The sequence below is a fragment of the Kribbella jejuensis genome, assembly GCF_006715085.1.
In the GTDB taxonomy this organism is placed as follows: Bacteria; Actinomycetota; Actinomycetes; order Propionibacteriales; family Kribbellaceae; genus Kribbella; species Kribbella jejuensis.
Window position 1 is genome coordinate 225,273 of sequence record NZ_VFMM01000002.1, and the last position, 55,033, is coordinate 280,305.

Sequence of the window (55,033 nt, forward strand, 5' to 3'; positions counted from 1 at the left end):
TGCAGCGCGGGCAGCAGGCCCATCGCGGCCATCGCGTCGTACCCCGGACCGAAGAAGTCGATCATGTAGCCCTGCGGGCGCGGGCCGGGGCTCCGCTCGAGCACAGTGACGTCCTGGCCGAGCGTCGAGAGGCGGTTTGCCAGCGCCAGTCCGGCGATCCCGGCTCCGCAGATGATTGCATGCATTCAACTCACCAGCCTTTGCAGAACAGCCTTTAGCGCCGGGGGTTCCGGCCCGAGGGTGCGGTGGAGGAGCAGGCCGTCGATGGCGGCGGCGAGGACGGCGGCGGTTCCGGCCGGCTCCGGTACCTGGTGGATCGTCAGCCAGTCGGCGACCCGGGTCCGGAAGTCGGTGAGGATCGCGGCGATCTGCGTACGCAGGCGTTCGTCGCGGGTCGCGGCCAGGTACGTCTCGGTGAAGAGCAGCGACATCGGGTCGGTTCCGTCGTACTGCTCGACCGAGGCCAGCATGGCCTCGATCCCGGCGGCCGGCGTGGTCGCGGCCATGAACAGCTCGTCGGTTGCCGCCAGCACCTGGCGCATGGCGGCGATCGCGGCGGCGGTCAGTACGTCCTGGACCGACGAGAAGTGGTAGTGCACGACGCTCGGCGTGACCCCGGCGCGGTCGGCGAGGATGCGGGTGCTGACGGCGGACCAGCCGCGTTCGGGGATCAGTTCGGCCGCCGCGGCCAGCAGCCGCAGCCGGACCTCCTGACCTTGCTTTGCCGTCGGCGCCATCTCGAAATCCTCCAGGGCGATCGTCCTGTACGATCGTCCTGATCGTAGCGATGAGAACAGCCCGGGCACAAGGCCCGGGCTGGACGGGACTACCTCACGGACCTACTTACGGCCGAACTTCCACCATTTCGGCTTGTTCATCTTGATCTCGTCCGGCTCCATCGGCGGCGGCACCGGCGGGCGCGACTCCTCGGTCAGGAAGTTGCCGGACTCGGTGTCGTACGGCGTGACGCCGAGCTTGCGGCTGATCTCCATCACGATCGGGATCGACCGCGGACCGTCGTTCAGGTAGAAGGTGATGTCGTGGACCTCGACACCCTTGCCGATCGTCATCTCGACGTCGAAGTCCGCGCTCCGCAGCGCCAACCACGACGGCTTGCTGGTGTCGACGTCCGGCACCACCTCCCGCACCGCCGCCACCACCTCGGTCGCGGTCCCGACCGAGGGCGGCTCGTAGTCGACCGGCACGTCGTCGAGGCGTCGAATGCCTCCTGGCCCTCGCATCGCATACACAGCCCAGCTCATACCCCCAGCATGCCAGGCGGTCAGCGTTTACGCGCCGCGAGGATCGCAAACGTCAGGTACTGGCCCTTGTCGGCTTCGAGCATCCCGATCGATCCGGACCGCCGCTCGTCCCGGTACCCGGCGACCGCACGTGACCACCGCAGCCAGTCCGCCCACCCGTTCTCCTGGAGCCGGGCCGCAGTGACATCGACCAACTCGGTGGTCGCCCACCGGAACTGAGGTCCGTCATCCGGCACAGGGTAGCGGTGGGTAAACGGGATGTGCTTGGGATTTCTGGCGGGGCAGAGTGGGGGAATGGTTGAACTTGATCCGGTGATCCGGTCGTTCTATCGGGATCGGTACGTCGAGGACGAGCGGCTGGTGGTGCGCGGGCACGGGCGGCTGGAGTTCGTGCGGACGCAGGAGTTGCTGCGGCGGTGGTTGCCGCCGGCGTCCGTCGTACTGGACGTCGGTGGTGCGACCGGCGTCCACGCGCGGTGGCTGGCGGTGGACGGGCATCAGGTGACGTTGGTGGATCCGGTGCCGGAGCACGTCTCGGCGGCCGCCGCCGTCGGGGGTTTCGCGGCTGAGGTCGGTGATGCACGGGCACTGCGGCAGGCGGATGCGAGTGTGGACGTGACGCTGCTGCTCGGTCCGCTGTATCACCTCGTGGACGCCGCGGACCGCGCGCAGGCGCTGGCGGAGGCCGTACGGGTGACGCGGCCCGGTGGCTTGGTCGTCGCGGCGGCGATCAACCGGTACGGCGGGTTACTCGAAGCCGGCAGCAACGGGACGCTGACCGACGAGAATCTCCACGTGTTCACCGAGGCGTTCGCGTCCGGCGCGATCGACGGGTCGTACGGGTTCACAGTCGCGTACTTCCACCACGCCGACGAACTGGCCGGCGAACTCGCGGCCGCCGGCCTCGCTGAGGTCGACGTACTCGGGGTGGAAGGTCCGGCCGCGAACATCCTTCAGAACGCCGCTCCGGAGCAGGTCGACGACCTGCTCCCGTCCGCGGTGCTGTTCGCGCGGCTGGTCGAGTCCGACCCGAACCTCCGCGCCGCCAGCCCACATTTCCTCGCCCACGGGCGGGTAGCCGGCTGACCGCGTTCCGTGACGGCGGTCGCGAAACGATGTCAAAAGCTGCAATCCGGTTCTCCGGATGGCGGTCCAGGCCGTAATATCAGCCGGCGGCCGGCACTGGGGGTGTTCCGGCCATTCTGATGGGGACCGGCACTCGTCCGGTACTGGGGAGAAGCGGAAAAGTATGGCGGACAAGCCGGTACCCAAGCCTGGTCACTTCCTGCCCGGCGGCGACGGCCACCAGAGCACGGCAGAAACCGGCACCACGGATTCGGAAAGCCGCGGAACCGTCCCGGTGGCTCCGTTGGCGGCACCCACGCCACGGCTCGGCGGCGACCGGGAGCCGGTCCAGCCGCAGCTCTCCGGCAGCCGGCTCGACTCCCGCCGGACGACGCTGTCCGGCACCCGGTTCGGCCCGCCGGCCGCGGATGACCGAGCGGCCGCGGCGTACCGCGAGGTGTTCCACCCCGAGCCGATCCCGTTCATGCCGAAGAAGCGCTCCAAGGGCCTGGTCGCGCTGATCGTCGTCGCGGTCCTGCTCGTCGTCGGTGGCGGGGTCACGTTCGTGCTCAAGGTGCTGCCGAAGTTCGACGACTACGTCGCGAACCCGATGGGTACGCCGTCGGTGAAGTCCAGCGACGGACCGGCGACCACTGATCCGGCCGCGAAGGGCACGCCGGACGCCGACATCGTCGGAAAGAACGCGATCTACACCGCCGGCAAGCTGGCGGTGGCGAAGTGCCAGGAGCCGGCGTTCCGCCCGACCTCCGAGGAAAACGTGCGCTCGTACTACCAGGCGCTGACCGCATGTATGGACAAAGCCTGGGAGCCGATCGTCACCAAGGCCGGGTTCACGTTCCGCTCGCCGCGGCTGATCGTGTTCGACGACGGCGAGGAGACCGCCTGCGGCGTACAGCAGGACCTCGCGCTGTACTGCCAGGACGACCAGGGCGGCAGCGTCACGATGCCGTGGCAGAAGATCGTCGAGAACTACCCGAAGCACAAGGCGGAGACCCGCGCGGAGATGGCGCAGACCTTCAGCTTCGTGTACGGCGTACATGTCCAGAACCTGACCGGGATGGCCGAGGCCGCCGACAACCTCGCCGACACCGCCGCGAACAAGGCCGCCGAGCTCGAGGTGCACCGCCGGGCCGCGCTGCAGGCGTCCTGCTTCGGCGCGGCGTTCTTCGGCGCCGCGAAGGCGAGCTTCCCGCTCCGCGGCGAACTGCTGACGCAGTGGAACGACCTGGTCAAGCGCAGCGGCGACGAGAACTCCAAGGACAAGACCCGCGACCACGGCTCCGCCAAGAGCGTCGCACTGTGGATGAACCAGGGCTTCGCGACGACCAACCCCGGGGCCTGCAACACTTTCGTCGCAGCATCCGCGAAGGTCAGCTGAGCCAGATGGGAACGATCGATGCCTGACTCCGACGAGGGCGTGCCGAAGCCGGGCCATTTCAGCACCGGCGAGCCGGCGCCAGGTAGCCGTCCGCTGACCCTGCGCTCCGCCCAGCCCGCCGGCCTCGGCAAGGCTCGCTCGGTCGCGTTCGACGAGTCGTCCGTGCGCCGCAAGGCCCGTCCGCTGCCGACCGAACCTGGCACCGAGAGCGAGTACAGCGGTCCGCCCGCCGCACCGCTGACAGCCCCGCCCCCGACCCTCCTGACCGGCACCCGCCGCCCCGGCGGCCCCCGCCCGTCCGGCTGGCACTCGAACCCGTCCCGGGCCGGCGCCCAGTTCACCTCCGAACTGCCACCGCTGAAACCACCCCGCCAGTTCTCCCGCCCGATCATCGCGGGCCTGTCCGTTCTGGTGGTCATCATGCTGACCGCAGCCGGCATCGGCGGCTTCAAACTGGTCAACTCCTACGGCGTCCAACGCCCCCTCTCCCAACCATCGGTCAAGAAGTCCGAGGCCCCCCTCCCGCTACCCCCCGACCCGACCGTCACGGTGACGGCTACCCCGACCCCGGATGTGCAGCGCCTGCGCCAGAACGAGATCTACACAGCCGGCCCGGTGGTGGCCGTCAGCTGCAAGGAGCCGGCTATCAAGCCGAACTCCCAGTCGGCGATCCTGCGGTACTACAAGGCACTGCTGCCCTGCCTGGACAAGGCGTGGGCGCCGGTGATCAAGCGAGCCGGCTATACCTTCCGCTCGCCGAAGGTGGTGCTGCAGACGAACCAGCCCGGCGCCAACACCGGGTGCACCGGCGAGGAGGACGTCGCCTACTACTGCGGTGTCGACGAGAGCATCAACATCAGCTGGAAGAACGACCTCAAGTACTACAAGAGCGATCCGCTCGCGGCGCGGGTGTGGATGATCGACACGATGGCCCACGAGTACGGCCACCACGTCCAGGAGATGACCGAGATGCTCACGGCTGCCTGGTCGCGCGAAGGCTGGGCGAAGACCAAGGCCGAGGAACTCGACTGGACCCGCCGCAAGGAACTGCAGGCGACCTGCTTCGGGGCTGCGTTCCTGGGTGCCAACAAGAAGTCCCTCGGCCTGTCCGGCAACAAGCTGAAGATCTGGCAGTGGGAAGCCCAGCACACCGGCGACGAGTACAACCCGAAGAAGATCCGCGACCACGGCTCCCGCAAGAACAACTGGGCCTGGTCCGCCCCCGCCTTCACCAGCGCCAACCCCAGCTCCTGCAACACCTTCAAAGCCCCCGCCGCCAAGGTCAGCTGATGCGCCGTTGGGGGGCGGTGGGGTTGCTCGTCGTGCTGGCTACGACGGCTTGCGGCGCTACGACGCCGGTTGCGGTGGGCACGCCGTCTGTGTCGACAGCCCCGACACCGACACCCACCCCGATCCGGACACCGACCCCGACGCCGGTGAAGGTGACGACGCCGTCGGATCCGATCACGTACGGCATGACCGAAGGCGTCGTACGCAACAAGCTCTACACGGCCGGCAAGGTGTCCGTGATGCGATGTGCGTTGCCACGGCCTGAACTGACGACGAAGACCGGTCTGCTGGCGTACGGCAAGGTGCTGGTGGCGTGCATGAGCAAGGCGTGGGCACCGCTGGTGCAGAAGTCCGACGCGGTCCTCGCCGACGTCGAACTGATCGCATACAGCGCGCGGCACCCGAAGGCGACGCCGGAGTGCACGGATCCGCCCGCGTATGCGGACGCGTTCTACTACTTCGGCGGGTTCACAGGGAAGATCTGCTTCGACGCCGACACCTTCCTCGGCTCGCGGGACCAGGAGTTCAACCTCGTCGACTTCGAGCAGTTGATCGCGCACGAGTACGGGCACCACGTGCAGTACTCGGTCGGGATCCTGACGCTGTACGACGAGCTCATGCGCGGGAAGTCTCCGGCCGGGCAGTACGAGGTGATGCGACGCAAGGAGTTGCAGGCGAGCTGCCTCGGCGCCGCGTTCCTCGGCGCGAACAGGCGACTCTTCGGGCTGTCCGGTGAGCGGCTCAGCGACTGGCGGTACGTCGTCAACCACGTGGGCGACGAGTACAGCAAGGTCCGTGACCACGGCTCCCGCAAGAACCACGCCTACTGGACGACGCACGCCTTCACTGCAGCAGATCCCAAGGCCTGCAACACGTTCACCGCGCCTGCCGGGAAGGTGGCCTGAGGCGTGCGTGCGGGGGCACTGGTTGTTGGGCTGGTGCTGGTTGTTGGTGGGTGTTCACCGGTGGCTGTAGCGCCGCCGGTCGATACGCCGACCAGTGTGCCGACTCGGGTGCGGCCTACCCCGACACATACACCTACGCCGGCTCCGGCGAAGGTGACTGCTTCCATGTCGTTGGAGGAGACCTATCTGCTGCACAACAAGGTCTACTCGGCTGGGCGGGTGGCGGCGGTTTCGTGTCGGTTGCCGGATAGTGGGTTGGTGTCGCGGAAGGACGTGCGGCTGTACGCGAACGCAGTGCTGGACTGTCTGCAGCGGGCCTGGAAGCCCGTCGTGGAGCGGGCGGACGTCGTATACCAGCCGACGAAGGTGTATGTCGTCGACGACGGTGACCGGACCGCGTGTGGGCCGTTCAACGAGGATGATGCGGACGCGTTCTACTGCGACGGGAACACCGGCATCTACCTCGGATGGAAGGATCACGTCGCGGACGAGGACTACCCGAAGGTGTGGGCGCAGACCTATCTGCAGTTCGTGATGGCGCACGAGTTCGGGCACCACGTGCAGCAGTTGGTCGGCATCTCGACGTACTACGACGACCGCTGGGACCGCACCAAGGGTTCGGCCCAGCTCGAGCAGACCCGCCGCCTCGAACTACAGGCAACCTGCTTCGCCGCAGCCTTCCTCGGCGCGAACCAGGACACCCTGAACCTGCACGGCGCACGTCTCGCGGCCTACCATGACGCGGCGTACGTCGGCGACGAGGACGACCCGTCCGCCCCCCACGACCACGGCTCCAGCAAAAGCAGCACCTACTGGTCCGACGCAGCCTTCACCACCAAGTCCCCCGCATCCTGCAACACCTGGTCCGCCCCACCCAAACGAGTCGCCTGACGCGTTACCGGAGTTTGAGTTTGAAGCCTTCGTGGGTGTTTTCGAAGCCTAGGTTGGTGTAGAAGCGGTGGGCGTCGGTGCGGGACTTGTCCGAGGTGAGTTGGACGAGGGTGCAGCCGCGGTTGCGGGATTCCTCGACGGCCCATCGGATCAGGGTGGTGCCGAGGCCGGAGCCGCGGGCGGGGGCGGCGACCCGGACGGCCTCGATCAGGCCGCGGGTGGAGCCGCGGCGGGACAGGCCGGGGATGATCGTCAGCTGCAGCGTACCGATCACCTCGTCGTTGCGTTCGGCAACCACCAGCAGCTGGTTGGGGTCGGCGTCGATCTGCTCGAAGGCGGCCAGGTACGGCGTCAGGTCGTCGGTGGACTCACGGGTCGCGCCGAGCTGGTCGTCGGCGATCATCGCGACGATCGGGCGGACGTCGGCGGCGGTGGCGCGGCGGATGACGAGATCGTTCATCTGCCCAGGATCGCAAACCCCTGAAGCGGTTCAGCTCGCGGGGGTAAGGAGCGAAGTACGGCTTGAGTGATTGCCTTACGCAAACACTTTTCGTTGTACGCCTCGCCGTACGCCGTTGTTTGCCTCAGGCATCAAGGGGTACGAGTGATACTGGACACCACTGCATCCGCCCGTGCCGGGGTTGGGGCAGTCACGTGCGCCGACAGCGGATGCGGGCCAAGTCCTGGAAAGGTTATCCGATGTCAGCGTTAGCTATCGATTTCACCCAGCCGTTCGAGAACGCGTTCAGCAAACTGCTGTCGTTCATCCCGAACCTGCTCGGTGGCCTGGTCATCCTGGTGATCGGGTACTTCGTCGCGAAGGTGCTCGGCAAACTCGTCGGCAAGCTGCTCGGCCGGGTCGGCTTCGACCACTGGATGGACCGGGCCGGCGTCTCCGGGGTACTGCAACGGTCGGGCACGGGGCTGACCGCGTCGGCGGTACTCGGCAAGGTCGTGTTCTGGTTCGTGTTCCTGATCAGCTTCACGATGTTCGCCTCCGCACTCGGCGTGCCGGAGATCTCGAACTTCATGAGCGACATGCTCGGCTACATCCCGCGGATCTTCGCCGCGATCGTGATCGTCTGCCTGGCGGCGCTGTTCGCGAACTTCCTGGCGGCGATCATCCGCGGTGCCACCGGCAACGAGACGCTGGCCAAGGTGGCGCGGTACGCCGTTCTCGTGTACGCCGCGTTCGCCGCGCTGACCCAGCTCGGTGTGGCGGTCCAGCTGACCGGTAACACCCTGCTGATCGTCCTCGGGGGCGCTGCACTCGCCGTCGGCCTCGCTTTCGGCCTCGGGGGCCGCGAGATGGCCGGCCGCGCACTGGCCAACCTGTTCGACAAGGACAAGATGGTCAAGTCCAGCGACCACAACGGCACCATGGACGGCACGACGGCCGCCTACCCGACCCAGGGCAACTACCAGGGCAACTACCAGCAGCCCACCCAACCCGAACAACACCACGCCGCCCACAGCGCCGGCACCTGGTCCAACGGCACAGGCCAAAACGGCAACTGGCCACAAGGTCAGTAATCACTCGGAATCGACGGGCGGCAAACCAACCGGTTTGCTGCCCGTCCCTTGTCGCAGTCGATTGAGCCGGGCAACCAACTATCCTGACCGCGTGAGTGAGCTCGTCCTGGCACGACGGTCCGACGCGAATGCCTAGAACCGTGTTCCTCTGCGGTCCGGCCGGCTCCGGCAAGACAACCGTTCTCCGATTGAGCCACGATCAAAAGCTTGCTGTCTGGGGCCGGACCGCCGCGATCGATACCGACCAGCTGTTCTTCATGGTCGATCCGTTGTGGGACCTCCCGTACGACGATGCGCGCACCGCGCTCGTGCTCCGCCAGTCCGTCCAGCTCGCGGATTCGTTCTTCGGGGCGGGCTACGAAAATGTGCTGATCGCCGGAAACGCCATCCACGACGCCTTCGACCTCAATCCGGTGATCCCGCACCTCCTGCGCCTCGGCCGGGTCTTCCACCTCACCCTGGATCCCTCCGAGCAAGCCGTCCTCCGGCGGACCGCCGCCGACCCAGATCGCTCACCGAGCCGCCTGATGACCGACCTCCACCACCTGCGCGCCAAGCGTTCACCGTGGTCAGCCACCATCGACAACTCGGACCTCACACCACTCGAAACGCTCCGAACGATCGCTCACCTGACCGAGTCAGGCGCGGGCGAGATCCACGGGCTGTTACCGGACCGCTAGGCAATCAGTGGATGCGGCTACGTGAGTCAGATCCACGGACCGATCGCCAGGCGCGCGGGGCGCGAGTGAGCGCGCGGTGCGGGCGGGCGTGGCGCGGTCGCCTGTGGTGCGGGGCATAGGGAGTGGGTGGGTGTAGTGCCAGGAGGCGTGGCGACGGTGGGGGGATGTAGGTGGTCCCCCCGGGGCCCTTTCAGTCCTGTTGGGTGTCGGGGCCGGCTTTGCGGACTTCTTCTACCTTTGTCATGGCGGTGCGGAGGTCGGCCAGCCAGGTTTCGCTGTGTTGGGCGACGAGTTTGACGCACCAACTGAGGGCGTCGCTGCGGGAGCGGGCCACGCCGGCGTCGACGAGGGTGTCGAGGACCTGGCGTTCGGGCTGGCGGAGGCGGGTCATCACGGGGGCGGACAGCGAGGTGAAGACGGTCCGGGTGTCGCCGCAGCGGACTCCCCAGGCGACCTTGCGGCGGGCGGCGTGTTCGAGTTCGCGGGCGATCTCGATCCGGCGTTCGCGGGTGTCCTCCCGGAACTGCTTGATCCGGCCCTCTTCGGCGGCGGAGCGCTCGGCGGCGCTGACGTCGTTGCTCTGCTCGGGTGCGGGGATCCGGCCGACGATCAGGATCTCGTCCCGGTCGATCGACAGCTCGGTCTCACCCTCGAACCAGTCGCCGGGCAACCGTCCGGTCAGCCAGCCCCGCACCTTCTCGTGCTCGGTCTGTGTACTCATGTAATCATGATTACACCCAAGCACCTCGAGCTCAAGTGATCAGTGGTACTGCACGGTGTACGCCGCATGCGCGTCGCCCTGCGACAGGCCGACGTTGGACACGCCGATCACCAGCGTGTGTCGCGTGACATCGTTCCGATAGGTCACGTACGTCGTACCGGCAGCACCCTCGACGCGAATCCGCGTCCAGTGCGTACCACCCACAGCAGCCACGCGGTGCAGACTCCGAACCGCGGCCGGCGTCGCGTAGTACGCGGTCCACTTGGTGTCGCCGCGGCCCCAGGCGCGGACCAGGTTGTCCGACCACTGCACCGCGTTCCACGCCTTCGGCTCGTTGCTGAACCTGGCGGTGTACGCCGCATGCCAGCCGCTGCCCGCGCGCAGACCGACGTTCTGTACGCCGATCGTCAGGTTCCCGCCGCGTGCGTCGTCGTGGTACGTCACGTAGATCGTCCCGGCAGCGCCCTCGGTGGAGACGCGCCGCCAGTGGATCCCGCCCGGCGACGCCTGCCCGAACAGCGTGCGCGAGGTCGCCGTCGAGGCATAGCAGTTGGCGGTCGTCGCATTGCCGCTGCCCCACGCGCGGACGAGCCGGTCGGCGTACGTCGCCGCCGAAAGGCCGGCCACCGAGCCGGAGCAAGTAGTACCGGCGTTGGCCGGCGTGGCGCCGGCGACGAGCGGTGCGGTCACCGCAAGTGCCGCCGTCGCGCCAAGACCCATGATCCTTCGAATCATCATCGACCTCCCGAGTGGATGTGGTCCTACAAGTGGGACGCCACGTCCTGCTCGGGAGTTTGCCGCCGACGCCGCTGCAACACGTCTGCAATATCAAGCGGCAGGCTGCGGGGCGAACGCTGCACGCAACCGTTCCTGCGCCGCCGTTCCGGCCGCGGTGCGATCAAGGCCGAGCAACGCAGCACCAACCACCGGCGGTACGTCGACCACGCGCGGCACCGCCTGCGGAGCGACCTCGGCGAGCAACCGGGACACTCGATCGAGCAGTACGGAGTGCCCCGCCGTCAGCACCCCGCCGCCGAGTACGACGGTGACGCACTCACCGAGTAGGTCGAGCCGCCGCAATGCGCTGGACGCCATCGCGACGATCTCCTCGGCCTGCTGCTGAACGATGCCCAAGGCAACGGAATCGCCCGCCGCCGCGACCTCGAACAGCACCGGACCGGCCTCGAGCTGCCGCTCGCTCGGCAGCTCACCGAAGTGGAACGCCTGGATCACCGCTTTCAAACCCGACTTGCCGTAGTGCGCCGCAAGCGCGGTGACCAGCTGCGAGACCGGCAACGTGTCACGCGACCGCGCGAATCCGTCGACCAGCTCAGGAGTGTAGGTAGACCCACCATCGACGACGGTGGGTTTCATGCGTGGCTCCTAGGTGATCGGGGGACCCGCGGTGTCGAAGACCTCGTCGCGGGTGGTGCTCAGTGCGGACTGCAGTGCCCCGGAGAGCACGGGGTCGGTGCTGATCGCGGTCATCAACAGCTGCGGCCGCGGTACGGTCAGATCGGCGAGCTCGTCCTGCACCAGCTCGCGCAGGCGTTCGCCGCCCGCGGTGATGACGCCGCCGGCCAGCACGATCAGCTCCGGGTCGACGACCGCGACGATCGCGGCCAGACCGACTGCGAGCCGGTGCGCGAACTCGTTCAGGACGGCGTCGCCGACGCCCTCGGTCTGGAGCGCGACCGCGATCGCGGCTTCCGGCGTGCGGGCCTTCAGGCCGTGTTCCCGGGCCAGCTCCAGGACCGGTTCGCCACCGGCCAGCTCCTGGAAACCGCCGGCGTTGTTGCGGCCGACGTTGCGAACCAGCGGCGTACCGGGCAACGGCAGGAACGCGACCTCCCCGGCGCCGCCGGTCGCGCCGCGGTGCAGGCGGCCGTTGATGACGATCGCTGCGCCGATGCCTTCGTCGCCCCAGAGCAGCACGAAGTTGTCATGCTGCTGGGCGTGGCCGACGCGCTGCTCGGCGATGGCGGCCAGGTTGACGTCGTTCTCCACCTCGAGCGGTACGGCGATCGCCGCGGCCAGCTCCTCGAGCAGGTGCGGGGCGTGCCAGCCTGGCAGGTGGGTCGCGTACCGCAGCCGCCCGGTCGTCGGGTCGAAACCACCCGGCGTACCGATCGAGACGCGGCGCAGGCGGTCACGGCTCAGGCCCGCCTCGCCGGCCGCGCCCTCGATCGCCTTCACTACCCGGTCGACCGTGCCCTTGGCGCTCCGGCCCGGGGTGGCAAGCTCGTACCGGCCGACGACCTTCCCGGTCAGGTCCGCGACCGCGGCCCGGATCCGCGCCGGGTTGACGTCGAGCCCAGCGACGTACGCGATCTCGCCGTTGATCTCGTACAGCTGCGCGTTCGGCCCCGGCCGGCCGGCGCTGGTCCCGCTCGGGCGGACCAGGTGGGCCGCCTCCAGCCGTGCGAGTAGCTGCGACGCGGTCGGCTTGGACAGGCCGGTCAGGTTGCCGAGCGTGGTCCGGGAGAGCGGGCCCTGGCTGAGCAGCAGATTCAGGGCGGCGCGGTCGTTCATCGCGCGCAGCAGGCGCGGCGTTCCGGGTGTCGTTGCCATGAGCCAACCCTGCCTCCCTTCGCCGCCGTCGGGAACTCGCCGCGCTGAGCCTGAGGACTGTTAGGAAAGTTTCCTATTAGCGCGAGACGGTACGGCGGAGCTGCGCCGCTGTCAATCGCGGCGCTGGGAGGTCAGGGTCGACCGGCGGTTACCTGGGCTGTGCCTGGTCGGCGAGGAGAGCGAACGACACAAGCCAGTGCGTCGACATGAAATCCCCGTCCGTCACCGTAGGCAGCACTGCTTCCACCTGACGATCAGCAGCGGCCCGCAGTACGTCGGCAACGTAAGGAAGTGCCGGTGCGATCGACCGCAGCTGCCACGCCCGCGACAACGCCAACCCGTCCAGGTGCGCCAACTGCCCATCAGTGGAATCAACAGTCGCCGGCACATCGAGCAGGTGCTGGTGCGCGTCTGCGCCAAGCCCCGGCAGAAACGCCGCCAGCCAGTCGCCGAACTCGCTGGACGGCAGCACCCGTCGCATCAGCTCCGCCTCGGTCAGCGCCGGCGACAAGAAGTCGGTGCCGGACGGTTCGAAGCGCGTGTCGTACGCGTTGTCCGCGCCGTACCACTCCAGTGCTCGCAACCGGATCGCCTCGACCACGTCCGGCCGGCCGAGCTCGCCGTACGCCTCGTGCAACAACGCCAGTGCGAAAGCGGAGTTGAGATGTACGCCGTGCCGCACCGGGTAGACCTGCTTCGGCAGCCACGCGAGAACGAGCTCCGCGATCACGTCCCCGAGCGGCGTGAGCGCATCGGCCCACCGCGTTCCGCGGGTCGCCGCGACGAGCATGGCCGCCCACGCCCACCCGTACGGGCGTTCGTACGACGGCCGCTCCCGCAGGTACGCCGCCTCGACAGCGATCGCCTCCGGCGTCAGCCGCCGATCCAGCAGCTCGATCGGACGCTGCCCGGCCTCTTCCGGCGCCAGTGTCACCAGGCGGACCAGGGACCACTGCATGTGCACGCTGGAATGCCAGTCGTACGACCCGTGGAACGCCGGGTGCAGACGGTCCGGCGTGACGTCCACGTCGTCCGGACCGGTCGACGCGTGCTGGGTGGCGTAGGGGTAGGTGGTGTCGAGTACCTGACAGGCGATGTCGGCCCAGGCTGCGGCGTACTTCATCACGGCTCCTTCTAGAACGCGAAGACGTACATCAGGACGATGTTGCAGGCCAGCAAGGGGATCGCGGTCGGGATCTGCGCCTTGATCGGGCCGTACTGGTCCTTCATCTCCAGCAGCGCCGCCGGGACCAGGTTGAAGTTGGCGGCCATCGGCGTACACAGCGTGCCGCAGAAGCCGGCCAGCATGCCGATCGCGAACACGACCGCGGGCGTGCCGTGGAACTGCTGCACCAGCAGCGGCCACCCGACCGCGGCCGTCATCACCGGGAACGCCGCGAACGCGTTGCCCATGATGATCGTGAAGATCGCCATACCGATGCAGTACAAGGCGACCGCGGCGATCAGCGAGCCCTTGGGGATCAGGTGATTGGTGACGTGACCGACCGCCTTGCCGACGCCGGACGCAGTGAACAGCAGGCCGAGCGTGGCCAGCATCTGCGGCAGGATCGCGGCCCAGCCGATGTGTTCGAGCAGCCGGCGCCCCTCGTGCAGTGGCGCGGCCAGGGATTTCGGCCGGAACAGCACCATGCCGACGATCAGCGCCAGGATCGACGCGACGCCGAGTCCGATGATCGTGGCCGAACCGGTCTCGAGCAGCGGTTTGCCGTTGCCCAGCTCGACCTTCGCCAGCCAGGCCCCGAAGATCGCCGCGACGACCGGAATCACCAACGCGGGCAGGAAGAGCTTGTTGCCGAACTTGTTCGCGAAGTGCTCGCGCTCGGCCGGAGTCGTCGTCCGTTCCTGACCTCGCGTCGGAAAGCCGAAGCCGGCCAGGACCGCGATCACGATCACCGCGATGCCGAGCACCCAGGCCGGAGCCTGCTTGTGCACGACGAACGTCCCGTAGCCGAAGGACAATCCGAGGAGTCCCCAGAAGGCCGCACTGCCGAGCCGCTTGGGGTTGCCACGGTCGTTGACGACCTGCAGCGCGATCAGCACGAACAGCAGCCCGCAGAGCCAGTAGAACCACTCGACCTTGATCATCGGACGGCCTCCTGGGCCTCGAGGTCCGCCTCGGCCGCCAGTTTGTCTAGGGTGCGGTCGAGCAGCCACAGCCGGGTGCCGTGGATGAGCAGTGCGCAGATCCCGGTCGGGATCGCCCAGACCGCGATGTCGATCGCCTCGAGCTTCAGCCCGTACGTGGTGTCGACGAAGCCGGTGATCAGCAGGATCGAACCGATCGCGACGAAGATGTCCTCACCGAAGAAGACCCCGACCGTGTCGGCGCTGGCCGCGAAGCCCTTGATCTTCTCCTGCATCTTTTCCGGAAGCTTGCCGTACTTGCGCTCCGCGGCACCGGCGGCCATCGGGTGGATCAGTGGCCGGACGGCCTGCGCGTACCCGCCGATGCTGGTCAGGCCGACGGCGGCAGTGCCCTGCCGGATCACCATGTACAGCGCGAGCAGGCGGCCGGTGGTCAGCACCTTGAGTTTGCTGATCAGCTTGCGGGCCTGGTGCTGCAGGCCGTAGCGCTCGATCAGCCCGATGACGGGCAGCGTGACGATGAAGACGGTGACGGACCGGCTGCCGGCGAAGCCGTCGCCGAACGCGTCCAGGATCTTGACCGGAGACAGGCCGCCGATCAGGCCGGCGACGATCCCGGCCGCGGTGACGACCAGCATCGAATTGATCCGGAGCGCGAACCCGACGACCACCACGGCGATGGCGAGCAGAACCCACATGGTTCCTCCCGGGGGAACAGGGCGATTCCGCTCACCATAGGAGATTGTTGAACGATCCTGCAATGGATCATTCGAACAAATTCTCCACCGGCTGCACCGGGACGAGGCCGTCGGCCAGCGCCGCCAGCCGCGGATCGACCGTGACCAGGGCATCCGCCTGCAGCTGCGTGACCGCGAGGTACTCCGCGTCCCGGAGCGTGTCCCAGTCCTGATCACGGGCGATCTTCCACGCGGTCCAGCGCGACACCCGGTCGCCGAGCGCACGGATCTTCACCTCGGTCATCCGGGTGTGCAGCTGCCGCGCATCCTTCTCGGTCCGCTTCCCCCGCCGTACGTCGTGCAACAGCAGCTCGAGCCCCTCCGACCTGATCGCCGCAGGGGCAACCAGCTGATGGTGCGCCGCCACCGCCAGCTCCCGCTCGACCAGGTGCAACAGAGTGGGTGCATCAATCACATAGCGCGTCATGCCCGCAGCGTAGGCAGCGGCGGCACGGGATGGTTGGCGCGAACGAGATCGTGCGGGTCGTACGCCGTCTTGACCGCCTGCAGCCGTTCGTACGCCGACGCTCCGAACAGCGCCGTACCGGCCTTGCGGCGCTCGGCGAAGTTCAGGTAGGCGCCGCCTGTCGACCAGGGAGCCATCGCGTGCTGTACGGCGTCGACGTCTGCCCGTACGGCGCTCGCCGCCCGGGCATCCGGCGTGATGCCGACGGCGAACAGCGCGAACGCCGCGTCGAGGGAGTCGACCGCTCCACCCTCGGACCGCTCGGGTGCGAGCGCGCCGCCGAGCTGCCGGAGTTCGACCGACAGCAACGCGTCGGCCGCGCCGGCCGCCTGGACGAACGACTCGATCGCCTGCGGTGAGAGCTCGCCGAGCAGCATGCCGTCGCCGTACCCGGGGGTCGGCCCGGGCGGATCCATGTGCAGCGCGGCGAGCTCGGGCATCGGAGCCCTGCGGAAGGTGTCCATCGCGGGGCCCAGAGCACGCAGCGGCGCGAGCAGTTCGTCGGCTTCCGGGTCCGTCAGCTGGCAGGCCGCTTCGATCACGGCGAAAGACTGTCCCCGCAGGTGTGGCGGCAGGTCCGGCAGCGGCGGGAAGCGCAGCAGGCGACCGACGGACGTCACGGTGTCCGGTACCGAAGACAGCCAGGTCCGCCAGGTCTGGAGGACGGCCCACGCGCGGTCGATCGGGAAGAACAGCACTCCGGCGACGACGTCGGTGATCGGGTAGAGGCGGAACTCGAGGGCTGTCACGATCGCGAAACTCCCACCGCCACCGCGCAACGCCCAGAACAGTTCCGGGTGCCGGTCGGGCCCGATCCGCAGCAGCTCGCCGGCGGCTGTCACGGCCTCGATCGCGACGACGCTGTTCGCGGCGAGTCCGTGTGATCGGCCGAGCCAGGACAGGCCGCCGCCGAGGGTGTAACCGACGACGCCGACGTCCGGCGCCGATCCGGCTAGCGCGGCCAGACCGTGCTCGGCCGCCGCGGGCGTCACATCCATCCAGAGCGCGCCGGCCTCGACCCGCGCCACCCGCGTCTGCGGGTCGATCTGGACGGCACGCATCGGCGACGTCTTCAGCAGGATCGTGCCGTCGAGCGGGCCCAGCGGGGCCGCGTTGTGACCGGTCGACTGCGGTGCGACCCGAAGGCCGAGCCGGCGCGCGACGGCGACGACGCACTGGACGTCGCGGACGGAGCGGGCCAGCACGACGGCGGCCGGTCGCTGGTCGACGCTCAGGTGCCACGCCTGCCGGGCCGCGTCCCAGGACGCCTCGCCCGGCCGGACAAGGGTGCCGTCGAGGTCGGTGGCGAGCCGATCGAGTGCGTCGGCGTGCGTCACGGTGGTGGTCATCTCGGTGCTCCGTTCTGGATCTGACTGGTTCTGAGTGGTACGCCGATCAGCCTGCGGCGCGGACGACGCCGGTCCCATCCCGCCACCGGCGGGTTTCCGGTCGTGGGCACCCCCTACAGATGTGGGGTTGCCGGAGGCCTCGGTCCGCCCGCACACTGCAAGTGCCGAGTGGGGGGACCATGGAGACGATCGAGCGGCGCGTGAGTGGGTTGATGGCGGCCTGCGCTCGCGCGGACACGCCGGAGTTGCTGTTCGAGCAGGTGTCGCAGCGGTTGCGGACGATCGTGCCGTTCGACGGCGCGGGCTGGTTCGCGACCGATCCGTCGACCGTGCTCGCGACCCTCCCGGTCCGGATCGAGAACATCGAGCCCGGAGACTGCGAGACCTTCTGGGAGCGGGAGTGCCGCGTCGAGGACGCGCTGCTGTTCCGCGACCTGGCCCGTTCCGAGTCCGGCGTCGGTACGTTGTACGCCGCGACCGACGACCACCCGCTGCGCAGTGCGCGGTACCGCGAATTCCTTGCACCGCAGGGATACGGCGACGAGCTCCGTGGAGTGTGCCGCCTCGGTGAGAACGTCTGGGGCGTGCTCGACCTCTATCGCGAGCGGTCCAGAACGCCGTTCTCGCGGGCCGACCTGGAAGTTCTGCGCGCGGTGGCTCCCGCCATGGCGCTGGCGTTGCGGACGTTCGTCAGTAGGGCGCAGGTGCCGGCCGGCTCCGCCGCCGGGACCGGACCCGGGACGGCGCTGTACGACGCCAACGGGTCATTGCTGTCCCTGGACGAGCAGGCCGAACGCCTGCTCACCGAGGCCGCCGGACCCGACTGGGCGTCGCTGCCGTACAGCATGACGCCGGTGCGCGCAGTCGTGGCGCGGGCGATGGCCATCCAGGCCGGTACCGATCGCGGTCCGGCCACGGCCCGGATCCGCGCTGCCTCGGGGCGCTGGCTGGCGCTGCACGCGTCGTACCTGCGCGGCGCCGACGGTGGCGCCGGTCCGGTCGCGCTGACCATCGAGCCGGCGAAGTCGGCGCAGCTCGCGCCGATCATCGTCGAGGCGTACGCGCTGACGCCACGGGAGCAGGAGATCACCCGCGCGGTCGCTCGTGGACTGTCCAACCCGGAGATCGCCGCCGAGCTGTTCCTGTCGCCGCACACCGTCCGCGACCACCTCAAGGCGATCTTCGCGAAGGTCGGTGTCGGCAGCCGCGGCGAGTTGGTGGCGAAGCTGTTCGCCGAGCACTACGGCCCGAGTCTGCACAGCGCCTCGGCACCGGTCCAGCACGTGTCCTTCTAGGGGAGGCGCCAGTCGACCGGAGTGGCGCCCTGCTCGACCAGGAGGGCGTTGACGCGGCTGAAGGGACGGGAGCCGAAGAAGCCGCGGTCGGCGGACATCGGGCTCGGGTGGGCGCTTTCGACGTACGGCGTGTCGCCCAGCATCGGCTTGAGGGTCTGGGCGTCGCGGCCCCACAAGATTGCGACCAGTGGGCCGCCGCGGTTCACCAGAGCGCGGATGGCCTGCTCGGTGACGGATTCCCAGCCCTTGCCGCGGTGTGCGCCGGATTTGCCGGGCTGCACGGTGAGCACTCTGTTCAGCATGAGCACACCCTGGTCGGCCCACGGCGTCAGGTCGCCGTTCGACGGTGCCGGTACGCCGACGTCAGCCATCAGCTCGCGGTAGATGTTCTGCAGGCTGCGCGGGATCGGCCGTACGTCGGGAGCCACCGAGAAGCTGAGCCCCACAGGGTGGCCGGGCGTCGGGTACGGGTCCTGGCCGACCACGAGCACCTTCACCTCCGCCAGCGGCCGATGGAACGCACGCAGTACGTTCTCGCCGGCCGGAAGGTAGGCGCGGCCCGCGGCAATCTCTCCGCGCAGGAATTCACCCATCCGCGCCACAGTGTCCTCGACCGGAGCCAACGCCTCGGCCCAGTCCGGCGCCACCAGATCCGCCAACGTCTTAGGACTCACCCGCCACAGTCTTGCAGTCCCGCGGTTCCTGCTGCACCCCGGGTTGTCGTCCGTTGTTCGCGTGTCGCTCGGACGCCGGTCTTGCTACGGACGGTACAAAGGTCGCGGCCCCGCAAAGGTATGAGCTTGCGGGGCCCTTGCTATCTGGCTGTTATGTGGCGAGGCGGCGGAGGGCGGCCAGGTAGCGTCTGGCCGCATAGTGCTGGGCCCTGCGGGTGACCGGACCGCCGAGACGTGCGTACCAGCTGGCGCCGCGACTGTAGGCGCGGATAGTGGCGTGGACGTCGTCACCTTCGCGGGTGACGAGGAACGACTCCTCGCCGCACTCGGGGTGGCCCTCCAGCGTGCCGTAGGCGAAACCGATCTGGTCAGGCTCGTCGACGGTCCAGACGACGCGGCAGGGGATCGGCACGCCCCGTCGGCTCTGCAGTCGCCTGCTGAGGATCCCTAGGTTCAGCAACCCGAGCGTGTCGGTACCGACCCGCGGCGGCGTATCCGTGGCAGTTGTCCCGAACCCAGCGACCCGATGCATTCGCCAGGTCAGCAACGCGTCGGCAGCCCGCTGGAACACCTCGTCGCCGGCTCCGATCCGCTCGGTGCACTCGAGCCGGTGCAGCCCCACAGGCGTCTCGTCGTACCGAGTACAGCCCACCTCGTCGTAGGTGAGCTGCAACCGCGCCAGGTCGTCGAGTTTCAACTGCTCTTCAGACCGCTCGTGTTGTCGTTCTTGATGGCGTCGAAGAGGGCCTTGGCCTTGGTGGTGTCCCACTTGACCGCGTCACCGCGGTTGCAGCACAGGTGGTAGTTGTCGTTGCTGACCGGGACCGTCAGCGTCACGCCGCCACTGCCGGAGATGGCCCGCATGCCGCGGGCGAACCGGACGAAGTCGAGCAGGCTCATGTCCTTGTCCACCGTGAGCGCGTCGACGCCCTTGGTCGCCACGTTGTAGTAGCGGATCGGGTTCAGGAACGTCGACGGCGAGCTGGCCTTCTTCGCGATCGCGCCGACCATCTGCCGTTGCCGCTCGACCCGGCCGAAGTCGTTCTGGCCGTCGGCGTGCCGGGAGCGGACGTAACCGAGCGCCTTCACGCCGTCGAGCCGCTGGCAGCCGGCCGGCAGGTTGATGTGCGCCTTGTCGTCGTTCATTGCCTTCGGCAAGCACATGGTGATGCCGCCGATGCTGTCGATGACCGAGGCGAACCCGCCGAAGCCGACCTCGACGTAGTGGTCGATGTGCAGCCCGGTGACGTTCTCGATGGTCTGGATCAGCAGCGCCGGGCTCTTGTTGAACGCAGCGTTGATCTTCTGCTTGCCGGACACGCCCGGAATGTTGACCGCACTGTCCCGCGGGATGCTGACCAGCACGGTCGGCCCGGACTTCGGGACGTGCATCAGCATGATCGAGTCGGTCCGCGCCGGTCCGGCGTCGCCGCCGGTGTGCAGCCGGGCGCGCTCGGCCCGGGACAGGTCCTCGCGGGCGTCCGATCCGACCATCAGGTACGTCGTCCCCGAGGTCTTGGCCGGCCGGTCGCCGGTGGGCATCGCGTCGATCTTGTCGATCCGGCTCCACGCGTACAGCGGGACCGCGACCAGCGTGAGCACGAACAGCAGGACGATCAGTCCGACGGTCCGGAGGAACCAGTTGCGGCGCTTGGCTGGGCGGCGCGGCGACCGGTTCGCGTATCGCGGGTCGATGGGCTGCGTTTCACTCATACCCATGACCGTATCGGTGTCCGGCCTCCGGACACGTCACCCCACTGAACGGTTTTACCGGTCGGAAAGTCGATCGCGCCTCCTCCGAAGGGAGGAAATCGGGCGCCGGAGCGAACCAGAGTCCAAGAATCGGATCACTGGCGTCCATTCCGTACGGCGCCGGCAGCCGCTGGAATGGACACGTGCTGACGTCTAACGGATACGTACTGGATGAGCGCCGGCTGGGGGAGCTTGCGCCCGTACCTGATGCGGAGCGTGCTGACCGGGACGTACTGCGGGCGCGCCTGCAGCGGGACGGGTACCTGTACCTGACCGGCCTGCTGGACCCCGTGGTGGTGCTGGCGTTCCGCGAGTATTACTTCGGGCTCACGGGTGCCGCTGCGGACAGAGCGACGTACCGGAAGGTCTTGTTCGAACAGATCGTGCCCGGGCCGGAGTACGCCGCCTTCTGTGCGCAGCCGGCGCTCAAGGGGTGGTTCGAGTGGTTCCTGGACGGGGAACCGTTCCTGCACCGCCGCAAGATCATCCGGCAGACCGCTCCGGGCGAGAACGGCATCGGTACGGCGACGCAGGCGCACTACGACCTGGTGTACCTGCGCGGCGGCAGCGACCAGGTGCTGTCCGCCTGGATCCCGCTGGGCGACTGCCCGATCAGTCGCGGTGGATTGACGTATCTGGAGGGCAGCCACCACCGCGTGCTCGTCGAAGAGGCTGCCGGCCGGCTCAAGCGGCCCGCAGCCTCCATCACGGCCGACCTTCCCGCGCTGGCCATCGAGTACGACGCCAACTGGCTCGTCACGGACTACCGGGCCGGAGACGTCGTCGTCCACACCGCGCACACCGTTCACGCCGCACTGGACAACGTCTCCGAGGACATGCGGCTCTCGACCGACATCCGCTACCAGCGCGCCGACGACGCCATCGACACCCGCTGGCAGCACCACTGGCACGACCGCGACGGATTGTGAGCCTAGGGCTTCAGGAAGCGGATCGGGTCGCAGTGTTCGTGGTCGACCGAGTGTTTGACCATTGCCGGAGCTGGTGAGGGTGTGCTGCCGGCGGCCGCCGAGGTGGTGACCAGGCCGAGCAGCAGCACGGGCAGGCCGAGGATGGCGATGACGCGACGAATGTTCATGAGTCCTCCACTGAGTTCACCGTAGATCCGCGAACGGCCCTGTGGATATCCCCGGACCCGGCGAACCCGAACCGGGTATGTTCGCTGGCAGCAACTCGACTTGGGACAAGGGGCCAGGGATGACAGCAGGAAGCGACGAAGCGCAGGCGGTGCGCCCGCAGGACGATCTGTACCGGTTCGTGAACGGTGCGTGGCTCGCGGAGCACGAGATCCCCGCGGACAAGGCGATCCACGGTGCGTTCCACGCGCTCTGGGACACCGCCGAGCAGGACGTGCGTGCGATCGTCGAGAAGACCGTCGCCGCGGGGCACGCCGAGGGCAGTGAGCCGCGGAAGATCGCCGACCTCTACACCAGCTTCCTGGACACCGAGACGATCGAGCGGCTGGGCGCGGAGCCGATCGCCGAGCAGCTCGCGCTGGTGCAGGGCGTGACGGACGCGGCCGGACTGGTCTCGGTGCTCGGGCAGCTCGAGCTGCAGGGTGTCCCGGGCGTGTTCCACTACTGGGTCGACGCCGACGCCAAGCAGTCCGACCAGAACATCGTCCACCTGACCCAGGGCGGCCTCAGCCTCCCCGACGAGTCGTACTACCGCGAGGACAACTTCGCCGAGATCCGCACGGCGTACGTCGCACACGTGGCCAAGATGCTCGAACTCGCCGGCCTCGCGGACCCGGCCGGCGCGGCCGATCGGATCCTCGAGCTGGAGACCCGGATCGCCGGCGCGCACTGGGACCGGGTGAAGGAGCGCGACGTCCAGCTCACGTACAACAAGCTCGACCGGGCCGGGCTGGACAAGCTGATGCCGGACTTCGACTGGTCGAGCTGGCTGGCCGGTGCCGGCGTACCGGAGAGCGCGTTCGAGCAGGTCGTGGTCCGCGAGCCGGACTTCCTGACCGCGGCGGCCGCCGCCTTGCAGGAGGTCGACGTCGACCGGTGGAAGGAGTGGTTGAGCTGGCGGATCGTGCACAGCGCCGCACCGCTGCTGAGCCAGGCCTTCGTCGACGAGAACTTCGCCTTCTACGGCAAGAAGCTGACCGGTGCGCCCGAGCTGCGCGAGCGCTGGAAGCGCGGCGTCGCCGCGGTCGAGTCGGCGCTCGGCGAGGCGCTCGGCCGTCTGTACGTCGCGGAGCACTTCCCGCCGGACGCCAAGGCCCGGATGGTCGAGCTCGTGCAAAACCTGGTCGCGGCCTACCGGCAGCGGATCGAGGCGTTGGACTGGATGGGTCCGGAGACCCGGCAGCGGGCGCTGGACAAGCTCGGCACGTTCGTGCCCAAGATCGGGTACCCGGACGAGTGGAAGGACTACTCCGCGCTTGAGATCGACCCGGCCGACCTGTTCGGCAACGTCCGTCGCTCGGTCGCGGTGGAGACCGCGCGCGACCTCGACAAGCTCGGCAAGCCCGTCGACCGGAACGAGTGGCGGATGACGCCGCAGACCGTGAACGCGTACTACAACCCGCGGATGAACGAGATCGTCTTCCCGGCCGGCATCCTGCAGCCGCCGTTCTTCGGTCTGGACGCCGACGACGCCACCAACTACGGCGCGATCGGCGCGGTGATCGGCCACGAGATCGGTCACGGCTTCGACGACCAGGGCTCGCGCTACGACGCCGACGGCAACCTGAACGACTGGTGGACCGACGAGGACCGCGCCGCCTTCGAACAGCGCACCGACAAGCTCGTCGCGCAGTACGACGCCCTCGAGCCGGCCGAGGTCCCCGGCCAGAAGGTGAACGGCAAACTCACCCTCGGCGAGAACATCGGCGACCTGGGCGGCCTGTCGATCGCCTATGTCGCCTACCAGCTGTCCCTGGACGGCACCGAGTCCGAGGAAGAGCTGCAGGCCGGCGCGGAACGCTTCTTCGCTGCCTGGGCGCACGCCTGGGCGACCAAGACCCGCCCCGAAGAAGCCGCCCGCCGGCTCACCATCGACCCGCACTCACCGCCGGAGTTCCGTTGCAACGCCGTGGTGAAGAACATCGACGCGTTCCACACCACTTACAAGACAACGGAATCCGACGGCATGTGGCTCGCTCCCGAGGACCGGGTGCGAATCTGGTAGCGGCCGTCAAGGACCGGCAGCGGCCGGCAGCGGCCGTCGGGACGAGCAGGGCCGCGGCGGCCGAGCGGGTCCCCGGCGGCCGTCAGGGGTTGACCGGGGCGACAGACTCGCGCACGACGACCGGGCAGGGTAGCCAGGTCGGGTGGGTCGAGCGGTACCAGGTCTTGCTGCTGCTCTGGATCAACCGGGTCAAGGTGGCCACCGCCCAGGCGCCCATCTCGTAGTGCGGCAGGGCGACGGTCGTGAGCGCCGGATGGACGCTGCCCGCGATCGGCGCCTGGTCGTCGAACCCGACGATCGACAGGTCGTCGGGGACCCGCAGCCCGAGCTCCTGCGCGGCCCGGTAGGCGCCCATCGCCATCCGGTCGTTGTAGCAGAAGATCGCGGTCGGCCGGTCGGCCCGATCCAGCAACTCCAGACTGGCCGAGTAGCCGCCGATCGCCTCCGAGACCCCGGAGGCGATCAGCCGGTCGTCCTGCGGGAGGCCCGCCGCCGCGAGGCCGCGCAGGTAGCCGGCCAGCCGGCCCTGGGTGGCCGGCACGTCGATGCTCGAGTTCGCGAAGGCGATCCGCCGATGCCCGGAGTCGACCAGCAGCGCGACGAGATCGACCGCACCGCTGGCCTCGTCGGGCAGGACAGCCGGTACGACGCCCTGCTTGTCCAGGGCTCCTATCAACACCGCCGGTACCGCGCGCAGTTCGCGCGGCACCGACACCTCGTGGTGGAACACCGTGGCGTAGATGATCCCGTCGACCTGACGCTCGATCAGCGCCCGGGCGTCGGCGCGGCGGGCGTCCGCGCCGGCGTCCAGGTGCGAGTTGATGATCGCGAGCGTGAGGTTGTGCCGGCTCGCCTCCTCCTGCGCGCCGAGGATGATCCGGCCGGCGTGCGGGGTGGTGGCGATCTCCTCGGTGAGCAGCCCGATCATGTCCGAGGTCCGGGTGCGCAGGCCGCGGGCGAGCCGGTTCGGGGTGTACCCGAGGTCGCGCGCGACCGATCGCACCCGCTCGCGGGTCGCCTCGCTCGTCCGGGTGTGCGGCGTCTCGTTCAGTACGTGCGAGACCGTCGTCACGGACACACCGGCGGCGCGCGCGACATCGCGGATGCCCACCTTGGCCATGACCACCTCCTCCTCAGGCATCACTCGTCCCAGAGGCCGTGCTCCGGCCAGCGCCGCGGCAACCGCTCCTCGACCGGCGGCAGGTCGGCGTGCGGAGCGTGCTCGCCCAACTGGTACCAGTACGCGACGCTGGAGTAGTCGTTGCCCTGGTCGTTGGCGTGTCCGTGCTCGATCGACACCCGCAGGCTCTTCTCGAACCGGACCGGGTCCTCGATGTGCCAGCGGAACATGCTCCACAGCCCGAAGTGCTCCTGCGGGCTCGCGCCGAGCGTGATGCCGTGGTACGGACCGGCGTACTCGCCGCTCGGGAACCCCCAGGCCGCACCGAAGTAGTCCTCAGTACCGGTCCCGTGCAGCGACGGCGGCCAGACCTCGCCGTCGATGAAGAACATGTCGTCGCCTTCGCCGGGCCAGGTGAACACCTGGTTGGAGGCGTCGAAGTTGTCGATGCTGAGCACACAGCCAACGTAGTGCCCCTTGCCGGTCGCATCGAGGATGACGTAGTTGTCGTCGCCGGTCAGGTTCGTCCCGGGCAGATCCCACGGCGCCGGGTTCTCGAGGTCGCTGGTATGACGTACGGCGGTGGTCGGCTTCTCCTGCCGGTAGTACGCGTGGAACCGGGCGACGTCGTCCGGGATCGGTTCGGCGCTGAGCTCGTAGTCGACGTAGTAGAACAGGTTCTCGATCGGCTGGTCGCTCTCGTTGCGGATCTGGATCTTGGCATGGCTGCCGAACGGCATCGGGAAGTAGCTGTTCATCGCCGCCGCGAACGGGCCCTTCGGACCGCGCCGCGGGCCGAACACGGCGTTCAACGGCAGCGAGATGTAGTGCTTCGCGACCGCGTGCCCGACGCCGAAGAAGTCGCCGAGCGGGGCGCGGACGCTCGGGTTGTCCTCGCCGTCCCAGAACATCTCGATCACGAGCTTGCGCAGGTACTTCTCCGAGTAGCACCGGGTGGTGAGCCAGATGTGCTCGATCCGCCCGGCACCGGCGATGTCCGCGATCACGAACGTCTCGCCCGCGGGCACCACCGCGAAGTCCCGGTTGCCGCCGCTGCGGTCCCAGCTCGACTCGCGCCGCGACCGGCCGGACTTGACGTGCGCCAGGCCGCCGAGCGGGCTGTTGGGTTGCCAGAACTCCATAGAGATTCTCTTTTCTTCGAAGGGATGTCAGCCCTTGACCGCACCGAGGGTGAGGCCGGCGACGATGTGCCGCTGCAGGGCGAGGGTGAGCAGGACGACCGGGACCGAGTACACCGCCGAGAGCGCGGTCATCCCGCCCCAGTCCAGGCCGAACTGGGTCTGGAAGTTGGCGATCACGATCGGCGTGGTCTGCGCCCGCACCGACGTGAGCAGGAGTGCGAACAGGAACTCGTTCCAAGACGCGAGGAAGGCGAAGATGGCGGTCACCGCGAGTCCACCGGAGACGACCGGCAGCACGACGTACCGGAACGCCTGCAGCCGGCTGCTGCCGTCGACCTTGGCGGCTTCCTCGAGTTCGCCCGGAACCGCCTCGAAGAAGCTCGACATCAGCCAGATCGACAGCGGCAACGAGATCGTGGTGTGCGCGATCGCCAGGCCGATCGTGGTGTCGGAGATGCCGATCCGGCGCATCGTCTCGACCAGCGGCGCGCCGATCGCGATCGTCGGCACCATCCGGGTGATCAGTGCCGCGATCACGAAGATCCGGCCGCTCGGCGTCCGGTAGCGGGTGATCGCGTACGCCGCCGGTACGCCCATCAGCAGCGAGAACGCGGTACTGAGGACCGCGGTCGCGACGCTGTTGATGAGTGCCGGTACGACGCCTTCCTTGCTCAGCGCGGCGACGTAGTTGGTCAGCGTCCACTGCGACGGCAGGACGTGTGGAGGTACGGCGATCGCGTCCAGCGGCGTCTTGAACGACGTCAGCAACAGGTAGAGGAACGGAAAGCCGTAGAGCACCAGGACAGCGGCGAGCCCGGTCCAGAGCATGATCCGCGCCGGGCGGCGACGGGTTTCGAGACCGTTCATGCCTCCTCGCCTCCCGGCCGCCAGATGGCGAGAATCGCGATCGCGGCGACCACCAGCATCGCGATCAGGTACACGGTGCCCATCGCGCTGGCGAGGCCGGGATCCCCGTTCCGCGTCATCGTGCGGTAGATCAGTAGGCTGAGGGTCGTCGTACTGTCCTGCGGGCCGCCGTTGGTCTGGATCAGGATGATGTCGAACGCCCGGGCCGCGTCGATCCCGCGGACGATCAGCGCGACCGCGATCACCGGTCGCAGCAACGGCAGGATGACCCGGAACAGCAAGGTCGGGAACGGTACGCCGTCGATCCGGGCCGCCTCGATCACCTCGCCGGGCACGTTCTGCAGGCCCGCGAAGAGGACGAGCGTGATGAACGAGGTGGTCAGCCAGATATCGGGCATCGCGACCGAGAACAACGCGATCCGCGGGTCGCTCAGCCAGCCGATCTGGTCCGTACTGTGCAGCAGGCCGATCCGTCGGAGCAGTTCGTTGAGGATGCCGAAGTTGTCGATCAGCAGGAACCGCCAGAGCAGGCCGGCGACCACCGGAGCGACCATCAGCGGATACATGAACACGGTCCGGAACACGGTCGAGCGGTCGCCGAGCGCCGCGAAGAGCAGCGCGACGGCCAGGCCGAAGGTGAACTCGAGCGTGACCACGATGACCGTGTAGACGATCGTCCGCAGCGCGGCTCCTTGGAACGCCGTCGAGCCGAAGGCCGTGGCGAAGTTGCCGAAGCCCACGAACGTCCGCGGACCGCCGGCAATGGGGGAGATCTGGTAGAACGCGTTCGAGACGAACCTGACCAGTGGCCAGGCCACGAAGACGGCCAGGAACAAGGCGGCCGGGGCGATCAGTACGAGCGCGAACCGGCGGTCGTTGAGGCGCACAGGGGTGTCCTTCGGAGTCGTCTACTTGACGATGGCCTGGATCTGGGTTTTGGCCTGTTTCAGTAGGGCCGCGTTGTCCGCGCCCTTGACGACGGCCTTCTGCAGCATCGGTGTCAGCACGGTGGTGACGATCTGCTGCCACTTGGGGGTCGCCGGCCGGGCGATCGTCGCGGGGGACTTGAGCGTGGTGAGGATGGCCGGGTAGTTCTCGTGTCCGGCGACACCGGCCTGCGACTCGAACGCCGAGATCCGCGAGACAAGACCCAGCGAGGTCTTGATCGACAGGTCGTTGTGCTGGTAGGCGAACGCGATGAACTTCTTCGCCTCGGCCTGGTGACTCGTTGCCTTCGGCACCGACAGGTACCAGGCGCCGGGTACGCCGGCGATACCGCCCGGGCCGGCGATCATCGGCGCGACCCCGATCTTGCCCTTCACCGCGGCGTTGGCCGGCGTCTGCGTGTAGGCGTGTCCCCAGAACCGCATCATCGCGAGTTTCCCCTGGTAGAACAGGTTCTGCGCGCCGGCCCAGTCGAGCTGCGCGGCGCCCGGTGGCGCGTACGGCAGCAGGCTGGTGTAGAAGTTCAGCGCGGCCAGGTGGTCGGCGTCGTCGATCGTCACGTCGCCGCTCTTGGGGTCGAGGACCATCGTCTTCTCACCGGTCTGCGAGACGGTGGCGAGCCATTCGGTCTCGACGGCGCCCTTCACGTCCGTGCCGTACAGATCGGTCTGGCCGTCACCGTTGGTGTCCCGGGTGAAGAACGCGGCCACGTCCTTGTACTGCTTCCATGTGGTCGGCGGCACCAGCGGGTACCCGTACTTCGCCTGGAAGGCTGCCTTCTCCTTCGGGCTGCTGAACAGGTCCTTGCGGTAGTAGAGGATCTCGGAGTTCGTCCAGACCGGCATCCCGACGTACGAACCGCCGACCTGTGCCTCGGTCACCAGGCCCGGGAACAGGTCACCTTTCACGTCGCCGGTGAACAGGTCGTCGAGCGGCGACAGGCCGGCCGAGAACGCGCTCAACCAGATAGCGTCGAGCGCCGCGACGTCGAACGACGCCTTGCCGGCCCCGAGCGCGGTCTGGATCCGGTCGTAGAGGCCGTCGTACGGCAGCTCGACCAGGTCGACCGTCGTGCCGGTCTGCTTCTTGTACAGGTCCGCGATCGGCTGGAGTTCGGCCTTGCCGCCGCCCTCCACCAGGACCGTCAGCTTTCCGGCCGTACCGGCGGAACTTCCGCCGGCACCGCACCCGGCCAAGGCCACACTCGTCACGAGGGCGAGGCCGGCCGCGGCGGCCCGGAGACGACCGCTCGTGCTGCGAAGCTTCATCACTTCGACTCCGTTCTTCTGGTCAAACGTTTTGGCAAAACGTCTTGGCCGAAAGTGTTCACAGCGACGAGTCGCCCGGTCAACGCCAAAGTTCTGCCAAACAGTTGCCAAAACTTTTGGCACCGCGGACGACCTTGTCGCCGTCCGGCGGCGGTTCTACGGTCGGATCAATTCGGATCTGCCAAAACCTTTTGGCAATCTGTTGGAACCTGTGAAGGAGCCGCCATGAACTCCTCCGATCCCCTCTCCCGCCGGGTCTTCCTGGCCGCCGTGGCTGCCGTGAGCGCCGCGGGCTACGTCCAACTGCCGAGGACGCCGGCCGCCGCGGCCGTCGCCACGAACCCGGCGCCACGACCGCACAACACGCTCCTCGGCGTGCTCTGACCCTGCAGCTCACCCCACCAGAAGGGACGACCATGCCCTCCACGATCTACGACGTCACCACCTGGACCATCCCGAGCAGCCCGTCGACCACCGCCTACACCGACATCGGCGCGATCGTGAACAGCATCATCGCCGACATCAAGACCAACCAGCCGTCGCAGGCCTCCAAGCCGGGCGCGGTGATCTACATCCCGCCGGGCGACTACTCGCTGAAGACCCGGATCGTGATCGACATCAGCTACCTGCAGCTCAAGGGATCCGGCCACGGCTTCACCTCGACGAGTATCCGGTACAACGCCGGCAACACCTCTGCCTGGCACGAGATCTGGCCGGGCGGCAGCCGGATCCGGGTCGAGAACACCGACGGGAACGCCGAGGCGATCCTGATCAGCCGCAGCGGCGACCCGCGGCTCAGCTCGATCGAACTCCTGGACTTCTGCCTCGACGGCGTCTCGTTCACGCCGAACCAGAACAGCTATCTGAACGGCAAGTACGGCATCCGGTCGACCACCGCCACCGACTCGCTGCGGATCCGCGGCCTGGGGATGGTCTACCTGGAGCACGGGATCGTGATCACCGACGCCGACGCGCTGCACATCCAGGGCAACTTCCTCTGCGAGAACGGCAACTGCATCGAGCTGATCGGCTCCGGGCAGGCCAGCATGGTCAACGACAACATGATCGGCGCGGGCTACGTCGGCTTCTCGATCTTCGCCGAGAACCACTTCGGCCTGATCGTCTCCGGGAACAACATCTTCCCGCGGGGCAAGAGCTCGGTGCACCTGAAGAACTGCACGAACAACAACATCAGCACGAACCGCCTGCACGCCTTCTACCCCGGGATGATCCAGTGCGAAGGCGCCTGCCACAACAACCTGATCGGGTCGAACCACTTCCTCCGCGTCCCCGAGTCGTTCCCGGCGATGACCGGCTTCAACAACGGGCTGGCCGATCTCTTCGGGCTGATCCAGCTGAACGGCAGCGGCAACACGGTGGTCGGCAATCACTTCTCGTTCGACGTGCCGTCCGCGAACATCACGCCGTCCGGTGCGACCCCGACGATGGTCCTGGTGAAGTCGGGGAGCAACAACTACGTGGCGACCAACCACACGGCCGCGAACGTCGCCGTACACACGGTCGTCCTGGACGGATCGACCGTGAACACGAAGGTCCTGGACTGCGGTACGACCGCGGAGTTCCAGGCGCTGAGCGGAGCGACGTACGGCTTCCGAGCCACGCCATGACCCGCGTCGCTGCCTTCCTGGCGGCGGTTCTTGCGTTCACCGGGTTGACAGTGCTGCCGACCGCGACGGCCGGCAGCCCGTCGGACTATCCCGAGTACCCGTACGCCGCCACCGACTACACCGAACCGTTCCGCGGGCAGTTCCACTTCAGCCCGCAGAACGGATTCATGAACGACATCAACGCCCCGCTGTACTACCGCGGGGTCTACCACCTCTTCTTCCAGCACAACCCGCACGGACTCGGCTGGGACGCGGCGGTGCACTGGGGCCACGCGACGAGTACCGACCTCGTGCACTGGACGCAGCAACCGATCAGCCTCGAGCCGGGTGTGCAGAACGCCACTCTGTGGTCAGGGTCGGGCTGGGTGGACGTGAACAACGTGACCGGGCTCAAGACCGGGTCCGACGACCCGATCCTGCTCTTCACCAACACCGACGGTGTCAGCATCGCGTACTCGACCGACGGCGCGAAGACGTTCCAGATGTACAACGGTGGGGCGAAGGTGATCACCGATCCGGTCGAGAGCCGCGATCCGAAGGTGCAGTGGGATCCGCAGCACAACCGCTGGGAACTGGTGACGTTCCGGGCCGGGACGGGCGCCGCCTTCTACACGTCGACCAATCTGCTCGACTGGACGTACCGAGGCGCGTATTCGGCCGGCTGGTTCGTGGAGTGTCCTGACCTGTACCAGTTGCCGATCGATGGGAACACCAACAATCAGAAATGGGTCCTTCAGGACGCCAGCGGCGAGTACGTGATCGGGTCGCTCGACGCGAACGGACTGTTCGTCGCGGATTCGACGACCCAGCAGCGGATGGAGTGGGGCGTCTCGGGTGCGGCGTTCCCGCCGTCCACCTGGTACGCGTCACAGACTTTCAACCAGCTGCCGAACGGCCGGATCGTCCAGCTCGGATGGCAGCCGAGCAACGCCGGCGTGACCTGGACCGGCAACGCGTCGTTCCCGGTCGAGCTCGGTCTGAAGACGTACCCGGAAGGCCTTCGGATCACGCGCAATCCGGTGAGTGAGATCGCGGGCATCCGGACGTCGACCCAGACCTGGGGGACGCGCACGATCACGACGGCTCCGGCGACCGATCCGTTCACCGGGATCTCGGCCGACACCTACGAGATCAACGCCCAGTTCGACCTGACCGGCGCCACCGCGTAGGAGTTCGGCTTCCGGTTGCACGTACGTTCGGACGGTTCGAGCGATCGCACGGTCGCGTACGCGGTCGGGGCACAGACCCTGTACGGCGTGTCGATGCCACCGATCTCCAACCAGGTGACGATCAGGCTGCTGGTGGACCGCGGGCAACTCGAGGTGTTCGGCAACGGCGGGAAGACGGTTGTCAGCGACAACGTCTCGTTCGACTCCGCGCCCGGCAGCCTCAGGATCCAGCTGTACGCCGCCGGTGGTTCGGTCACGCTGTCGTCGCTCAGCTTCTCGCCGCTGACGTCGACCTGGACGCCTGCTCGCACCGGTACCGCTCCCGCCGGTGCGATCGTCTCGACCACTCGGCAGGATCTGTGCGTCGATCGTGATGTTGCCTCAGGCAACGGCCAGCTGTGGACCTGCCTGGCGAACTCGAACCAGACCTGGAGTCTCGACAGCCTCGGCCAGCTGCAGACGGGCGGTGTCTGCATGGGCGTGCCGGCCGGGCAGACGGCGAACTTCACCTTGGTGAACGTCACGACCTGCTCGGGCGACAGCAATCAGAAGTGGCGCCAGGGCAACTTCGGCAGCCTGATCAACCTGGCGTCCGGGCGTTGTCTCGACCTGCCCAACGCCGACTTCACCAACGGCCACCAGCTCCAGCTCTACGACTGCCTAGCAACCCGCAACCAAAGCTGGGTCGGCCCGAACTACACACCGGCCACCGGGAGACTCGTCTGGGGTACGACGTCGTCGTGCGCCGATCGTGACGTGGCGACGAACAAGGTCCAGATCTGGAGCTGCAACGGACTCGGCAACCAGACTTGGAGCCTCAATGCCGACGGCACCTTCACCTCGGGCGGGACGTGCATGCAACCTGCCGCGTCCTCGAACGGCTCGGGGGTGACGACTGCGTCATGCACTTCCCACGACACCGATCAACAGTGGAGCCGCTGGTCGAACGGACAACTGCGCAACGTCGCCTCCGGGCGATGCCTGGACCTCGATTCCGGTAACACCACCAACGGCCGTCAGCTGATCATCTGGGACTGCGTCGGCGGCCCGAATCAGACCTGGACCGGGCCCTCCTGATCCAGTGGGCGGGCACTCGGTCAGGGTGCCCGCCTTGGTTGTTCCTCGACACGTGGTTCGGGGGAGGCTTATCGTCCGGAGCATGCGGAGACCGTCGGAGTTCACGTCGCGACTGGTGCGGACCGCGGCCGCGGCGGGGGAGATGCCGGCGGTCGAGAGTGACCTGCGGCACGCGATCCTGACCGGCGACCAGCCGCCAGGGACGCCGGTACCGATCGACGAGGTGGCAGCGTTCTTCGGCGTCAGCGCGATCCCGGTCCGGGAGGCGCTGAAGACGCTGTTCGGTGAAGGTCTGGTCGAGCACCGCCCGCACGTCGGGTACCGGGTCGCCGAGCTCACGTTCCTCGAGTTCCGCGAGCTGTACGACGTACGCCAGGCGCTGGAGTCCGCGGCGCTGCGGGCGGCCGCTGTCGCCGCGACGGCCGCGGATCACGAGCGGATCCGCGCCGCGCACGTCGCGCTGGCCGGGACGGGCCCGGCCATGGGCGACCGCGAGTACGCCGCCGCGACCCGCAGGTTCCACTTCGCGCTGATCGAACCGTCGGGGATGCACCGGCTGATCCGGATGTACGAGACCGCCTGGAACATCACCGAGCCGGCCCGGCCGATGGCGCGCGTACCGGTGCACGAGCGGGCCGGGTTCTACACCGATCACGAGCAGCTGGTCGCGGCGTACCTCGCCGCCGACACCGAGGCGCTGGTCGCGGCGTCGGAGCTGCACTACGCCCACCTGAAGGCCGCGATCGCGGAGTTCGCCGACGACCCGGAATGCTTCGCTGATCCGGCCTGACAACGTCGGTTTCCTATATTTGCAAGGCAGGATCATATATTTGAGCGGAATCTCGAATTATTCCTGGCTTGGCCAAACCTTCGGGGTCTAGCTTTCCGTGCTACTCGGCCGCACGATCTTGCGCAGCGGCCCCGGCCCGGAGGAGCACCCGATGGCGACCGAATCCCGTGTACCCGACGACCTCGTCCAGGCGGCAGGCTATCCGGCGGAGCCGGCCGGAACGCTGGCGCCGCCGCCGCGCGACTACCATCCGCGGCTGACCAACCAGGACCTGGCACCGCTGAAGGAACAGACCTGGCGCAGCTACAACATCTTCGCGTTCTGGATGTCCGACGTGCACAGCGTCGGTGGGTACCTGACCGCGGGCAGCCTGTTCGCGCTCGGCCTGACCAGCTGGCAGGTGTTCGTCTGCCTGATTGCCGGGATCTGCATCGTCCAGTTCTTCTGCAACCTGGTCGCCAAACCGAGCCAGCAGGCCGGTGTTCCGTACCCGGTGATCAGCCGGGTCTCGTTCGGTGTCCTCGGCGCGAACATCCCGGCGATCATCCGCGGCCTGATCGCCGTCGCCTGGTACGGCGTCCAGACGTTCCTGGCCGCGGAATCGCTGAACATCGTGTTCCTCAAGCTGTGGCCGGCACTCGGCCCGTGGGCGGACGCGAAGGTACACGGGTTCGCGGGGCTGTCGGCGCTCGGCTACGTGAGCTTCGCGATCCTGTGGGTCGCGCAGGCCGCGCTGTTCTGGCGCGGCATGGAGACGATCCGCAAGTTCATCGACCTGGCCGGCCCCGCGGTGTACGTGACGATGCTGCTGCTCTGCGGGTACCTGCTGGTCAAGTCCGGCTTCCACATCGACCTCAACCTGTCCAACCACACCCTGACCGGCTGGGCCGCGATCGGCACGATGCTCAGCGCGATCGCCCTGGTGGTCTCGTACTTCTCCGGCCCGATGCTGAACTTCGGCGACTTCGCCCGGTACGGCAACAGCTTCAAGAGCGTCCGGCGCGGCAACTTCTGGGGCCTGCCGATCAACTTCGTCTTCTTCTCGCTGCTGACCGTGCTGACCGCCGGCGCCACGGTTCCGGTGTACGGCGAACTGCTGACCGACCCGATCAAGACCGTCGAGCGGATCGACAGCACGTTCGCGATCCTGCTCGGCGCGCTGACCTTCGTGACCGCGACCGTCGGGATCAACATCGTCGCGAACTTCATCTCGCCGGCGTTCGACTTCTCCCACGTCAGCCCGCAGAAGATCAGCTGGCGGATGGGCGGCATGATCGCGGCCGTCGGGTCGGTGCTGCTGACCCCGTGGAACTGGTACAACAACGACACCGCGATCCACTACACGCTCGGCATCCTCGGCGCGCTGATCGGGCCGCTGTTCGGGATCCTGATCGCGGACTTCTACCTGATCCGCAAGCAGAAACTCCTCGTCGGCGACATGTTCACGCTGGACAAGGACGGCGCGTACTACTACCGCAAGGGCTACAACCCGGTCGCGATCCGCTCCGTCATCGTCGCCGGGGTCGTCTCGGTCGCCTCGGTTCTCGTACCGCGGTGGATCGGCGAGGGCCTGTGGATCAGCGACTACAGCTGGTTCATCGGCTGCGGCGTCGGGTTCGCGATCTACACGGTCCTCGCGCGTCGCGCGGGCGTCGCCCAAGGGCAGGCATGATGCGGATCAAGGTCATCAATCCGAACACGACAGCGTCGATGACCGCGCTGATCGGCGACTGCGCCCGGGCCGTCGCCGGTCCGGGGGTCACCGTCGACGCGGTGAACCCGCCGCACGGACCGGCCTCGATCGAGAGCCACGCCGACGACGCGTACGCCGTACCGGGGCTGCTGCAGGAGATCGTCGACGGCGAGGCGGCCGGGTACGACGGGTACGTGATCGCGTGCTTCGGCGACCCCGGGCTGAAGGCGGCGCGGGAGCTCGCCCGCGGGCCGGTCGTCGGAATCGCGGAGGCCGGGATGCGGACGGCGGCGTACCTGGGCCGCGGGTTCAGCGTCGTCACCACGCTCGCCCGGACCGTTGGTCACGCCCAGGATCTGGCCGAGGAGTACGGCCTGGCGCGGCAGTGTCTCGGGATCCACGCGTGTGAGATCCCGGTGCTCGCCCTCGAGACCGATCCGCACGCCCGGTCCACGATCCTGCGCGCGTGCGAGGAGGCGCTCGCGCTGGACGGCTCCGATGCGATCGTGCTCGGCTGCGCGGGGATGGCCGACCTGTGCCACGACCTGTCGGCCGAGCTCGGGGTGAGCGTGATCGACGGCGTGGCGGCCGCGACCGCCACGGTCGAGCTGCTGGTGCGGATGCGGCTACGAACCGGCAAACTCGGCGAGTTCGCGCCGCATCCCCGCTACCAGGACGCCTAAGAAGCCATCCAGCTCTGCAGGCCTTCGATCGTGCGCGGCATGGCCTCGGAGAGGTTTTCCGGGGCGCCGTCGGTGATCAGGATGTCGTCCTCGATCCGGATGCCGATGCCGCGCAGGTCCTCCGGGACGGTGAGGTCGTCGGACTGGAAGTACAGACCGGGCTCGACGGTGAGCACGTACCCCGGCTGCACCGTCCCCTGCCGGTACTTCTCGTTGCGGGCCGCGGCGCAGTCATGGACGTCGAGGCCGAGCATGTGGCTGACGCCGTGCAGCGTGTACCGCTGGTACAGGCGGCTCTCCGGGTCGAGCGCCTCCTCGGCCGAAACCGGCAGCAGCTCCATCGCGTCGAGACCGTGGACGATGACCTCCATCGCAGCCTCGTGCCCGGCGCGGAACGACGCACCCGGGGTCAGCGCCGCGATGCCGGCGTTCTGCGCGTCGAGGACCAGCTGGTACAGGTCGCGCTGCCGCGGGGTGAACTCGCCGTTCACCGGCAGCGTCCGGGTGATGTCGGCGGTGTACAGCTGCCGGTTCTCCACGCCCATGTCCAGCAGCATCAGCGTGCCGTCGGTGACGGGACCGTCGTTCTCGATCCAGTGCAGCGTGGTGGCGTGCGGGCCGGCCGCGGCGATCGACGTGTAGCCGACGTCGTTCCCCTCGGCGCGGGCGCGGCGCCAGAACGTGCCCTCGATCCAGCGTTCGCCGTACTGCCGGACCTTGTCCATCTCGGCGAGGACGTCGGAGAAGCCGCGGTGCGTGATCGCGACCGCGTCCCGCAGCTGGTCGAGCTCGTACGCGTCCTTAACAAGCCGCAGCTCGGACAACGTCGCGGCGAACTCCCCGTCCTTCAGCTGGTCCGTCCGCGCGCCGCTCAGCAGCGAGGCGATCGACTCGTCCTCGTCCCTGCGGACGCGGGTCGGTACGTCGCCCTTCAACGCGTCGGCCAGCTGGTCGACGTGCCGGGTCTCGATCCCGAACTCCTTCGCGGTCTCGGTCAGCGACGGGCGGCGGCCGGCCCAGAGTTCGCCGTACATCCGGTCGCGCCAGAACTCCTCGCCCTGGGCGCGGTCGGCGCGCGGGCGGAAGTACAGCACGGAGTCGTGGCCGGTGGTGCCGTTCGGCTCCAGCACCAGGACCGCGTCCGAGGTCTGGTTGCCGGTCAGCCACACGTAGTCGGTGTGCGGGCGGAAAACGTAGTCGGTGTCGTTCGAGCGGACCTTGTAGGTGCCGGCCGGGACGACCAGGCGCTCGCCGGGGAACGCCTGCGAGAGCGCGTCCCGGCGCTTCGCCGCCCACACCCCGACGTCGGCCAGTGACAGGTCGTGCCGCTCGGAGTCGGCCCACCCCGAGTTCATGAACGCGCGCAGCTTCGGGCTCGGCTCGTTGTCGTGCGACGCGGTCTTCGGCCCAGCGGTGTTCTCGGCGGCGTTCTCGGTCATCGGTGACCAGTCCTCATCTCTGCGCTACGGGTGCAGTCGGTCCCCGCGCAGCGTGCTGCTGTCCGGCAGTTCTTCGGCGGGGTCGGAGCTAATGCGGGTGATCGCATTGTGCTCGTCCACGAAGACTACGCTCGGCTCGAAGACCTTGGCCTCGGCGGTGTCGAACATCCCGTACGCGATCAGGATCACCAGGTCGCCGGGATGGATCAGGTGCGCCGCCGCACCGTTGATCCCGACGATCCCGGTGCCGCGCGGTCCCTCGATCAGGTACGTCGACAGCCGCTGCCCGTTGGTGACGTCGACGATGTCGACCTTCTCACCCGGCAGCAGGTCGGCCGCGTCCATCAGGTCGGCGTCCAGTGTGCACGACCCGACGTAGTCCAGGTCGGCCTGCGTCACCGTCGCCCGGTGCACTTTCGACTTCATCATTTCCCGCCACATGAGCCGTCATGATCCGGCGTCCCCGGGCAGGTTGTCAGTGGCCGCAGTCACGTCGGACCTTTTCACCAGGATCGAATCTTGGGGCAGTCGGCAACTTTCCGTACCGGTGCGGTGTCTCAATCGGTGCGCTGCCGACGGGGGAGCGCCTGACTGAGGGGATCGGGAAGATGAAGCGGTACGGCGTGATGGCAGGGGTCGCAACGGGGGTCGCGGCGCTGGCGGCGGCGGGGAGTGTGTTGCTGGGGACGACACAGCCGAGCAGCGCTGCGGTGACCCAGCAGCCGGTCAAGTTGACGGCTGCCCAGAGCAGTACGTCGATCACCTTCGTGAAGCGGTACTTCGAGCGCAAGTACCCGCACGGGTACCTGTCGAACGCCGTACTGCCGAAGACCTGGCGTGAGGTGCACATCGGGCCGCACGAGACCCGGTTCGACGACACCGCGCACAGCCGGATGATCCGGTTCAACACGTGGTGGGGCCCGGAGACGCCGCAGAGCGCGCTGAAGCGGAAGGTGGCCGCGCTCAAGGGGACGCGTGGCCTGCACATCGTCGGTACCTCCACGGTCGGCATGCCGTCCACCGCGGGGCAGGGACGGCTGACCGTGAGCACGATCGTCTACACGTACAAGAGCGGCAGCACGACCCGCTGGGTGGCCACCCGGTACGTCGCCCAGAACGGACAGAAGCTGGCCGACGCCGAGATCACCGTCGCGGGCCGCCCCACCGACAGCAAGACCCTGGCCCTCGTCCTGAACAAGGCAACTCAAACCCTGGTCATCACACCCTGACGCGGCTCGTCGGCGGGCGGGCGGCGGAGCGAGTCGCCCTCCACGTCGACGTTCGGGAGCAGGCGGTCGAGCCAACGGGGGAGGTACCAGGCGCGGCGCCCGAGCAGGGCCATCACCGCCGGTACGACGGTCATCCAGTACCCGCTGGTGAGACGAGCGCTCGATCCGAACCTCCGGTCGCGGCTATATCAACACGCAGACCTCGGCTATATCAACGGAAGAATTCCGGCTGGATCAACATAGAACCAGCGGCAGATTCAACACTCGTGTGCCATACTCGGTCCATGGCACAAGGGCTGCAGTCGCCGATCGGGCGAATTCTGCCGCGGCGCGCGACCGCCGCGGTGACGGACGCGCTCGGGGACACACGCGTGGTTCTCGTGAACGGCGCGCGGCAATGTGGCAAGAGCACGCTGGTCGCGCAGATTGCTGCTGAACACGGAGCCCAGTGGCGGAGCCTGGATCGCGCGACGACGCGACAGGCAGCGACGTACGACCCGACCGAGTTCGTCGCCGATGCCGACCCCATGGTCATCGACGAGGTGCAGCGGGTGCCGGAGTTGCTGCTGGCGATCAAGGAGGCGGTCGACACCGACCCCAGGCCAGGTCGATTCCTGCTGACCGGATCGGCGCGGCTGCTCGGCCTGCGCGGATTGCCCGACGCGCTGCCCGGTCGGATGGAGACAATCGAACTGTGGCCGCTGTCCCAGGGGGAGATCGGCGAGCAGCCGGACGGATTTGTCGACGCGGTCTTCGCACTGGGACCTGAGCTACGGCACAGTTCGACCGAGACGCGGCCCGGTTACATCGAGCGGATCACCCGCGGAGGCTTCCCTGAAGCGGTGGCGAGAACCGCTCGCCGACGAGAGCGGTTCTTCGATTCCTATGTCGCGGACCTCATCAACCGCGATGTCCTCCAATTGTCCGAGATCGAGCGGGGGCCGGAGATGCGTGCGCTCACGCGGCTCGTCGCCGCGCGGTCCGGGCAGTTGCTGGTACCAGGTGCACTGGGCAACGATCTCGGCCTGCCGCAACCAACCGTCAAGCGCTATCTCGGTTTGCTCGAGGAGGTCTTCCTGATCAAGCGGATCCCCGCCTGGTCGCGCAACCTGAACACTCGGGCCGTCGGGACCCCGAAAGTTGCGATGGTGGACTCCGGGATCGCGGCCAACCTGCTGGGGATGGATGCCGAAAGTCTCCGACGGCCGGACAGGCCGCTGGGAGCGCTGCTCGAAGGATTTGTGGCGATGGAGATCGCCCGCCAGCTGAGCTGGTCGAAGCAGCGCGCAGAGCTGTACCACTACCGCACGAGAGATCAGGTCGAGGTCGACATCGTGCTCGAGAACCGACAGGGCCAGGTCGTTGCCATTGATGTCAAGGCGGCCTCGACAGTCAAGGCCGAGGACTTCCGGGGAATCCGGCATCTCAGCACTCGGCTCGGCGCGGACCTAGTGGCCGGCATCGTGCTCTACACCGGTCAGCAGACCTTGCCTTTCGGTCCCCAGTTCCGGGCTGTGCCCATCAGCGCGCTGTGGGAGACGGCTCAGGTCGGTTAGATTGCTGAGGCTTGGACGGCTAGTTCTCGTAGGGCCTCGTAGCGGGTGCGGAGGGTGGCGATTCGGTCCACGTCGTCCGGGGTTGGGGTGAGGTGTTTGCCGCCGGGGGCGGGGGACAGGCCGAGGGCTACTGCGGCGGCGCCGCGGGCGCCGACCTCGGGCTCGGCGCAGACTGTCGTCGGTCGGGCGAACGTGGCTGTCAGGCAGCGGCGCCACCACTCGGACGCGTCGATGCCGCCGCCGCCGAGGACGACGTCCAGCTTGCGGTTGAAAAGTGCGTCGAGCTGACGGAGGCCCCGGTCGATCTCCAGCGAGGCGCCCTGGAGCGCGGCCGCGAGCAGGTCGGCGGGGTTGTCGTCGAACGAGAGCCCGAAGTACACCCCCGAGCCGCCCGGTACGTTGGCGGGTGGCCGGGTGCCGGCCATGAACGGGATCGCGATCGCGTGCGTCCCGCCGAGCTCGACGCCGAGCGGTTCGTCGGACTGCAGCCGCAGTACGCCGGTCAGCCACGCATGCAGGTTGCCGGCGGCCGAGTACGCCACGCCGGTCACCGCGCGCTTGTCGTCGACCCGGTACCGCCACAGCTCCCACGGCAGCTCCGGCGAGTTCTCGATCGGGTGCACGACCCGTACGGCCGCCGACGTACCGACCGTCACCGCGGCGGTGCCCACGTCGTACCCGCCGGTGCCGACGTTCGACGCGGCGCCGTCGCCGGTCGGCGGATGCACGGGTACGCCGACCAGCCCGGGCCAGCGGCGCTCGTACTCCTTCGACAACCGACCGGTCCACCCGGTCGGCACGATCGGCGGCAGCCGGTCCGCGGTCACGCCGGCGATCTCCAGCGCCTCGGCGTCGTACGCTCCGGTCGCGAGATCCAGCGTTCCGGTCCCCGACGCGACCGACACCGACGTCACCCGCTCACCGGTCAGCCGCTCCAGCACGAGATCGGGCAGACCGGCGAAGGCCGCGGGCGAGTCGGAGGCGAGCAGCCACGGGATCCGGCGCGTCCAGTACAACCGGTGCAACCACGTCCCGGTCCGGGCGTGGAACGCCTGCTCGTCGAACGACGTACTGAGACCGATCTCCACCGTGCGCGTGTCCGCCCAGGTGATCACCGGCGTCCGCGCGGCCCCCTTGTTGTCCAGGGCAACGATCGAGTGCCACTGCGAGGACAGCACGATCGAGCCGATGCCGCTGAGGTGCCCGTTCTGCTCGAGCTCGTCGAGGCAGCCGAGCAGGCCCTCGACGTACTCGTGCAGGTCCAGCGTCGCCGAGCCGTCGTGCCCGTACGCCGGGGAGATCTTGTGCCGGGCCAGTGCGCCCGGGATCGGGGACGCGTCGGACTCGCGCAGTACCAACGCCCGCGCGGACGACGTGCCGAGATCCAGCGCCAGGATCCGCCCGTCACTCCTCGTCATGCAGCGCCTTCAGGAAGGCCTGCGCCCAGACGTTCACGTCGTGCGCCGCGAGGTGCTTGCGCATCGCCTTCATCCGCCGGCCGAGCTGCCGTTCGTCGGTGTTCATCGCGTCGACAATCGTGTCCTTCATCCCGTTGATGTCGTGCGGGTTCACCAGGAACGCCTGCCGGAACTCGTCCGCCGCTCCGGCGAACTCGCTCAGTACCAGCGCCCCGGTGTCGTCGTACCGCGTCGACACGTACTCCTTCGCCACCAGGTTCATACCGTCCCGCAACGGCGTCACGACCGCAACGTCGGCGGCCCGGAACAGTGCCGCCATCTCGGTCCGCGAGTACGAGGTGTGCAGGTAGTTGATCGCCGGCGTACCGATCCGGCCGTGCTCGCCGTTGATCCGGCCGACGAGCAGCTCGATCTCGTCACGCAGCACCCGGTACTGCTCGACCCGTTCCCGCGACGGCGTGGCGACCTGGATGAAGACCGCGTCGTCGACCGAGACCCGCTTCTCGTCCAGCAGCTCACCGAACGCCCGCAGCCGCTGCCGGATGCCCTTGGTGTAGTCCAGCCGGTCGACGCCGAGCAGGATGTGCTCGGGGTTCCCGACCTCTTCGCGCATCTCGGCGGCGCGGGCGGTGGTCTCGGGCTGGCGGGCCAGGCTCTCGAGTTCGTTGACGTCGATCGAGATCGGGAACGCCTTCGCGCGCACGATCCGGTCGTCGGGCAGGTGGATCCGGTCGCCGCGGGTGCGCAGGCCCATCCGGTTGCGGGCCAGCCGGGCGAAGTTCGACGCGGCACCGGGCCGCTGGAACCCGACCAGGTCGGCGCCCATCAGCCCGTCCAGGATCTGCCGCCGCCACGGCATCTGCGCGAACAGCTCGGTCGGCGGGAACGGGATGTGCAGGAAGAACCCGATCCGTACGTCCGGACGCAGCCGGCGTAACATCGCCGGTACCAGCTGCAGCTGGTAGTCGTGCACCCACACGTCGGCGTTGTCGTCGGCGGCCTCCGCGGCGGCCTCCGCGAACCGCCGGTTCACCGCGACGTACGACTCCCACCACTCACGATGGAACTCCGGCGCCACGATCACATCGTGGTACAGCGGCCAGAGCGTCGCGTTCGAGAAGCCCTCGTAGTACAGCTGGACGTCCTCGGCGGACAGCATCACCGGGACCAGGTGCATCCCGTTGTCGTCGAACGGGTCCAGCTTCTCGTCGGGGCTGCCGGTCCAGCCGATCCAGGCGCCGTGGTGGCGCTGCATCACCGGGGCCAGCGCGGTCACCAGGCCGCCGGGGCTGCGCCGCCAGGCGGTGCTGCCGTCGGGCATCTCGATCCGGTCGACCGGTAGCCGATTGGCCACCACTACGAAGGAACTCCTGCCGTTCGGCCGGGTAGCCGGTGTAGCCGGTGTAGGCATGGTCAGCGTCATCCACTCAGGTCGTCGTCGTCACCGGGGTAGCGGACCCCGATCTGGCTCCGGGTCTCGTCGAGCAGTTCGAGAATCTCGAGCGTGCCGGCGTGGGGAAGAGCCGGAACCTCGATCAGTCCCTGGCGCAATGCACGCATAACGTCTGCTGCTTCATAGTGGTACCCACGCCCATGCACGGAGACGTCGATCCGCTCCGTTCCGGAAGCAGTCGTGCGCAGGTAGTACTCGGGGTGGTGGAACCGGTGCGGGAGCTGCAGATTGCCCTCCGGCCCGCTGATCGACGCGACCCACGGGTTCTGCGAACGCAGGCCGCAGGTCAGCGCGGCGACCGCGCCGGACTCGTACCGCCAGGCCATCGCGACGTTGAGGTCGACGCTGTCCTCGTTCAGAGAACCGACCGCCTTGATCTCGGTCGGTCGTCCTAGAGCCATGGAGGCGAACGTCATCGGATAGATGCCGCCGTCCATCAGCGAGCCGCCCCCGAGCGCGGGATCGAGCAGGCGAGCAGGCAAGGAGTCCTTGTGGAACGCGAAGTCCGCGACCACCTGCTGTGGTTCGCCGATCGCCCCGGACCGCAGGTCCTCGAACAGGGTCTGGATGACCGGGTTCGTCCGCATCCACATCGCCTCGGCAAACAGCACCTTGTTCTCGTCCGCGACCGTGATCAGGTCGCGGGCCTGTTTGGCGGTGAGCGTGACCGGCTTCTCGCACAGTACGGCGATACCGGTCTGCAGGGCGGTCCGGGCGATCGCGTAGTGCTGCGGGTGCGGCGTACCGATGTAGATCACGTCGACCTCGCCGGAGTCGATCAGCCGGCGGTAGTCGTCGTACGCGTGCCGGATCCCGAACTCGGCGGCGAACCGGTCCGCGCTGGCCTGCGAGCGGGACGCGACGGCGGTGGCGACGGCGTCGTCCGCGAGCAGCGCGAGGTCGTGCGTGAACTGCGTCGAGATGTTGCCGGTCGCAACGATTCCCCACCTGACGCGATCTATACCCACTGGCTGAACTCCGGGCTCGGGAACGGGCCGTCGGCAGCGATTCTCGCCGTTTCGAAGGCGTGAGCCAAGCGAATGAGCGTGACCTCACTTCGCGCCGTCCCACTGATCGTCAGCCCGACCGGCAGACCGGACACCATTCCCGACGGGACCGAGAGCAGCGGATACCCGGCCAGGGCGGCGTGGGACGAGGAGCTGCCCAGCACGTGGTCGCCGTTCACCAGGTCGATCGCCCAGGCCGGTGAGTACGACGGACAGACCAGCGCGTCGAGCTGGTTGTCGCGGAGCAGGTTGTCGATCCCGTCCCGGCCGGCGCGGAGCGCGGTGAGGCGCGCGGCGACGTACGCCGGGGAGTCGAGACCCTCGGTCTCGGCGGCGCGTTCGAACAGCTCCTGCCCGAACCACTGCAGCTCCTGGTCTGCATGCTCCTTGTTGAACGCGATCAGGTCATCGAGGGTGCGCGGACCGCCAGGGGCGCGGGTCGCGAGGTACGCGGCCAGGTCGACCTTCAGCTCGTGGGAGAGCACCTGTAGCTGGTCCTCGTCACCACCTGGTGTCGGCAACGACAGGTGATCGACCAATGTGGCGCCGCACTGGCTGAGCAGCTCCAGCGCTCTCTCCGTGACCTGGTCGAGCCCCTTGGAGTAACCCCAGAGAGGACCCCGCGGTACGCCGATGCGCACGTTGCTGAGGTCGGTGCCACGGCAGGCCTCGGTGTAGTCCGTCTGGCCGCCGGTCAGTACCGAGAGCAGGGCCGCGGTCTGCTCGACGGTCCTGGTCATCGGTCCGGCGGTGTCCTGCGAGTGGGAGATCGGGACGATGCCCTGCTGCGGGATGAGGCCGACGGTGGGCTTCAGGCCGACGACCCCGTTCAGCGCGGCGGGGCAGACGATCGAGCCGTTGGTCTCGGTGCCGATGGCGAAGTCCGCGAGGCCGGCGGCGACCGCCGCGCCGGAGCCGGACGAGGAGCCGCCGGGCGAGCGGTTCAGCGCGTACGGGTTCCGGGTGAGGCCGCCGTACGCGCTCCAGCCGGACGAGGACGACGAGCCGCGGAAGTTCGCCCACTCGCTCAGGTTGGTCTTGCCGAGGATCACGCAGCCCGCCTCGCGCAGCCGGCGTACCAGCGGGGCGTCCTGCGGAGGCGGCGGCTGGTCGGCGAGCGCCAGCGACCCGGCCGTGGTCGGCAGGTCGGCCGTGTCGATGTTGTCCTTGACCAGCACCGGTACGCCGTGCAGCGGGCTGCGGACCCGCCCTTCCGCACGCTCCGTGTCGAGGCGGGCGGCGTCGGTGATCGCGGCGGGATTCGGCGTGCAGACGGCGTTCACCAACCGGTCGACATCCCCGATCCGCCCCTGCAGCTCCTCCACCAGCGCCACGCAGGAGTGGTGTGAGCTCACTTGAACGATCCTGCCAGAGTTGTAGAGGTCCGGTTGCTTCGTCAGCGACACGCCTCGTGTCGGTCGTCGGTGAATGACATTGCTGTTGTTCAACACGTACAGTGGCAGGCGGACGGACGATCACCGACCGCACAGGAGTCAGCAGCAGATGGACAGCGCCAACGCCAGCTCTCCCGGCCCCGCCGAGGCTGCGCCGCCGGTCCTCGAGGGGCTCTCCGAACGGGACGGCCAGATCCTCGCTTTCGAGCGGCACTGGTGGAAGTACGCCGGCGCCAAGGAGCAGGCGATCCGGGACCAGTTCCAGATGTCCGCGACCCGGTACTACCAGGTCCTGAACGCGCTCATCGACCGGCCCGAGGCCCTCGCGCACGACCCGTTGCTGGTCAAGCGCCTGCGCCGCCTCCGCGCCGCCCGCCAGCGCGCCCGCTCCGCACGCCGCCTGGGCATCGAGGTCTGACACATGTTCCGCCGCCTTTGGGCGTGCTTGGCTGCCCCACGTCCGCGGGGTGAGCGAGGGCAGGTGCTGTCGTCCCTGGTCGCCGTGGGCGCGGTCGTCGCGATCGTGGCCGGGCTGCTCGTGCTGTTCGGCACCCGCGGGAACGACAGCAAGGCCGACGAGAAGCCGGCCGCGGCGAGCAAGCCCTCGTCGTCGAGTGGACCGTCGACCGCGGCGGCCAGCATTCCGCGACCTTCCGAGAAGCCGTCCGAGACGCCTTCGGAGAAGCCTTCCGAGAAGCCGCCTGTGACGTCGGCCACTGTGCCGTCGTCGCAGCCCACCAAGGCACCGTCGACAACCGAGCCCACGCAGCCGCCGGTGACCACGACACAGCCGACGCAGCCGGTGACGATTCCTGCCGAGGAGCGGCCGGCGATCGAGGTGTACAACAACACGCCGCGCAAGGGTCTCGCCGACTCGGTCGCGATCCGCGCCCGGCAGGCCGGCTGGACCGTGGCCGGCTCGCCGGACAACTGGCACGGCAAGGTCGCCGAGAGCACCGTGTACTACCCGCCGGGGATGCTCGACGCCGCCAACCAGCTCGCCCACGACCTCGGCGTCGGCCGGACCAAGGGTGCGCTCGACAACATGAAGAAGGATCGCCTGACCGTGATCCTGACCTCGGACTATGCAGGATGACGGCAGCATGAATGCTCCGGTCATCCGGACCGACGCCGGGCACGAGGGCTGGGAAGCCATCGTGTCGGACCCCGCGTCGGCGGTGATCTCGACGGACTTCGACGGCGTACTCTCCCCGCTGGTCGAGGATCCGTCCCGGTCCCGCCCGGTCGAGGGCGCGCTGGACGCGCTGGCCCGGCTGGCGAGATCGGTGAACCAGGTCGCGATCGTCACCGGCCGGCCCGCACTGGTCGCCACCGAACTCACCGGCGTCAGCGGCCACCCCGGCCTCGGGCGTCTGGTCGTACTCGGCCACTACGGCCTGGAGCGCTGGGAAGCATCGACCGGCAAGGTGACCAGCGAACCGGTACCGCCCGGGGTCGCGACGGCCCGCGACCGGTTGCCCGGTCTGCTCCGCGAGGCCGGCGTACCGGACGCGTTCATCGAGGACAAGGAAAGCTCGCTGGCTGTGCACACCCGCCGGCTGGACGACCCGGGCGGGGCGTTCGAGCTGCTGCGTGGCCCGTTGACCGCGCTGGCCGCGGAGACCGAGTTGCGGCTGGAGCCCGGCAACCTCGTCCTCGAGCTCCGTCCGCCCGGGATCGACAAGGGCGTCGCGATCCGCGCTCTGCTCGCGTCGACCGGTGCGCGGTCGATCCTGTACGCCGGCGACGACCTGGGCGACCTGGCCGCGTTCCGGGCGATCGAGGCGGAGCGCGCCACCGGGCTGAGCGCCGTACTGCTCGCGACCCGGTCCTCGAACGCGACCGAGCTGATCGACGCCGCCGACATCGTGGTCGACGACCCGACCGGCGTGGTGACCGTCCTCACGGCCCTTTCGGACGCGATCGCAGCACGCTGAACGCCTGCGTCACGGTCTTCCCGATCGGTTGGACCGGGCGCTCGACGTACCCGCCGTCCTTCAGGTTCGCCAGCCGCTCGAACGGATTCCGCGAGGCCGGATCGCCGGTCAGCAGGAACGAGACGAGCACGCCGACGACGTACAACGGCAGCATCGGCAACCCGACCAGGCAGAAGTACTGCCACGAATGCCGCTCCTCGTGCCGAACGAGCGCCGCGTCGTCGAAGTACTCCCGGCCGTGCTTGCTCAGGACGACATTCCCGATCGTGAACGCCCCCGCCACCGGAAACCCGAGCTTGTACCCGTTCGCAAAGAACAACCCCCGCGGCCCCCGACTGAACCGAGCCCGCCCCAACACCCCGACCAGCCCACCGGCAAACGTCGACAGATTGACGAAGTTCCCCACCAACTTCACCCACTGCCAGCCGGTCATAGCTCAGTATCAAGCCGATGTCGCGATGTCGCAATTCTTAGGACAGACCGGATAGTATGTCCTAAGAATTAAGACATCGAGACATCGGGGCCTGATGACGATCTACCGCACGCCGAAGCCGGACCTCGAGGATCAACAGGTCCTCCAGCAGATCCACGCGTACCGGTCTGAGCTCGCCGACGTGCTTCGGATGCCGCGGCGATGGGTCGGTGGGCTGCGCCGGAGCATGCTGGCCAGGGCGATTCAGGGCTCGAACAGCATCGAGGGGTACGACGTCAAGCTCGACGACGCTGCCGCCGCGCTCGACGACGAGGAGGCGTTGAGCGCCGACGACCGGACGTTCGCCGAGATCCGCGGCTACCGGCAGGCGCTTGGCTACGTCCTGGCGATGGCGAAGGACCCGGACTTCCGGTTGGACGTTTCAGTCGTTCGGGGCATGCATTTCATGATGCTCAGCCATGACCTGTCGAAGAGTCCGGGGAGCTACCGGCAGGGCGTCGTCTACGTCCACGACGAGGCCAGCGGAGCGAATGTCTACGAAGGGCCGCCTGCGGAGGACGTGCCCGGCCTGGTGGCGGAGTTGACCGACGGCCTCGCGGACGGTGGTTCGGCGGACCCCCTGGTGCAGGCCGCGATGGCACACCTGAACCTGGTGATGATCCATCCGTTCCGGGACGGGAACGGACGCATGGCACGGGCGTTGCAGACGCTCGTCCTGTCCCGTGGCGGAATCGGCGAGCCGGCGTTCTCCAGCATCGAAGAGTGGCTCGGCAACAACACCGAGGAGTACTACTCCGTGCTCGCGGCAACCGGCGCCGGCGCCTGGCGTCCGGATCGCTCGGCGGCCCTGTGGGTGAAGTTCAACCTTCGGGCGCATCACATCCAGGCGCAGACGGTACGACGGCGATATCGCGAGGCCGGGAAACTCTGGCAGGCGTTCGACGAGCTGATCGAGCAGCACGGTCTGGCCGAGCGGGTCGCCGATGAGCTCTTCGACGCGTCACTGGGCTTCCGGATGCGGCGCGCGACTTATGTGCGCCGTGCGGGCATCGAGGAGCGAACCGCAACACGTGATCTCGCCCGGCTGACCGAGCTCGGGCTGCTGCGCGCGGTCGGTGAGACGAAGGGCAGGCACTACGTGATGGGCCAGGCGCTGGCGGACGTAGTACAGAGCGTGCTCTCGCGCCGCGACGCGATTGTCGACCCTTATCCCTGGATGCGCGAGCGTTTGGCGTCGGCGCCCAGACCGATCCACTAGTTGTCGGTGGGGTGGGTAAGACTTGGCGGGTGAGTTCGGTGGTGCGGGTTTGGCGGGCTGGGCGGGTGGTGGATCCGCACTCGGTGATCGGCGGGTTGCGGAAGGGGCCCGGGGATCCGGCGTACGTGTTCGATGCGGAGCGGCGGACGGTGTGGCGGGCGACGCGGACTCCGGACGGGCCGGTGTTGCTGCGGTTGACGCCGTACGCCGGGGCCGTCGAGGCGGAGGCGTGGGGACCTGGCGCCGCGTGGGCGCTGGACGGCGTACCGGAGCTGCTCGGGGAGCGGGACAGCTGGGACGGGTTCGAGCCGTTGCCGCAGCACCGGGTGCTGGTGGACGCGGCGCGGCGGTTTCCGCATCTCCGGGTGCCGCGGTCCCGGGCCGTGTTCGAGGCGATGGCGGCCGCTGGGATCGAGCAGGTGGTGACCGGTAAGGAGGCGTTCCGCGCGTGGCGGCTGCTGCTGCGTGAGTACGGCGAACCCGCGCCCGGGCCGAACCAGCAGGGCAATCGGGTGCTGATGGTGCCTCCGTCGCCGGAGGAGTGGCGGCAGATCCCGTCCTGGCAGTTCCTGCGGGCCGGCGTCGAGAACCGGCGGTCGCGGGTGGTGCTGACCGCGGCGGCCCGGGCCCGTGCCTTGGAGCGGACGCTCGAGCTGACCGACGGCGCGGAGATCGAGCGGCGGCTGCGGTCGCTGCCCGGTGTCGGCGTGTGGACGGCGGCCGAAGTACGGCAGCGGGCGCACGGTGACGCGGACGCGTTCTCGTTCGCGGACTACCACGTGTCCCGGAACGTCTCGTACGCGCTGATCGGCGAGGAGCTCGACGACGACGGCACCGCGGAGCTGATCGAGCCGTACCGCGGGCACCGGTTCCGCGTCCAGCGCCTGATCGAGCTCGCCGGCGTCGGCCACCCCCGCTTCGGTCCGCGCAAGGCGCTCCCGACCCACACGCCGGGTGCGACGCATCGTCTGAGGTAGCCGTGGGCACCGGTTCCGCACAATGATCATCAGCGGGGACGGGCTGTATCTCGTCGCGGGCCTGGCGTTGCTGCTCGGCGCTGTGCTGCCGCGACTGCTCCGGCGGTACGCCGTCTCGGCGCCGATGGCCTTCGTCGCCGCGGGACTGTTGCTCGGGCTCGGCGTAGATCGGTCGCACCTCAGCCCGATGATCGAACCGGAGCTCACCAAGCACCTCGCCGAGCTGACTGTCATTGTCGCGTTGATGGGCGTCGGCCTCGCGATCGACCGGCCGATCAGCCTGCTGACCTGGTCGGTCACGTGGAGGCTGCTGTTCGTCGCGATGCCGGCCGGGATCGCCGCACTGACGGGCGTCGGCTGGTTGCTCGGGCTGGCCCCGGCGACCGCCTTGCTCCTGGCGGCCGTGCTCGCGCCGACCGATCCGGTGCTCGCGTCCGACGTACAGGTCGAGGGCCCGACGACCGGCGAGGACGCGGAGCTCGACGAGGAGGACGAGGTGCGGTTCGCCCTCACCTCCGAGGCGGGGCTGAACGACGGGATGGCGGCACCGTTCGTGTACCTGGCGGTGTTCATCGCGACCAAGAGCTTCACGCCCTGGCAGTGGGTCGCCTGGGACATCGTCGGCAAGTCGGTGATCGGGGTCGCGGTGGGGTTCGGGGCCGGGTGGTTGCTCGGCCGGATGACGTTCTCGGCGCCGGCCAAGAGCTTGCGGCTGTCGGAGTCCAGGGAGCCGATCCTCGCGCTCGCGATGACGGTGGGCGTGTACGGGCTCACGCAGGTGCTGCACGGGTACGGGTTCATCGCCGTCTTCGTCGCCGCGCTCACCCTGCGCTCGGTGGAGAGCAAGCACGACTTCCACGCGGAACTGCACGACTTCATCGGTGAGCTGGAACACATCCTGACCTGGGGCATCCTGCTGCTGCTCGGGGCCGCGGTCACGGCGGGTCTGCTGAAGCCGCTCACGCCCGCCGGTGCGGCTCTCGGCGTACTGCTGGTCCTCGTGGTGCGCCCGGTGATCGGTTGGCTGTCCCTCGCACGGTCCGAAATGCTCGCGTCCGAGCGGTGGGCGACCGCCGCGTTCGGGGTCCGCGGGGTCTCGTCGGTGTACTACCTGGCCGCGGTCGGCGTGCACTTCCGGGACGACCTGCCGTGGCTCTGGGCGACACTGGGGTTCACGGTGATCCTGAGCGTGGCCCTGCACGGCATCGCGGCGACGCCGGTGATGCGGTTCCTGGAGCGCCGCGGCCGGGTCCGGGGCTGAGATCCTGCGTCTCGGATGGTGGGATCACGGGACACAATATGGACCCGATTGGGTAATCTCGGGGGAGCTCATCCAGAGGGACTGAGGGAAACGGCCCGTTGACGTCCCGGCAACCCTCCCCGCCGTAGGCCCGTCCGGGCCGACAGCGAGGGACCGGTGCCAAATCCGTCCCGCGCCGAGATCCGGCGACCGGGGAAGATGAGAGGGGAAACCTCACTCATGAGCCTGACCGCCGCCGGTACCCACACCATCCGTGAAGGTGCCTTTGGCAACGGTACGCACCTCAGCTGTCGCGCCTGTGGCGCGAAGTCGCCGCTGGGTCCGTTCTACGCCTGTATGGAGTGCTTCGGTCCGCTGGAGGTCGGGTACGAGTACCCGGCCATCACCCGCGAGCAGATCGAGGCCGGCCCGAAGAACATCTGGCGCTACCAGCCGCTGCTCCCCGTCCCCGTCGACGTGGCGAGCTTCCCGAACACCGAGCCCGGCTACACCCGGCTCGTCGACGCCCAGAACCTGGCCCGCGAGCTCGGCCTCCGCAAGCTGTGGGTGAAGGACGACTCCGGCAACCCGACCCACTCCTTCAAGGACCGGGTCGTGGCGAGCGCGCTGAGCGCGACCCGTGAGCTGGGCATGAAGGTCTTCGCCTGCCCGTCCACCGGCAACCTGGCCAACGCCGTCGCCGCGGCCGCCGCCCGGGCCGGCATCCGCTCCGTGGTCTTCATTCCCAAGGACCTCGAGCGCCCCAAGATCATCACCACGGCCGTGTACGGCGGGACGCTGGTCGCCGTCGACGGCAACTACGACGACGTGAACAAGCTCGCCTCCGAGATCGCCGGTGAGGAGGAGGGCTGGGCGTTCGTCAACGTCAACGTCCGGCCGTACTACTCCGAGGGCTCGAAGACGCTGGCGTTCGAGATCGCCGAGCAGCTCGGCTGGCGGCTGCCGCAGCAGATCGTGATCCCGGTCGCGTCCGGGTCGCAGCTGACCAAGATCGACAAGGGTTTCACCGAGCTCGGCAAGCTCGGGCTGGTCGACGCCACCGACTACAAGGTGTACGGCGCGCAGGCGACCGGCTGCTCCCCGGTGGCGCAGGCGTTCCGCGACGGGCACGACGTGGTCAAGCCGGTGAAGCCGGACACCATCGCGAAGTCGCTCGCGATCGGCAACCCGGCCGACGGGCCGTACGTGCTGGACGTGGCCCGCCGGACCAACGGAGCCATCGAGGACGTCTCCGACGAAGAGGTCGTCGAAGGTATCCAGCTGCTGGCCCGGACCGAGGGCATCTTCGCCGAGACTGCCGGCGGGGTGACGGTCGCGACGCTGAAGAAGCTGATCGCGACCGGGCAGCTCGACCCCGACGCCGAGACCGTGATCATCAACTCCGGCGACGGGCTGAAGACGCTCGACGCCGTGGCCGACCGGGTCGGCCCCAAGGTGACCATCCCCGCGTCGTACGACGCCTTCGTGAAGGCAGGCCTGCAGTGAGTGTGAGCGTTCGCGTCCCGACCATCCTGCGGCCGTACACGCAGGGCGTCTCCGAGGTCTCGGCCGAGGGTACGACGCTGACCGAGGTGCTCGACTCGCTCGACGCGTCGTACCCGGGCATCAAGGGCCGCGTACTGGACGACGCGGGCGAGCTGCGCCGGTTCGTCAACGTGTACGTCGACGACGACGACGTCCGCTTCGCCGACGGGCTCCAGACCGCGATCAAGGACGGCGGACAGGTCTCCATCATCCCGGCGGTCGCCGGCGGCTGAGTTGGCTTCCGGGTTCCGGGCGTACTCCGTCCGGAACCCGGGCTATCGTCGCCGGGCATGGCGACCAAATGGACGATCGGCGGCGACGCCAACGACCCACAGCGCTTGGCCGAGTTCTGGGCGGCCGCGCTCGGCTACATCCTCGAGCCGGGGTACGACTATCCCGACGGCGGGTCGATCGTGGACCCCGACGGCGTCGGTCCGGCGATCGGGTTCCTCCGCGTTCCTGAGCCCAAGACCTCGAAGAACCGGCTGCACATCGACATCCGGGTCGCCGGTTCGGACGAGCACGATGCCGCGGCCGTTGAACGGATGCGCGCGAAGGCGGCCGAGTTGGTGAAGCTGGGGGCCGTGCAGGTGCGCGAGGAGTTCTGGGCTCCGGGCGTACTCGCCAACGTCATCATGCTCGATCCCGAGGGGAACGAGTTCTGTGTGGGCTGATTAAGGTCTATCCATGCGTGCTGTGGTGATCGAGGAGTACGGCGTACTGCCTGAGGTCCGGGAGGTGCCGGAGCCCGTTGCCGGGGCGGGGTCGGTTGTCCTGAAGGTGGAGGCGACCGGGTTGTGCCGCAGCGACTGGCACGGGTGGATGGGGCACGACTCGGACATCGTGTTGCCGCATGTGCCGGGACACGAGCTCGCCGGGACGATCGCGGCGGTTGGTGCCGGAGCCTCCGGGTGGGAGGTCGGGGATCGGGTCACCACGCCGTTCATTTGCGCTTGTGGTGAGTGCGAGCAGTGCTTGGAGGGCAACCAGCAGGTCTGCCCGAACCAGCTGCAGCCCGGCTTCAACTACTGGGGTTCCTTCGCCGAGTACGTCGCCGTACCGTACGCCTCGGTCAACCTAGTCCGGCTACCCGACACCATGGACTTCACCACAGCCGCCAGCCTCGGCTGCCGCTTCGCCACCTCCTTCCGCGCCATCCACCAGGTCGGCCGCGTCCGCCCCGGCGAACAAGTAGCCATCTTCGGCTGCGGCGGCGTGGGCCTCTCCGCGGTGATGATCGCCGCCGCCCTAGGCGCCGAAGTCACCGCCATCGACACCAACCCAGCAGCCCTGTCCCTAGCCCGCACCCAAGGCGCCACCCACACAGTCCAAGCCTCGGACTCGGTGGTCGATCGGCTTCGCGAGCTCGGGGGGCCGCACGTGACCGTGGACGCGCTTGGATCCGGTGAGATCGTGCAGCAAGCGCTGCAGGCGCTCCGGCCGCGCGGGCGGCACGTGCAAGTCGGCCTGCTGCCGGCTGGCGTCAACCTCGACGTGGGCCGCCTGATCGGCCAGGAGCTGTCCTGGCTGGGCAGCCACGGCATGCCCGCGCACGCCTACCCGGAAATGCTCGACCTAGTTGCCACCGGCAACCTCCACCCCGACCGACTCATCACCCGCACCATCACCCTCGAAGAAACCCCAGCCGCCCTCGCAGCCCTCTCCAACGGCACCCCCGCAGGCGTCACCGTCATCGCCCCCTAGCCCGCCACTCCGTAGCTACAGCCTGATCAGGTAGATCGTGGGTGGGCGGCCGGTGCGGCCGTGTTGTTGGGTGCCGGTGGGGGCGGCCAGGCCTGCTCGTTCCAGGCGTTTGAGGACCCGGCGGGCGGTGCGGAGCTGGACGGCGAGGTGGTCGGCGACGTCCTGGGTGGTGAGGCCGTCGGGAAGGGCGGCGGTGAGTTCGCGCA

The 55,033-nt window shown here is 68.5% G+C and carries 60 protein-coding genes, 1 pseudogene and 1 riboswitch (2 of these 62 only partly in view); of the genes and pseudogenes, 29 read left to right on the top strand and 32 right to left on the bottom strand.

The genetic code is table 11. The features are described from left to right. From FB475_RS20995 to FB475_RS21010, 4 genes are all read right to left on the bottom strand, one after another. On the bottom strand, positions 1-185 hold the beginning of the coding sequence (locus FB475_RS20995) for an FAD-dependent monooxygenase (protein ID WP_141858275.1). The gene continues 988 nt to the left of window position 1, outside the view; the window shows 185 of its 1,173 coding nt (coding positions 1-185); it begins with the start codon at positions 183-185; its stop codon lies beyond the left edge, outside the window. Next, positions 186-737: a TetR/AcrR family transcriptional regulator gene (locus FB475_RS21000; protein ID WP_141858276.1), complete on the bottom strand. Its 552-nt coding sequence runs from the start codon at positions 735-737 to the stop codon at positions 186-188. A 102-nt stretch (positions 738-839) separates the two neighbouring features. Next, complete coding sequence (locus FB475_RS21005) at positions 840-1,262, bottom strand: hypothetical protein (RefSeq protein WP_141858277.1); 423 nt, start codon at positions 1,260-1,262, stop codon at positions 840-842. A 20-nt stretch (positions 1,263-1,282) separates the two neighbouring features. Continuing rightward, positions 1,283-1,498, bottom strand: coding sequence for a hypothetical protein (locus FB475_RS21010; protein WP_141858278.1), 216 nt, complete (start codon positions 1,496-1,498; stop codon positions 1,283-1,285). A gap of 58 nt (positions 1,499-1,556) precedes the next feature. Here FB475_RS21010 and FB475_RS21015 point away from each other — a divergent pair, with 58 nt between their 5' ends. The 5 genes from FB475_RS21015 to FB475_RS21035 all read left to right on the top strand — a co-directional run bounded on the left by FB475_RS21015 (position 1,557) and on the right by FB475_RS21035 (position 6,812). Further along, on the top strand, positions 1,557-2,348 hold the full coding sequence (locus FB475_RS21015) for a class I SAM-dependent methyltransferase (protein WP_141858279.1): 792 nt from the start codon (positions 1,557-1,559) through the stop codon (positions 2,346-2,348). 163 nt (positions 2,349-2,511) lie between these two features. Continuing rightward, positions 2,512-3,726, top strand: coding sequence for a neutral zinc metallopeptidase (locus tag FB475_RS21020; RefSeq protein ID WP_141858280.1), 1,215 nt, complete (start codon positions 2,512-2,514; stop codon positions 3,724-3,726). Between the two features lie 18 nt (positions 3,727-3,744). Beyond that, positions 3,745-5,016, top strand: coding sequence for a neutral zinc metallopeptidase (locus FB475_RS21025; protein ID WP_141858281.1), 1,272 nt, complete (start codon positions 3,745-3,747; stop codon positions 5,014-5,016). Then, entirely contained in the window at positions 5,016-5,921 is a 906-nt protein-coding gene (locus FB475_RS21030) for a neutral zinc metallopeptidase (RefSeq protein WP_141858282.1), read from the top strand. The genes FB475_RS21025 and FB475_RS21030 overlap by 1 nt, the downstream gene beginning before the upstream one ends. A 165-nt stretch (positions 5,922-6,086) precedes the next feature. Further along, positions 6,087-6,812 (top strand): neutral zinc metallopeptidase, encoded by a 726-nt coding sequence (locus FB475_RS21035; protein WP_141858283.1) that lies wholly within the window; start codon positions 6,087-6,089, stop codon positions 6,810-6,812. Between the two features lie 4 nt (positions 6,813-6,816). On the opposite strand, the gene FB475_RS21040 is transcribed toward FB475_RS21035, so the two are convergent. Next, complete coding sequence (locus FB475_RS21040) at positions 6,817-7,272, bottom strand: GNAT family N-acetyltransferase (RefSeq protein WP_141858284.1); 456 nt, start codon at positions 7,270-7,272, stop codon at positions 6,817-6,819. Between the two features lie 239 nt (positions 7,273-7,511). Between FB475_RS21040 and FB475_RS21045 the strand changes: the two genes are divergently transcribed. Both FB475_RS21045 and FB475_RS21050 read left to right on the top strand, forming a co-directional pair. After that, on the top strand, positions 7,512-8,345 hold the full coding sequence (locus FB475_RS21045; RefSeq protein WP_141858285.1) for a mechanosensitive ion channel family protein: 834 nt from the start codon (positions 7,512-7,514) through the stop codon (positions 8,343-8,345). A gap of 128 nt (positions 8,346-8,473) precedes the next feature. Beyond that, the gene (locus FB475_RS21050; RefSeq protein WP_141858286.1) at positions 8,474-9,025 is read left to right on the top strand and encodes an ATP-binding protein; all 552 of its coding nucleotides are present in this window, start codon (positions 8,474-8,476) and stop codon (positions 9,023-9,025) included. Positions 9,026-9,215: 190 nt separating this feature from the next. On the opposite strand, the gene FB475_RS21055 is transcribed toward FB475_RS21050, so the two are convergent. The 9 genes from FB475_RS21055 to FB475_RS21095 all read right to left on the bottom strand — a co-directional run bounded on the left by FB475_RS21055 (position 9,216) and on the right by FB475_RS21095 (position 16,975). Next, positions 9,216-9,746 (bottom strand): hypothetical protein, encoded by a 531-nt coding sequence (locus FB475_RS21055; RefSeq protein WP_141858287.1) that lies wholly within the window; start codon positions 9,744-9,746, stop codon positions 9,216-9,218. Between the two features lie 39 nt (positions 9,747-9,785). After that, positions 9,786-10,484 (bottom strand): hypothetical protein, encoded by a 699-nt coding sequence (locus FB475_RS21060; RefSeq protein ID WP_141858288.1) that lies wholly within the window; start codon positions 10,482-10,484, stop codon positions 9,786-9,788. Between the two features lie 90 nt (positions 10,485-10,574). Then, positions 10,575-11,120, bottom strand: a complete 546-nt coding sequence (locus FB475_RS21065; RefSeq protein WP_141858289.1) for a hypothetical protein — start codon at positions 11,118-11,120, stop codon at positions 10,575-10,577. A gap of 9 nt (positions 11,121-11,129) precedes the next feature. Beyond that, positions 11,130-12,317, bottom strand: a complete 1,188-nt coding sequence (locus FB475_RS21070; protein ID WP_141858290.1) for an ROK family transcriptional regulator — start codon at positions 12,315-12,317, stop codon at positions 11,130-11,132. A 148-nt stretch (positions 12,318-12,465) separates the two neighbouring features. Beyond that, complete coding sequence (locus FB475_RS21075; protein ID WP_141858291.1) at positions 12,466-13,440, bottom strand: DUF2891 domain-containing protein; 975 nt, start codon at positions 13,438-13,440, stop codon at positions 12,466-12,468. Between the two features lie 11 nt (positions 13,441-13,451). Then, positions 13,452-14,423, bottom strand: coding sequence for a DUF979 domain-containing protein (locus tag FB475_RS21080; protein WP_141858292.1), 972 nt, complete (start codon positions 14,421-14,423; stop codon positions 13,452-13,454). Then, positions 14,420-15,121: a DUF969 domain-containing protein gene (locus tag FB475_RS21085; protein ID WP_141858293.1), complete on the bottom strand. Its 702-nt coding sequence runs from the start codon at positions 15,119-15,121 to the stop codon at positions 14,420-14,422. The genes FB475_RS21080 and FB475_RS21085 overlap by 4 nt, the downstream gene beginning before the upstream one ends. Before the next feature lie 67 nt (positions 15,122-15,188). Next, positions 15,189-15,587 (bottom strand): PIN domain-containing protein, encoded by a 399-nt coding sequence (locus FB475_RS21090; protein WP_141858294.1) that lies wholly within the window; start codon positions 15,585-15,587, stop codon positions 15,189-15,191. Then, a complete protein-coding gene (locus FB475_RS21095) occupies positions 15,584-16,975 on the bottom strand; it encodes an FAD-binding oxidoreductase (protein ID WP_238332319.1) in 1,392 nt (463 codons plus the stop codon). The genes FB475_RS21090 and FB475_RS21095 overlap by 4 nt, the downstream gene beginning before the upstream one ends. 179 nt (positions 16,976-17,154) lie before the next feature. On the opposite strand from FB475_RS21095, the gene FB475_RS21100 reads away from it, so the two are divergent. Further along, positions 17,155-18,270, top strand: coding sequence for a LuxR C-terminal-related transcriptional regulator (locus FB475_RS21100; RefSeq protein ID WP_185759379.1), 1,116 nt, complete (start codon positions 17,155-17,157; stop codon positions 18,268-18,270). Here FB475_RS21100 and FB475_RS21105 read toward each other — a convergent pair. The 3 genes from FB475_RS21105 to FB475_RS21115 all read right to left on the bottom strand — a co-directional run bounded on the left by FB475_RS21105 (position 18,267) and on the right by FB475_RS21115 (position 20,657). After that, positions 18,267-18,944, bottom strand: a complete 678-nt coding sequence (locus FB475_RS21105) for a uracil-DNA glycosylase (RefSeq protein ID WP_141858297.1) — start codon at positions 18,942-18,944, stop codon at positions 18,267-18,269. The genes FB475_RS21100 and FB475_RS21105 overlap by 4 nt on opposite strands. Positions 18,945-19,095: 151 nt before the next feature. Then, positions 19,096-19,641, bottom strand: a complete 546-nt coding sequence (locus FB475_RS21110) for a DUF1990 family protein (protein WP_141858298.1) — start codon at positions 19,639-19,641, stop codon at positions 19,096-19,098. After that, positions 19,638-20,657 (bottom strand): LCP family protein, encoded by a 1,020-nt coding sequence (locus FB475_RS21115; protein ID WP_141858299.1) that lies wholly within the window; start codon positions 20,655-20,657, stop codon positions 19,638-19,640. Before FB475_RS21115 ends, FB475_RS21110 begins: the two co-directional genes overlap by 4 nt. A 182-nt stretch (positions 20,658-20,839) precedes the next feature. On the opposite strand from FB475_RS21115, the gene FB475_RS21120 reads away from it, so the two are divergent. Continuing rightward, positions 20,840-21,625: a phytanoyl-CoA dioxygenase family protein gene (locus tag FB475_RS21120; RefSeq protein ID WP_141858300.1), complete on the top strand. Its 786-nt coding sequence runs from the start codon at positions 20,840-20,842 to the stop codon at positions 21,623-21,625. Between the two features lie 2 nt (positions 21,626-21,627). Here FB475_RS21120 and FB475_RS36875 read toward each other — a convergent pair whose 3' ends face one another. Next, positions 21,628-21,792 carry a hypothetical protein gene (locus FB475_RS36875; RefSeq protein WP_185759380.1) on the bottom strand — a complete coding sequence of 55 codons (165 nt, stop codon included), beginning with the start codon at positions 21,790-21,792 and terminating at the stop codon, positions 21,628-21,630. A gap of 119 nt (positions 21,793-21,911) precedes the next feature. Between FB475_RS36875 and FB475_RS21125 the strand changes: the two genes are divergently transcribed. After that, on the top strand, positions 21,912-23,855 hold the full coding sequence (locus FB475_RS21125) for a M13 family metallopeptidase (protein ID WP_141858301.1): 1,944 nt from the start codon (positions 21,912-21,914) through the stop codon (positions 23,853-23,855). Between the two features lie 82 nt (positions 23,856-23,937). On the opposite strand, the gene FB475_RS21130 is transcribed toward FB475_RS21125, so the two are convergent. Genes FB475_RS21130 through FB475_RS21150 form a run of 5 tightly spaced genes read right to left on the bottom strand, consistent with a single transcriptional unit; the run spans position 23,938 to position 29,197 of the window. Continuing rightward, complete coding sequence (locus FB475_RS21130; protein ID WP_202878463.1) at positions 23,938-24,996, bottom strand: LacI family DNA-binding transcriptional regulator; 1,059 nt, start codon at positions 24,994-24,996, stop codon at positions 23,938-23,940. Then, positions 24,996-26,117 carry a glycoside hydrolase family 172 protein gene (locus FB475_RS21135; RefSeq protein ID WP_141858302.1) on the bottom strand — a complete coding sequence of 374 codons (1,122 nt, stop codon included), beginning with the start codon at positions 26,115-26,117 and terminating at the stop codon, positions 24,996-24,998. The genes FB475_RS21130 and FB475_RS21135 overlap by 1 nt, the downstream gene beginning before the upstream one ends. Before the next feature lie 27 nt (positions 26,118-26,144). Further along, positions 26,145-26,984 (bottom strand): carbohydrate ABC transporter permease, encoded by an 840-nt coding sequence (locus FB475_RS21140; RefSeq protein ID WP_141858303.1) that lies wholly within the window; start codon positions 26,982-26,984, stop codon positions 26,145-26,147. Next, a complete protein-coding gene (locus FB475_RS21145) occupies positions 26,981-27,871 on the bottom strand; it encodes a carbohydrate ABC transporter permease (RefSeq protein WP_141858304.1) in 891 nt (296 codons plus the stop codon). The genes FB475_RS21140 and FB475_RS21145 overlap by 4 nt, the downstream gene beginning before the upstream one ends. A 21-nt stretch (positions 27,872-27,892) precedes the next feature. Next, the gene (locus tag FB475_RS21150) at positions 27,893-29,197 is read right to left on the bottom strand and encodes an ABC transporter substrate-binding protein (RefSeq protein ID WP_141858305.1); all 1,305 of its coding nucleotides are present in this window, start codon (positions 29,195-29,197) and stop codon (positions 27,893-27,895) included. Between the two features lie 225 nt (positions 29,198-29,422). Between FB475_RS21150 and FB475_RS36880 the strand changes: the two genes are divergently transcribed. From FB475_RS36880 to FB475_RS21180, 7 genes are all read left to right on the top strand, one after another. Continuing rightward, the gene (locus FB475_RS36880; protein ID WP_185759381.1) at positions 29,423-29,581 is read left to right on the top strand and encodes a hypothetical protein; all 159 of its coding nucleotides are present in this window, start codon (positions 29,423-29,425) and stop codon (positions 29,579-29,581) included. 32 nt (positions 29,582-29,613) lie between these two features. Continuing rightward, positions 29,614-30,825 (top strand): NosD domain-containing protein, encoded by a 1,212-nt coding sequence (locus tag FB475_RS21155; protein ID WP_141858306.1) that lies wholly within the window; start codon positions 29,614-29,616, stop codon positions 30,823-30,825. Next, positions 30,822-31,994, top strand: coding sequence for a glycoside hydrolase family 32 protein (locus FB475_RS21160; protein ID WP_141858307.1), 1,173 nt, complete (start codon positions 30,822-30,824; stop codon positions 31,992-31,994). Before FB475_RS21155 ends, FB475_RS21160 begins: the two co-directional genes overlap by 4 nt. A gap of 15 nt (positions 31,995-32,009) precedes the next feature. Continuing rightward, positions 32,010-33,071, top strand: a complete 1,062-nt coding sequence (locus FB475_RS21165) for a ricin-type beta-trefoil lectin domain protein (protein ID WP_141858308.1) — start codon at positions 32,010-32,012, stop codon at positions 33,069-33,071. Between the two features lie 82 nt (positions 33,072-33,153). Beyond that, complete coding sequence (locus tag FB475_RS21170) at positions 33,154-33,861, top strand: GntR family transcriptional regulator (RefSeq protein ID WP_141858309.1); 708 nt, start codon at positions 33,154-33,156, stop codon at positions 33,859-33,861. Positions 33,862-34,012: 151 nt separating this feature from the next. After that, positions 34,013-35,533: an NCS1 family nucleobase:cation symporter-1 gene (locus FB475_RS21175; protein WP_141858310.1), complete on the top strand. Its 1,521-nt coding sequence runs from the start codon at positions 34,013-34,015 to the stop codon at positions 35,531-35,533. Further along, positions 35,533-36,237 (top strand): aspartate/glutamate racemase family protein, encoded by a 705-nt coding sequence (locus FB475_RS21180; protein WP_141858311.1) that lies wholly within the window; start codon positions 35,533-35,535, stop codon positions 36,235-36,237. Before FB475_RS21175 ends, FB475_RS21180 begins: the two co-directional genes overlap by 1 nt. Here the strand turns inward: FB475_RS21180 and FB475_RS21185 are convergent. Next, positions 36,234-37,676 carry an aminopeptidase P family protein gene (locus FB475_RS21185; protein ID WP_141858312.1) on the bottom strand — a complete coding sequence of 481 codons (1,443 nt, stop codon included), beginning with the start codon at positions 37,674-37,676 and terminating at the stop codon, positions 36,234-36,236. The genes FB475_RS21180 and FB475_RS21185 overlap by 4 nt on opposite strands. Positions 37,677-37,700: 24 nt before the next feature. Beyond that, positions 37,701-38,117 carry an aspartate 1-decarboxylase gene (panD, locus tag FB475_RS21190; protein ID WP_141858313.1) on the bottom strand — a complete coding sequence of 139 codons (417 nt, stop codon included), beginning with the start codon at positions 38,115-38,117 and terminating at the stop codon, positions 37,701-37,703. A gap of 167 nt (positions 38,118-38,284) precedes the next feature. Between panD and FB475_RS21195 the strand changes: the two genes are divergently transcribed. Next, the gene (locus FB475_RS21195) at positions 38,285-38,905 is read left to right on the top strand and encodes a hypothetical protein (protein ID WP_141858314.1); all 621 of its coding nucleotides are present in this window, start codon (positions 38,285-38,287) and stop codon (positions 38,903-38,905) included. Here FB475_RS21195 and FB475_RS36885 read toward each other — a convergent pair. Continuing rightward, positions 38,881-39,039 (bottom strand): annotated as a pseudogene (locus tag FB475_RS36885) (hypothetical protein); the annotation flags it as partial. The gene FB475_RS21195 and the pseudogene FB475_RS36885 overlap by 25 nt on opposite strands. 150 nt (positions 39,040-39,189) lie before the next feature. On the opposite strand from FB475_RS36885, the gene FB475_RS21200 reads away from it, so the two are divergent. Further along, entirely contained in the window at positions 39,190-40,461 is a 1,272-nt protein-coding gene (locus FB475_RS21200) for an ATP-binding protein (RefSeq protein ID WP_202878464.1), read from the top strand. Here FB475_RS21200 and FB475_RS21205 read toward each other — a convergent pair. The 4 genes from FB475_RS21205 to FB475_RS21220 are packed head-to-tail and all read right to left on the bottom strand — an operon-like array spanning position 40,458 to position 45,694. After that, positions 40,458-41,879 (bottom strand): FGGY family carbohydrate kinase, encoded by a 1,422-nt coding sequence (locus tag FB475_RS21205; protein WP_141858315.1) that lies wholly within the window; start codon positions 41,877-41,879, stop codon positions 40,458-40,460. The two genes, FB475_RS21200 and FB475_RS21205, sit on opposite strands and share 4 nt — an antisense overlap. After that, positions 41,866-43,290 carry an alpha,alpha-trehalose-phosphate synthase (UDP-forming) gene (locus tag FB475_RS21210; protein ID WP_141858316.1) on the bottom strand — a complete coding sequence of 475 codons (1,425 nt, stop codon included), beginning with the start codon at positions 43,288-43,290 and terminating at the stop codon, positions 41,866-41,868. Before FB475_RS21210 ends, FB475_RS21205 begins: the two co-directional genes overlap by 14 nt. Positions 43,291-43,298: 8 nt before the next feature. Then, positions 43,299-44,300: a Gfo/Idh/MocA family protein gene (locus tag FB475_RS21215; protein WP_141858317.1), complete on the bottom strand. Its 1,002-nt coding sequence runs from the start codon at positions 44,298-44,300 to the stop codon at positions 43,299-43,301. After that, positions 44,291-45,694 carry an amidase gene (locus FB475_RS21220; RefSeq protein ID WP_238332321.1) on the bottom strand — a complete coding sequence of 468 codons (1,404 nt, stop codon included), beginning with the start codon at positions 45,692-45,694 and terminating at the stop codon, positions 44,291-44,293. Before FB475_RS21220 ends, FB475_RS21215 begins: the two co-directional genes overlap by 10 nt. Before the next feature lie 148 nt (positions 45,695-45,842). On the opposite strand from FB475_RS21220, the gene FB475_RS21225 reads away from it, so the two are divergent. The 3 genes from FB475_RS21225 (at position 45,843) to otsB (ending at position 47,670) form a co-directional block, all read left to right on the top strand. Continuing rightward, positions 45,843-46,151 carry a DUF3263 domain-containing protein gene (locus tag FB475_RS21225; protein ID WP_141858318.1) on the top strand — a complete coding sequence of 103 codons (309 nt, stop codon included), beginning with the start codon at positions 45,843-45,845 and terminating at the stop codon, positions 46,149-46,151. 63 nt (positions 46,152-46,214) lie between these two features. Next, entirely contained in the window at positions 46,215-46,829 is a 615-nt protein-coding gene (locus FB475_RS21230; RefSeq protein ID WP_238332322.1) for a LytR C-terminal domain-containing protein, read from the top strand. Between the two features lie 7 nt (positions 46,830-46,836). Further along, entirely contained in the window at positions 46,837-47,670 is an 834-nt protein-coding gene (gene otsB / locus FB475_RS21235; RefSeq protein WP_141858320.1) for a trehalose-phosphatase, read from the top strand. On the opposite strand, the gene FB475_RS21240 is transcribed toward otsB, so the two are convergent. Continuing rightward, the gene (locus FB475_RS21240; protein ID WP_141858321.1) at positions 47,636-48,103 is read right to left on the bottom strand and encodes a hypothetical protein; all 468 of its coding nucleotides are present in this window, start codon (positions 48,101-48,103) and stop codon (positions 47,636-47,638) included. The two genes, otsB and FB475_RS21240, sit on opposite strands and share 35 nt — an antisense overlap. Before the next feature lie 94 nt (positions 48,104-48,197). On the opposite strand from FB475_RS21240, the gene FB475_RS21245 reads away from it, so the two are divergent. The 7 genes from FB475_RS21245 (at position 48,198) to FB475_RS21275 (ending at position 54,827) form a co-directional block, all read left to right on the top strand. Continuing rightward, positions 48,198-49,361: a Fic family protein gene (locus tag FB475_RS21245; protein ID WP_141858322.1), complete on the top strand. Its 1,164-nt coding sequence runs from the start codon at positions 48,198-48,200 to the stop codon at positions 49,359-49,361. Between the two features lie 29 nt (positions 49,362-49,390). Continuing rightward, positions 49,391-50,338: a DNA-3-methyladenine glycosylase family protein gene (locus tag FB475_RS21250; RefSeq protein WP_238332323.1), complete on the top strand. Its 948-nt coding sequence runs from the start codon at positions 49,391-49,393 to the stop codon at positions 50,336-50,338. A gap of 22 nt (positions 50,339-50,360) precedes the next feature. Continuing rightward, entirely contained in the window at positions 50,361-51,599 is a 1,239-nt protein-coding gene (locus FB475_RS21255; protein WP_141858324.1) for a cation:proton antiporter, read from the top strand. Between the two features lie 65 nt (positions 51,600-51,664). Continuing rightward, positions 51,665-51,804, top strand: a riboswitch (SAM riboswitch). A 14-nt stretch (positions 51,805-51,818) separates the two neighbouring features. Further along, entirely contained in the window at positions 51,819-53,084 is a 1,266-nt protein-coding gene (thrC, locus tag FB475_RS21260) for a threonine synthase (protein ID WP_141858325.1), read from the top strand. Further along, complete coding sequence (locus tag FB475_RS21265; RefSeq protein WP_141858326.1) at positions 53,081-53,356, top strand: ubiquitin-like small modifier protein 1; 276 nt, start codon at positions 53,081-53,083, stop codon at positions 53,354-53,356. The genes thrC and FB475_RS21265 overlap by 4 nt, the downstream gene beginning before the upstream one ends. Positions 53,357-53,413: 57 nt before the next feature. Then, positions 53,414-53,797, top strand: coding sequence for a VOC family protein (locus tag FB475_RS21270; RefSeq protein WP_141858327.1), 384 nt, complete (start codon positions 53,414-53,416; stop codon positions 53,795-53,797). Positions 53,798-53,810: 13 nt separating this feature from the next. Continuing rightward, a complete protein-coding gene (locus FB475_RS21275; RefSeq protein ID WP_141858328.1) occupies positions 53,811-54,827 on the top strand; it encodes a zinc-dependent alcohol dehydrogenase family protein in 1,017 nt (338 codons plus the stop codon). Positions 54,828-54,842: 15 nt separating this feature from the next. On the opposite strand, the gene FB475_RS21280 is transcribed toward FB475_RS21275, so the two are convergent. Then, positions 54,843-55,033, bottom strand: the 3' portion of a protein-coding gene (locus FB475_RS21280) for a response regulator (protein ID WP_141858329.1). The gene runs 1,033 nt beyond the window's last position; the window shows 191 of its 1,224 coding nt (coding positions 1,034-1,224); its start codon lies off the right edge, out of view; the stop codon is at positions 54,843-54,845.

Bases quoted from the DNA above. Each gene is read 5' to 3' on its own strand.
- FB475_RS21050 (WP_141858286.1), top strand. From the start codon at position 8,474: ATGCCTAGAACCGTGTTCCTCTGCGGTCCGGCCGGCTCCGGCAAGACA.
- FB475_RS21270 (WP_141858327.1), top strand. From the start codon at position 53,414: ATGGCGACCAAATGGACGATCGGCGGCGACGCCAACGACCCACAGCGC.
- otsB (WP_141858320.1), top strand. From the start codon at position 46,837: ATGAATGCTCCGGTCATCCGGACCGACGCCGGGCACGAGGGCTGGGAA.
- FB475_RS21205 (WP_141858315.1), bottom strand. From the start codon at position 41,879: ATGACGAGGAGTGACGGGCGGATCCTGGCGCTGGATCTCGGCACGTCG.
- FB475_RS36875 (WP_185759380.1), bottom strand. From the start codon at position 21,792: ATGAACATTCGTCGCGTCATCGCCATCCTCGGCCTGCCCGTGCTGCTG.
- FB475_RS21160 (WP_141858307.1), top strand. From the start codon at position 30,822: ATGACCCGCGTCGCTGCCTTCCTGGCGGCGGTTCTTGCGTTCACCGGG.
- FB475_RS21200 (WP_202878464.1), top strand. From the start codon at position 39,190: ATGGCACAAGGGCTGCAGTCGCCGATCGGGCGAATTCTGCCGCGGCGC.
- FB475_RS21060 (WP_141858288.1), bottom strand. From the start codon at position 10,484: ATGATGATTCGAAGGATCATGGGTCTTGGCGCGACGGCGGCACTTGCG.
- FB475_RS21035 (WP_141858283.1), top strand. From the start codon at position 6,087: ATGTCGTTGGAGGAGACCTATCTGCTGCACAACAAGGTCTACTCGGCT.
- thrC (WP_141858325.1), top strand. From the start codon at position 51,819: ATGAGCCTGACCGCCGCCGGTACCCACACCATCCGTGAAGGTGCCTTT.
- FB475_RS21095 (WP_238332319.1), bottom strand. From the start codon at position 16,975: ATGACCACCACCGTGACGCACGCCGACGCACTCGATCGGCTCGCCACC.
- FB475_RS21135 (WP_141858302.1), bottom strand. From the start codon at position 26,117: ATGGAGTTCTGGCAACCCAACAGCCCGCTCGGCGGCCTGGCGCACGTC.
- FB475_RS21255 (WP_141858324.1), top strand. From the start codon at position 50,361: ATGATCATCAGCGGGGACGGGCTGTATCTCGTCGCGGGCCTGGCGTTG.
- FB475_RS21090 (WP_141858294.1), bottom strand. From the start codon at position 15,587: ATGACGCGCTATGTGATTGATGCACCCACTCTGTTGCACCTGGTCGAG.
- FB475_RS21015 (WP_141858279.1), top strand. From the start codon at position 1,557: ATGGTTGAACTTGATCCGGTGATCCGGTCGTTCTATCGGGATCGGTAC.
- FB475_RS21185 (WP_141858312.1), bottom strand. From the start codon at position 37,676: ATGACCGAGAACGCCGCCGAGAACACCGCTGGGCCGAAGACCGCGTCG.
- FB475_RS21225 (WP_141858318.1), top strand. From the start codon at position 45,843: ATGGACAGCGCCAACGCCAGCTCTCCCGGCCCCGCCGAGGCTGCGCCG.
- FB475_RS21195 (WP_141858314.1), top strand. From the start codon at position 38,285: ATGAAGCGGTACGGCGTGATGGCAGGGGTCGCAACGGGGGTCGCGGCG.
- FB475_RS21075 (WP_141858291.1), bottom strand. From the start codon at position 13,440: ATGAAGTACGCCGCAGCCTGGGCCGACATCGCCTGTCAGGTACTCGAC.
- FB475_RS21275 (WP_141858328.1), top strand. From the start codon at position 53,811: ATGCGTGCTGTGGTGATCGAGGAGTACGGCGTACTGCCTGAGGTCCGG.
- FB475_RS21140 (WP_141858303.1), bottom strand. From the start codon at position 26,984: ATGAACGGTCTCGAAACCCGTCGCCGCCCGGCGCGGATCATGCTCTGG.
- FB475_RS21155 (WP_141858306.1), top strand. From the start codon at position 29,614: ATGCCCTCCACGATCTACGACGTCACCACCTGGACCATCCCGAGCAGC.
- FB475_RS21040 (WP_141858284.1), bottom strand. From the start codon at position 7,272: ATGAACGATCTCGTCATCCGCCGCGCCACCGCCGCCGACGTCCGCCCG.
- FB475_RS21085 (WP_141858293.1), bottom strand. From the start codon at position 15,121: ATGTGGGTTCTGCTCGCCATCGCCGTGGTGGTCGTCGGGTTCGCGCTC.
- FB475_RS36880 (WP_185759381.1), top strand. From the start codon at position 29,423: ATGAACTCCTCCGATCCCCTCTCCCGCCGGGTCTTCCTGGCCGCCGTG.
- FB475_RS21175 (WP_141858310.1), top strand. From the start codon at position 34,013: ATGGCGACCGAATCCCGTGTACCCGACGACCTCGTCCAGGCGGCAGGC.
- FB475_RS21210 (WP_141858316.1), bottom strand. From the start codon at position 43,290: ATGCCTACACCGGCTACACCGGCTACCCGGCCGAACGGCAGGAGTTCC.
- FB475_RS21240 (WP_141858321.1), bottom strand. From the start codon at position 48,103: ATGACCGGCTGGCAGTGGGTGAAGTTGGTGGGGAACTTCGTCAATCTG.
- FB475_RS21030 (WP_141858282.1), top strand. From the start codon at position 5,016: ATGCGCCGTTGGGGGGCGGTGGGGTTGCTCGTCGTGCTGGCTACGACG.
- FB475_RS21020 (WP_141858280.1), top strand. From the start codon at position 2,512: ATGGCGGACAAGCCGGTACCCAAGCCTGGTCACTTCCTGCCCGGCGGC.
- FB475_RS21180 (WP_141858311.1), top strand. From the start codon at position 35,533: ATGCGGATCAAGGTCATCAATCCGAACACGACAGCGTCGATGACCGCG.
- FB475_RS21245 (WP_141858322.1), top strand. From the start codon at position 48,198: ATGACGATCTACCGCACGCCGAAGCCGGACCTCGAGGATCAACAGGTC.
- FB475_RS21000 (WP_141858276.1), bottom strand. From the start codon at position 737: ATGGCGCCGACGGCAAAGCAAGGTCAGGAGGTCCGGCTGCGGCTGCTG.
- FB475_RS21025 (WP_141858281.1), top strand. From the start codon at position 3,745: ATGCCTGACTCCGACGAGGGCGTGCCGAAGCCGGGCCATTTCAGCACC.
- FB475_RS21170 (WP_141858309.1), top strand. From the start codon at position 33,154: ATGCGGAGACCGTCGGAGTTCACGTCGCGACTGGTGCGGACCGCGGCC.
- FB475_RS21130 (WP_202878463.1), bottom strand. From the start codon at position 24,996: ATGCCTGAGGAGGAGGTGGTCATGGCCAAGGTGGGCATCCGCGATGTC.
- FB475_RS21065 (WP_141858289.1), bottom strand. From the start codon at position 11,120: ATGAAACCCACCGTCGTCGATGGTGGGTCTACCTACACTCCTGAGCTG.
- FB475_RS21070 (WP_141858290.1), bottom strand. From the start codon at position 12,317: ATGGCAACGACACCCGGAACGCCGCGCCTGCTGCGCGCGATGAACGAC.
- panD (WP_141858313.1), bottom strand. From the start codon at position 38,117: ATGTGGCGGGAAATGATGAAGTCGAAAGTGCACCGGGCGACGGTGACG.
- FB475_RS21045 (WP_141858285.1), top strand. From the start codon at position 7,512: ATGTCAGCGTTAGCTATCGATTTCACCCAGCCGTTCGAGAACGCGTTC.
- FB475_RS21150 (WP_141858305.1), bottom strand. From the start codon at position 29,197: ATGAAGCTTCGCAGCACGAGCGGTCGTCTCCGGGCCGCCGCGGCCGGC.
- FB475_RS21080 (WP_141858292.1), bottom strand. From the start codon at position 14,423: ATGATCAAGGTCGAGTGGTTCTACTGGCTCTGCGGGCTGCTGTTCGTG.
- FB475_RS21100 (WP_185759379.1), top strand. From the start codon at position 17,155: ATGGAGACGATCGAGCGGCGCGTGAGTGGGTTGATGGCGGCCTGCGCT.
- FB475_RS21125 (WP_141858301.1), top strand. From the start codon at position 21,912: ATGACAGCAGGAAGCGACGAAGCGCAGGCGGTGCGCCCGCAGGACGAT.
- FB475_RS21115 (WP_141858299.1), bottom strand. From the start codon at position 20,657: ATGAGTGAAACGCAGCCCATCGACCCGCGATACGCGAACCGGTCGCCG.
- FB475_RS21055 (WP_141858287.1), bottom strand. From the start codon at position 9,746: ATGAGTACACAGACCGAGCACGAGAAGGTGCGGGGCTGGCTGACCGGA.
- FB475_RS21005 (WP_141858277.1), bottom strand. From the start codon at position 1,262: ATGAGCTGGGCTGTGTATGCGATGCGAGGGCCAGGAGGCATTCGACGC.